Here is a 57,671-nt window from a genome sequence, read left to right on the forward strand (position 1 = left end):
TCCGGATGAAATTCCGGATAGGCGGCTACTTCAATCTGGAAGTGATCACCAGTTTCTTCGCGGATAAAAGCTACCAGCTCGCTGGCGTAACGGAAATCCCCGGTACTGACTTCGCCAGAGGGAATATCACCGCGCAAAGCCACCAGACGCTTGATGCCATGGGCCTGGTAATCTTGCAGCAATTGACGGATTTCAGCCTTGCTGGCGGAAATGCAGGATAAATGCGGTGCACCTTCAGCCCCGGCTTGCTGAATATCCAGCACGGTTTCCAGCGTGCGGTCACGCGTAGAGCCACCTGCGCCAAAGGTCACGGAAAAGAACTTGGCTGGTAGGCGGAAAACTGCTCGCGTGCCTGGCGTAACTTGGCCATGCCCTCCGGGGTTTTCGGCGGGAAAAATTCAAAACTGATATCAGGTAAAGAGCTCATATTGTTCTGTCTATAACGATGGCGAGATTAATCCTTGTCACCCAGCACCAGGGCAATCAGCATCCAGGAAATCAGGCTGTAGAGTATGGCACCTATGATGCCAGCCAGCAGGCTTTGTACCTCGAAGCCATTGAGCAGGTGGCCGACAAAGAAGAACAGCAGACCATTGATCACCAGCAGGAACAGCCCCAGGGTCACTACTGTGACTGGTAAGGTCAGAATCACCAGAATAGGGCGTATCAGCAGATTGACCAGGCCGATCACAGCGGCAGCGATCAATGCCCCGCCTATGCCGGACACATGAATTGACGGCACGATATAGGCCACAGCCAACAATGCCAGGGCATTGAGTAACCAGACGATCAAGAGTTTCATGATGTTGCTCCAGTCATGCGCCCGGCATGCCGGGCGCGTTACGGGGTTTAGTTGTGAGTGCCTAGTAATGGTACTAGTAACGGTAATGATCAGCCTTGTAAGGGCCAGCCTTAGAGACACCGATATAGGCAGCCTGTTGATCTGTCAGTTCGGTCAGCACGGCATTGAGCTTCTTCAGCTGCAAACGTGCGACTTTTTCATCCAGATGCTTGGGCAGAGTGTAAACGCCGACTGGGTACTGGTCAGCACGGGTGTACAGCTCGATCTGGGCGATAGTCTGGTTAGCAAAGGATGAAGACATCACATAGCTTGGGTGACCAGTGCCGCAGCCGAGATTCACCAAGCGACCCTTGGCCAGCAAGATGATGCGCTTGCCATCAGGGAAGATGACGTGGTCGACCTGGGGCTTGATTTCTTCCCACTGGCACTTGGCTTCCAGTGAGGCGACATCGATTTCGTTATCAAAGTGACCGATATTGCAGACGATGGATTGATCCTTCATCTTGGCCATGTGGTCGTAAGTGATGACGTGGAAATTGCCAGTGGTGGTGACAAAGATGTCAGCATGCTCAGCCGCATATTCCATGGTCACAACACGATAACCTTCCATCGCGGCTTGCAGCGCGCAGATTGGGTCAATTTCTGTTACCCAAACCTGGGCAGAAAGTGCGCGCAGCGCCTGGGCAGAGCCCTTGCCCACGTCACCATAACCACAGACTACGGCAACCTTGCCCGCGATCATGACATCGGTGGCACGCTTGATGCCATCAACCAGGGATTCACGGCAGCCATACAAATTGTCGAACTTGGACTTGGTGACGGAATCGTTGACGTTGATCGCGGGGAATTTCAAATCGCCGCGCTCATGCATTTGATAGAGGCGATGTACGCCAGTGGTGGTTTCTTCGGTAACGCCCTGGATTTTCTCCAGACGTACGGAGTACCAGGTCGGGTCTTGAGCAATCTTGGCCTTGATTGCAGCGAAGAGTATGGTTTCTTCTTCAGAGCTGGGGCTGGACAGCACGGCCAGATCTTTTTCTGCCTTGGCACCGAGATGCAGCAGCAGCGTGGCATCACCACCATCATCCAGAATCATGTTGGAGTAACCGCCATCGGCCCATTCGAAAATGCGGTGGGTGTAGTCCCAGTACTCGGTCAGGGTTTCGCCCTTGACCGCAAATACTGGCACGCCAGACTCGGCAATCGCGGCTGCGGCATGGTCTTGGGTGGAAAAGATATTGCAGGAAGCCCAGCGCACTTCGGCACCCAGATCCACTAGGGTCTCAATCAGCACGGCGGTTTGAATGGTCATGTGCAGGCTGCCAGTGATGCGCGCGCCACGCAGCGGCTTGGTGGTGGCGTACTCTTCACGTATGGCCATCAGGCCTGGCATTTCGGTTTCTGCAATTTTGATTTCCTTGCGGCCCCACTCGGCCAGGGAAATATCGGCAATGATGTAATCTTGAGCCACGGTATTCATCCTTCTCAGCGTTTGGCGACATGGTAGCGATAAGTTACCGACAATGTCGCGATGGAATGTGTGGCCAGCAGGGAAGGGAGGCTTGGAAGTGCAAGGTTTCACCATCATCCCGTGACTGGCACGTATCAATCTGGTGAACGCCGTTCACGCGCTTGAGTGCGCGTCAACCGAGCCTGGGGAGGGTGTCCATCCTTGCAACGTTCCTCGGTAGAGCGGGCATTATAGTGGGTTTGATCAGGTTTGTAACCGTCTGCTGAATGCTTGCTGCAGACTGAGATAGCGGCTGCTATCAGCAACCCTTAAGGGAACAAAGTGCCATCAGCCAGAGGTGATTGAAATCGGGGAAATTCCAGTCATCAGGATTTTCTATGGCTACTATCTTGTCGGTGCTGCCTTGCTGGGAGAGGTCTATGATTTCGGGCAGCAGGCGAGCGCTGGATTTTATGGAGTAGAACACCTTGACCTTGGGCTTGAGCAGCGAGCTTGGGTTTTTGTCCACCACCACTGCCAGTCTGTTCGATTCCAGCCTGACCAAGGAGCCTATGGGGTAAATGCCCAGACTCTTGACGAAGGCCTGGAACAGCGTGCCATCCAAATGATCACTGGTCCATTCCGCCATCTTGCGCAAGGCATCGGCAGGGTGCCAGCCATTGCGATAAACGCGGTCTGAGGTGATGGCATCATAGACATCGCAAATCGCCCCCATGCGTGCATGCAGGCTGATTTCATCCTTGTTCAGGCCGTGCGGGTAACCAGTGCCATCAATTTTCTCGTGATGATGCAGGCAGACGTCCAGCACGATGGGGTGTATATCCGGCGAATTCACCAGCAAGGCATGGCCCACTTCGGGATGGCGCTTGATATCCTCGTATTCCTGATCACTCAGCTTGCCAGCCTTGTTGATCACCGACATGGGGATATCCATCTTGCCTATGTCATGCAACAGGCCTGCCAGCCCACACTGGCGCACCTCTTCTTCATCCATGCCTAGCTGCATTGCTAGGGCAACCATCAAGCCGCATACCGCTACCGAATGCATATAGGTGTAGTCGTCACGGTTTTTCAGGCGTGCCAGGCTGATCAGCGCACCAGGGTTGCGTGTGACAGATGAGGAAATTTCATTGACCAGATTCATGGCCTTGTTGCCATCCAGGGCTTTGCCCAGTCTGGCTTCATGGAACATGTGTTCCACTTCGCGCTTGGCCTTGGAACAAATGCGTGCTGCCTGTTCCAGTTCTTCGGAAATTTCTACCTTGCGCGGTGCCCTGGGAGCAGGTGGTGTGGGCGGAGGAGGCGCAGGCCGCGCTTCCCGTGCTACATCAAAGCCCTTTTTGGTATCAATCGTAACTTCGGTGACTCCGCTACTGAGCAGGTCATCGATTTCTGACTGTACGGTGATGCGGAAAGCGCTACGCCAGAATGGATGGTTGATCCAGGTAACGTCCAGCTTGTGGAGGAACATGCCAATGCGAAGTTGGCTGACGGGGATTTTCTTCAGCATTGGCTATGTTCGCATGAGGGTGACTAAATTCCAGCCGCGGCGCGTAATTGCGCCACCTTGTCCGTGGATTCCCAACTGAACTCCGGTTCATCGCGGCCAAAGTGACCATAGGCCGCAGTTTTGGAGTAGATCGGGCGCAACAGATCCAGCATCTTGACGATACCCTTGGGGCGCAGGTCGAAATGATCCAGCACCAGCTGGGTCAACACTTCATTAGGCACCTTGCCTGTGCCGTAGGTCTCAACCATGACGCTGGTAGCTGGGCCACACCAATCGCATAGGAAACCTGCACCAGGCAGCGTGAAGCCAGGCCAGCGGCAACGATATTCTTGGCCACGTAACGGCCAGCGTAAGCGGCTGATCTATCTACCTTGGAAGGGTCTTTACCCGAGAAAGCGCCACCACCGTGTGGCGCAGCACCACCGTAGGTGTCGACGATGATCTTACGGCCAGTCAGGCCGCAATCGCCTTGGGGGCCACCGATAACAAAACGGCCGGTAGGGTTGACCAGGAACTTGATTTCACCCTTGACCAACTCTTGCGGCAGGGTGGGCTTGATGATTTCTTCAATCACCGCTTCACGCACCTGTTCCAGTGTTTGCTCAGGGGCATGCTGGGTGGAAACCAATACGGTATCGATCTTGTAAGGCTTGCCGTCCTTGTACTGAACGGTGACCTGGCTCTTGGCATCTGGGCGCAACCATGGCAGGCGGCCATCCTTGCGCAGTTGCGATTGACGCTCCATCACACGATGTGAAAGCCAGATTGGCAGAGGCATCAGTTGCGCGGTTTCATCGCAGGCATAGCCAAACATCAGGCCCTGGTCGCCAGCGCCTTGATCCAGCGGGTCGTCATTGGCGTTATCCACGCCCTGGGCGATATCAGGAGATTGCTTGTCATAAGCCACCAGTACCGCACAACTTTTGTAATCTATGCCGTAATCGGCATTGTCGTAGCCTATGCGCTTGATGGTGTCGCGCGCGACCTTGATATAGTCAACATTTGCCGTGGTGGTGATTTCACCAGCCAGTACCACCAGACCAGTGTTGGTCAGGGTTTCTGCCGCAACACGGGCAGTGGGGTCTTGTTCCAGAATCGCATCCAGAATGCTGTCGGAAACCTGGTCCGCAACCTTGTCGGGATGGCCTTCCGAAACGGATTCTGAAGTAAAGAGATATTCGCTCATTGGTTCCTGCCAGAGTAAATTTGCAAAAGATTGCTAGAATAGCAAAGTCATAGTGTTTCAAAAAGAAATTCATGCTCAAAGCATTGCTGCGACTTCTTGCCCGGCTACCGCTGCCACTGATCAACCTGATTGGGGTGCTCACTGGCTGGGGGCTTTATTTGTTCTCTAAGAAAATAATACGGCGCACGCGCAAGAATCTTGATATCGCCGCCATTACCCATAGCAAAAAAGACTATCTGCGCTTGCTCAGGCAAAGCGTGATAGAAACTGGCAAGGGTTTGGTTGAAACCTTTGCGATTTGGTTCCGTCCGCAGCAGCGTGTGTTGCGCTGGGTACGCGCCTGCCATGGCTGGGAACATGTGGAAGCCGCGCTGGCCAATCAGCAGGGCATTGTGTTCCTGACGCCACATCTGGGTTGTTATGAAATCACCGCCCTCTATTATGCTGCCCGGCACCCGATTACCGTGTTGTATAGACCAGCTCGGCAACAATGGCTGGCACCTTTGATCGATGAAGGGCGTAACCGCAGCCTGATCAAACAAGCGCCTACCAATTTGCGCGGTGTGCGCAGCTTGCTCAAGGCACTCAAGCAGGGTGAGGCTGTCGGCATATTGCCGGACCAGGTGCCTGAGTTTGGTGAAGGTGCCTGGGTGGATTTCTTTGGCACCCCGGCTTACACCATGACGCTGGTAGGCAAGCTGGTAGAGAGTTCCGGTGCCAAGGTCTTGCTTGCCTATGGTGAGCGCCTGTCCTGGGGGCGTGGCTATGTGATTCATATCCGTCCGCTGGAAGCTGAAGCTACCGCCGCCAATATCAATCTGGGCATTGAGGGTCTGGTGCGTGAGCGACCGCAGCAATATCTGTGGAGCTATCGCCGTTTCAAGCAACCTAAACCACACGGCAAGACCCAGCCCGCTGATCAAGCTCCTTAGAAAAAACCGGATTGGTCTACTATGTCTCTGGTAGTATCAATGAGCCATAGGCATGACTCACTGGCGAGGCTCAGTGAGCCGCATCCCGATTGTATTATCAACACTCAAGCATGGCCGTCATGAAACTCAAGTTCACCAAAATGCAGGGCATAGGCAATGACTTTATCGTCATTGATGGTTACACCACGCCCGTCACCCTGGATAGCGCCACCATAGCCAGAATGGCAGACCGCCATTTTGGCGTAGGCTTTGATCAGCTATTGCTGGTGGAAAGGCCTACCGTGGGCGATGCTGATTTCCGCTACCGCATTTTCAATGCCGATGGCGGCGAGGTCGAGCAATGCGGCAATGGCGCGCGCTGCTTTGTGCGTTTTGTTCACGATCAAGGCCTGACCCAGCAAAGCGAGATTCGTGTAGAAACGGCCAGAGGCATTATTTTCCCCAAGCTGGAGGCCAATGGTCTGGTGACCGTCAATATGGGTGAGCCGCGCGTGCAGCCTGCGGAAATCCCCTTTGTGGCGGAGGATGAGTCGCTGACTTATACCTTGGCGCTAGTGGGCGAAACCATCACAATCTCCGTGGTTTCCATGGGTAATCCTCATGCCGTCACTGTTGTGGACGATGTAGACACTGCGCCCGTCGCCACCCAGGGCCCACAGATTGAAAGCCATGCGCGCTTCCCGCAACGCGTCAATGCGGGCTTTATGCAAATTGTGAACCCCAGCCATATACGCTTGCGCGTCTTTGAACGGGGCAGTGGTGAAACTTTGGCTTGTGGCACCGGGGCTTGTGCGGCCGTGGTCAGCGGTATTCGGCTAGGCCTGTTGCAATCGCCAGTCCAGGTCAGCACCCGTGGTGGTGAATTGAATATCGCCTGGGCAGGGCCTGGGCAGCCAGTCTTGATGACTGGGCCGGCAGAAACCGTATTTGAAGGCAGTATCGACATTTAACAGGCAAGGCATATGGCCAACGCCTAGAAGGAATCAGTATGGACCCACAAGATCACAACATTGAAGAGCAGGCGAGCGAATATCAGGTGACCAGTTACCTGCGCGCCCATCCGCAGTTCTTCGAGCATCACACCACCTTGCTGACTGAGCTTTACCTGCCCAGCCCGCACGGCCATGGCACAGTATCGCTGGCCGAGCGCCAGCAACTGGCACAACGTGACCGCATCCGTGTCATGGACGTCAAACTGAGCCAACTTATCAAGCATGGCGAAGAAAACGATGCTATCAGCGACAAGGTGCATAGGTTGACCCTGGGCCTGCTGGCGAGCGAAGAACTGGAGCTGATGCTGAGCTTGCTGGAACATTCCCTGCGAGAAGATTTTCAGGTGCCGCAAGTGGCCTTGCGGCTGTGGGCCACCCCCAAGGCGGCAGAAAATGCGGCTTTGCCTGCCTTTGCAGCAGTAGAACCAGAAGCACAAGCCTGGGCTGCCAGCCTGGCAGTACCTTATTGTGGCAGTAGCCCGGGCTTTGCCGCTGCCAGCTGGTTTGATGAGCAGGCAGCACCAGCCTCGTATGCCATCATGCCGCTACGGAGCGAGCAGGTGTTTGGCCTGTTGGTATTGGCGAGTGATGATGCCCAGCGCTTCTACCCGGAGATGGGCACGCTCTACCTCAAGCGCATTGCGGAATTGCTCAGTGCTGCTTTGCTCAGGCATATCAGCTAGGCTGGTGGCAAGCTAAAACTCGGCACTCACAATCCAGGCGCATCATGGATCAATTGCAGGCCTATCTGGACTACCTTCAGTTTGAGCGCGGCTTAAGCCCGCTCACCGTCAAGCACTATAGGCGTGATCTGGATCTGCTGCTCAGCCTCAAGGCCGAGCTGAAATTTGAAATAGATCTGCCTGCCTTGCAAACCACGCATATACGTCGCTGCATTGCCACCCTGCACAGCCGGGGCTTGGGCGGCAAGTCTATTGCCAGGCATCTTTCAGGCTGGCGCGGTTACTTCGAATATCTGGTCAAGCGCATGGTGCTGTCAGCAACCCCTGCCATGATATGCGTGCCCCCAAAGCGCCCAAGACCTTGCCCAAGGCGCTGCCTGTGGATCAAGCAGTGAAGCTGGTAGCGCTGGAAGGTGATGATGACTTGACCTTGCGTGACCGGGCCATCCTTGAATTGTTTTATTCATCTGGTTTACGTCTCTCCGAACTGACGGGTATGAATCTGCCCGATCTGGATTTGCGTGCAGGCACAGTGTTGGTGACGGGCAAGGGTAATAAGTCCAGGATTGTGCCTGTGGGCAGCCATGCCATCAGCGCACTACAGTCCTGGTTACAGGTGCGCCAGCCTGCCAGTGCGGAAGAGGCTGCGGTGTTTTTGAACCAATCCGGCCAGCGTATCAGTGGCCGTGCCATTCAGTATCGCATCAAACAGTGGGCTATCAAGCAGGGCATAGGCAGCAATGTGCACCCACATATGCTGCGCCACAGCTTTGCCAGCCATGTATTGCAATCCAGCGGTGACTTGCGTGCAGTGCAGGAAATGCTGGGGCATGCCAATATCAGCACCACCCAGGTTTATACGCATCTAGACTTTCAGCATCTGGCCAAGGTGTATGATGCGGCGCATCCACGCGCTAGAAAGAAATAAGGCGCTAGAAAGAAATAAGGCGCTAGAAAAAATAAGGCGCTAGAAAGAAATAAGCAGGTACAACAATGCAGCTGAGCACAGCTGCAAGCCTTAAGCCTCTGCCTGCCAGTGTCCGGATTTCCCGCCCAGTTTTTCCAGTAGTTTGATCTCGCTGATCACCATGCCTCTGTCCATGGCCTTGCACATATCGTAAATCGTCAGCAAGGCCACACTGGCTGCGGTCAGGGCTTCCATCTCCACCCCGGTGCGGCCGACAGTCTCAGCGCTGACCTGGCAATGCACGGTATTAAGCGCCTGGTCTATAGTGAACTCTACCCCGACCTTGGTCAGGGGGATGGGGTGGCAAAGTGGAATCAGGTCGGCAGTGCGCTTGGCTCCCTGGATGGCGGCTATTCTTGCAATGCCGAGTACATCCCCCTTTTTGGCATTGCCTGCCGTAATCACGGCCAGGGTTTCGGCCTGCATGCGTATGCTGCCATGCGCAATGGCGAGACGCTTGGTTTCGGCCTTATCGGCCACATCGACCATATGGGCCTGTCCTTGCGCATCAAAATGGGTGAGCTTGCTCATGGGATGTCCTGACGAATTGGCGCTGTAGCGCTAGTGAACTTGGAAAGCGAGCTTGCTATCATAGCAACGATGAGAACGCTTTACCCAATTGTATTGCTGACGGCCATGGCTGCTGTAGCTGTTCCGGTGGCGCTGGCCGATGGCTTGCCTGAGCTGGGGGATTACTCCGCCACGGTGATGTCTCCTCTCGATGAGCAGCGCATTGCCGATGAGATCATGCGTGATGTCTATGCCAGCAGCCAGGTGCTGGAAGACCCTGAAATCAACGACTATATCGACGACTTAGGCCACAGGCTGGCCGCCAATAGCCCGGATAAATACCAGCGTTTCAATTTCTTTGTGGTCAAGGACAACAGCATCAACGCCTTTGCCATGCCTGGAGGCGTCATAGGGGTACATACCGGGCTGTTGATTGCCGCCAATAATGAATCGGAAGTGGCGGGGGTGCTGGGGCATGAAATCGGCCATGTGGTGCAACACCATTTGGCGCGCATGCTGGCCAAGCAAAAAAATGATTCTGTGATCAGCATGGCAACCATGGCATTGGCCTTGCTCGCGGCGCGCAGCAACCCACAGCTAACAGGTGGCGCATTAACTGCTGCGACTGCCAACTCCATACAGAAGCAGATTGATTACACACGCGAGCATGAGCGTGAGGCCGACCGGGTAGGCCTGCAGATTATGGAAAGCGCGGGTTTTGATGCGCGTGCCATGCCCAGCTTTTTTGAGACCTTGCAAAAAGGCACGCGCTTTTCTGAAGGCAGCGCTCCGGCATTCTTGCGTACTCACCCTTTGACCAGTGAGCGTATTGCCGATGTGCGTAATCGCGTGGAGCAAGGCGGCAGCTATAAGGTGGCGCAGGAAAGCCCTGGCTTCCAGTTCGTCAAGGCTAAGCTGCTCTCAGGAATAGGCACGGCGGATAGCGCCATCAATACCTTCCGCTATAACTTGCAGGAAAAAAGCTATGCCAGCGAGCCCGCTCAGCATTACGGCATTGCCTTGGCCATGCTGCGCAAGAATGACCTGGCAGGGGCCAAGCAGGAGCTGGACTGGCTGCGCAAGAATACGTCCGCAAATGCCATGATAGAGACCCTGGCCACCAATATCATTGTCGCCGGGCGCGATACGCGTTTGATCGAGCAGCAATACCAGGATGCCCTGGCAAAATACCCCGATCACCGCGCTTGATCTACGGCTATGCCGAGCATCTGCTGGCAACGCGGCAGCTGGAGCGTCTGCTGCCCATGCTGACTGACAAGCAGGTGCAATTCCCCGATGACCCTTATTTCTATGAGTTGCAATCCCGTGCTTACACCATGCAGGGCAAAAATCTATTGCGGCATCAGGCCCAGGGTGAGGCCTATGTGCGGCGTTACAACCTTAGGGGCGCGGTGGAACAAATGGATTTGGCTAGCAAGGCCAGCGATGGCGATTTTTATCAACATTCCATCGTCGAAGCCAGGCTGGGGCAGTTGCGCTTGCAGCTAGATGATAAAAAGCGCGATTAAGATGGCAACCTCCAATCTCAGACGTCGCTTCATCGCTGCCTTGCTGGCAAGCTTTATTGTGCCGCTCAAGGCCTGGGCCGCGCGCTGGAACCAGCAGGCGTTTGAAGCGCCCGATGTTGCGGCGGCCAAACAGGCGCTGGCTATGCACGATGTCTATAAAGATCAGGATCACGGCCATGCGCAGATTGAAATCGTCGCGCCGGAATTTGCCGAGAATGGCGCGGTGGTGCAGGTGGAGATCATGAGCCGCATTGCCAATACCACGGCGATTGCCCTGTTTGCGCCCAAGAACCCGGTGCCGCTAATCGCCAATTTCAGCTTTGCCAATGGCGGTAAGCCCTTCCTCATTACCCGGGTAAAACTGGCCGAAAGCCAGACTCTGGAAGTGGTGGTGCAGGCCGATGGCAAATACTATCAGGCCGAACGCTATATTGCCGTCTCTGAAGGAGGTTGCGGCTGATGGCTGAGCCTGTGGAACACAAAATGAAAATGCGCGCCCGGCTACAGCAGGGCGTGGCGGAAGTGCGGCTATTGATCAGCCACCCCATGGAAACCGGACGCCGCAAGAACGAAGCGGGTGAAGTGGTTGCCGCGCATTTTATTCAATGGCTGCAAGCCAGGCATGGCGACAAGGTGGTGCTAGAAGCCCAATGGGGCACGGGCATCGCCAAGGACCCCTATCTGATTTTCTATGTGGCTAATGCTGCGCCGGGCGACATCATCAAGGTGGAGTGGCAGGACAACAAAGGTGGCAGCGGCCAGCACAGCCTGACGCTTAGCTAGGCCCTGCTAGCTTGGCCTAGCCGTCAAGAACTTACAGACGCTGCAAATAGGTCAGCAAATGCTTGGGGTTGGTAAAAGTCAGGTCATAAATGCTGGTAAAGCCCTGGGCATGTTCATCGCTGATGTCAGCCACGCAAAGCAGAAACTGGGCTTTTTGCAGACCCAGGCTTTTCTTCAGTAATCGGTATTTCTCAATCTGGGAATGGTACTCGCCCGTCTTGCATTCTATGCAGATCGGGGTTTTATCATCCAGCAGCAGAAATACATCCAGCTCGTGTACCTCGGCATTCGGCAGTGTGATCTTGAGATTGCGCGCGCAGGAAAACGGCAGCTGCCGTTGGCTGGCAAAGCTCAAGGCCTGCATCAGTGCATACCACTCCAGCCAGATGCCACTGAAAAACTGTCTGATGGGCGGCGATGGCTGCAGAATCAGGCGCAAGGTCTTCTCGCTCTTTTGCTGTACCAGGCGGCTGATAAAGGCAAACTCATGCAGTTGGCGGCAGAACTGCGTTACCCGGTGCAATTCATCCGCATTGCGGTTGGCCAGATGAATGGTGGTGCCTATATAGTTTTCACGATAGGCATGGCAGATCTGCTGGATGATAGGGCGTAGCGTGGCGTAATCCGTGGCGATGGCATGGGCTATTTCATCAAAGAAACCAGTGGTATCCACAGCATTGGGGTTGAGTTCAACCTTGATGCGCTTGTGCTCAAACCAACGCAGCAGCGCTTGAGCCTGGCTTGCTTCGCTCAGTGCCGCAGTGTTGGAAAAATCGCGGGGTTCATTCGTGGGTAATGGTTCGCTGCGCGTCGGGCTTGCAGCTTTCTGCGCGTCTTGTTTTTGCTCATTTTGCAGGCGCTGGTAAGAGCGGTGCAGGGCGAAATATTTCTCCAGCAGCTGGTTCACAAAAAACGTGCTGTCCCAGATTTTATTTACATGCTGGCATTGGGGACAGGGCATGTCCTCTCCCACTCGCTGGGCGTCAAGTTCTGTGACGAAATTGCATTGCTTGCAGCGATAAATGGCCATGCACAGGCTCCAGGTTAATGCGGGATATGCTGTAGCAGTTGCTTGAGTAAAGGCAGGGTGACTGCACGCTTGTCGGTGAGTGACCACTCGTCCAGAGCGTCAATGGTGGCAATAAGGCTGGGCATATCGCGGCGCAAGTGGCGTAAACAGTAATCCAGCACTTCGTCAGGCAGGCGCATGCCTTTGGCTTCGGCATGATTGCGCAACGCCTGGGCTTTTTCTTCATCGCTCAAGGGGTGCAACTGGTAGCTCAAACCCCAGGCCAGACGTGTTGCCAGATCATCACGCAGCCCCATCTGACCAGGGGCTGCAATCCCGCTCACCAACATGCGGCCGCCAGATTCACGTAACTGGTTATAGAGATCAAACAGGGCAATCTGCTCGTCGTCCCCCAGCAGGTGTACATCGTCCACGCAAATCATATTGAGTTGCTGGCTGCTGGCCAGCGCATTGCAGGCGCTGATCAAATGGCTTTTGCCACAGCCGTCGGCACCCCAAAGATAGATGAAGCGCGCATCATCCTGCTCAAGCACAGTGCGCTGTAACTGGAACAAGGCTTCGGCGTTGCGGCCAACGACAAAATTATCAAGGCTGGGCGCGGCTGGGGGCTGGATGTCGAGAAGTAATTGTTTCAATGCGGTTCAGTTCTTGTATACAAATCATGCGCTACGCTTTATTCAGCTTGCGTGCTGCAGTTTTATTGGTTTAAGTGCCTTGCCCACTCTTAAACTGCGGGCTGCAAACGATATCTATAGCGAAGAAGACATGTTTTTGTTGCGGCACCAGAGTGTTTTCTCGGGCCATGCCACGTCCATAGCTATCGTTTGAGGGCTATTTATCAGGTAAAATTATGCCCTAATTGTCTAATTTATCTTGTGGAAAGCGAGAACTCAACTTGAATTCTGAAAAAACCTCGATTAGCTATCGCGATGCCGGTGTGGATATTGAGGCCGGGGACGCCCTGGTTGAGAGAATCAAGCCATTCGCCAAGCGCACCATGCGCCCTGAAGTGCTGGGCGGTATTGGTGGTTTCGGTTCCTTGTTCGAGGTGCCGAAGAAATTCAAGAACCCTGTGCTGGTTTCCGGTACCGATGGCGTAGGTACCAAGCTCAAGCTGGCTTTCCAGCTCGACAAGCATGACACCGTAGGTATAGACCTGGTGGCCATGAGTGTTAACGATATCCTGGTGCAAGGCGCTGAGCCCCTGTTCTTCCTCGATTACTTTGCCTGTGGCAAGCTGGAAGTAGGCGTAGCCGCCCAGGTGATCCAGGGCATAGCGGCTGGCTGTGAGCTGTCAGGCTGTGCGCTGGTGGGCGGTGAAACCGCTGAAATGCCTGGTATGTATCCGGCGGGTGAGTATGACCTGGCAGGTTTTGTCGTCGGTGCTGCAGACAAGGAAGCGCTGATAGACGGCTCCACCATTGCCGAGGGCGATGTGGTGCTGGGCCTGGCTTCCAGTGGCGCGCATTCCAATGGCTATTCGCTGATTCGCAAGCTGATTGATTTGTCCGGCATAGACCTGGACAGTGATTTCTACGGTAAACCTTTCCGTGATGTGATCATGGCGCCTACACGCATTTACGTGAAACCTTTGCTCAAGCTGCTGCAACGCGTCAAGGTCAAGGGCATGGCGCATATCACTGGCGGCGGTATTACCGAGAACGTGCCACGCGTATTGCCTGAAGGCCTGACTGCGGAAGTGCGCCAGGGCAGCTGGCAAATGCCACCGCTGTTCTCCTGGTTGCAAGAGCAAGGCAATATCACCGATCAGGAAATGTACAAGACCTTCAATTGCGGCATAGGCATGGTGGTGATCGTGGCGGCGGCAGATGCCGCAGCAGCACTTGCCCTGCTGGAAGCAGAAGGTGAGCAGGTTTGGCAGATTGGTAGCATACGTCGCCAGGCTGCAGGTGAAGCGCCCACTATCGTTGCTTGATCAGGCATAGCCTGATGGGGAGTTGTCTATCAGGGCTGGCTTAGAACTTAAATCAGCCGCAGTTGCCAATGGGATGAGGTGCTAGCACTTCTCAAGTTTGCATCATTTTTTGCAAATACTGTGCTGATCCGAGGCGGTGTTTGAGCTTAGCCCAACATCGCTCGCAACCCATTCCAGGAGGCTTAATGTCCAATATCCGTACCCCTGCCTTGGCGCTTGCCCTGCTGTTAAGCAGTGGTTTGGCGCTGGCAGCGCCCAAGCAGGTCAAACTCACCTATGAGGCAACCCGTAACGGGCAAGCCTTTGCCAATGTCACCGAGACCTATCAGCAAGAAGGTAATCGTTACCGCATAGAAAGCGTCACCAAAGGGGTGGGCGTTTACGCCCTGTTTGGTGAGCGACGTTTGACCAGTGAAGGTGAAGTGACAGCGCAAGGCCTCAAGCCAGAGCACTTTGAACTGCATCAGGGCGATAACGAAAAGCGCTCGCTGTATACCGATTTTGACTGGAAAGCCAGTCAACTCACCATGAAGGTCAAAGGCAAACCGAATAGTGTTGCACTGGAACCCGGCACCCAGGATCTGAGCAGCTTTATCTACCAGTTCATGTTTACGCCGCCCAGTGGTGAGGAGTTGAACCTGCCTGTTACCACTGGCAAAAAGCTGCGTAATTATCACTACAAGATCACCGCCAAAGCCGAACAGCTGGAAACTCCCGCGGGCAAATTCAAGGTGATGCATCTGGAAGATGCAGACAAAGACGCTGCTGAAGACGGCAAGGAGTTCTGGCTGGGTGTTGATCAGCATTATCTGCCAGTGAAATTGATGATGCTGGATGACAAGGGCTACAAGATTGAACAGGTGCTGACTAGCATCAATGTGGAGTAGTGTGACCAGCAAGTGGCAGCGACTGTCTGCCAAAGGGAAATTGGCGCCTTATGGTTTGGGCCTGGCGGTGCTGCTTTCCCTGTTGTTACATGGCTTGATGCTGGGCGGGGAGTATTGGTCACTGCCCGATCTGGTGACGCAGCATGAGGAACAGCATTTGCAAGTGGTGAGTTTGCAGGCCAATAAGCCATTGTTGGCTGACGCACAATTGCCCAAACCAAAAGTTAGCGCTAAACCAAAAATAAAGCCTAAAGCGAAACCCCAGGCAGAATCATTGCCTCAAGCAGAACCCTCGGCAGAAGCAAATGCAGAGACTGCGGCAGATGCTGCCCCAAATGCAATACTGCCAGAGAACGCTGCAGCAGAGCAGACTGAGGGAGATAGTCCAGCCACGGCTGAAGCCTTGCAGCAAAATGCGGCCAGTGCAGATGAGCAGGTGCAGGAAGAACAGCGCACATTACCTCACTTCAGCTATGTGGATACCGAATTCAAGGTGCTGCGCGGTGCCAACGGCAGCAAGATAGGCGTCAGCCATATACGTTATCGTGCTTTGCCAGACGGGCGTTATGAACTGACGAGTACTACCGAGGCGCAAGGGCTGGCGGCCTTGGTGGTCTCCGGCAAATTATTGCAGCAAAGCACAGGCAGTATCACAGAGCAGGGCTTGCGCCCGGATTATTTCAGCTATCAATACGGCAGTAGCGAGAGCAAGAAGCAACAATCGCGTTTTGACTGGGCACAACATACCCTCAGTCTGGAAACCGCCAAGGGCATACAAACCGTGCCGCTACCCGATGGCACCCAGGATTTGCTCAGTGTGATGTATCAATTTGTCTTTGTGCCGCCGCTGGAGCAAATGAGCCTGAGCGTGAGTAATGGCCGCAAGCTAACCGCCTTCAACTATGAGTTTGAGGGCGAAGAAATATTGAATACCGAGTTTGGTGTGGTGAATACCCTGCACATTGCCAAGGTTAACCAGACAGGCAGTGAAAAAACCGAATTATGGCTGGCGGTGGATTATCTCTACCTGCCAGTTAAAATGCGTAAGACTGAAGAGGATGGCAGCGTGATTGAACAAATGGCCGTCCGGATTTCCACCGATTTATTGAAATGAGCGTATGAACCAAAATTTGTTAAGACTCGCCGGCGTGGTCCTGGCTGATGTATTGAGCGGCTCAGGCCCGGCGGATGCCAAGCTGGGCAGCTTTTTCCGCCAGAACCGCGAACTGGGCACCAAGGAGCGTGCCTGGATAGCCGAATCCGTCTATGGCGTGCTGCGACGTAAATCCTTTTTGGCAGCGATGGCTGGCAATGAAGACCCGCGCCGTTTGCTGGTGGCCTGGTTGGTCAAGATACAAGGTGGCAGCTTGCGCGAGCTGGAAAACATGCTCAACAAGCAGCAGACAGAATGGGCGCAGGAGATCAAAGCTAAATCCACTGATGGCTTAAGCGCCGCCGAGCAGGCTGATCTACCCGAGTGGCTATGGCAACGTCTGGAAGCGCAATATGGCAATGAGCAGGCACTTGCGATTGCGCGCAGCATGCACAAGCCCGCCAGTTTGGATTTGCGCGTTAATCTGGTCAAAGCCAATCGCGATGAGGTGATGGCGCGCTTTGACACTGAAAAAGCCGGTGCCGAACTGACGCCTTACTCACCTACTGGCATACGCATGCCACAACGCATGTCCATCAGCCGTCATCCACTATTCATGGATGGCAAAATTGAAGTGCAGGACGAAGGTAGCCAATTGCTGGCCTTGCTGGTGGCACCACGCCGTGGCGAAATGATTGCCGATTTCTGTGCTGGCGCGGGCGGTAAATCCCTGGCGCTGGGCGCGCTGATGCGTAACAGCGGCCGTCTGTATGCGTTTGATGTCTCGGAAAAGCGCTTGTACAACCTGGGCCAGCGCCTCAAGCGTTCTGGCCTCTCCAATCTGTATAGCCAGGTAATCAGCAGCGAAAATGACCCCAAGCTCAAGCGCCTGAATGGCAAGTTCAACCGTGTGCTGGTAGATGCGCCTTGTAGTGGCCTGGGGACCTTGCGCCGCAATCCCGACCTTAAGTGGAAGCAGACCCCCAAGGATGTAGAAGAACTCACTGCCAAGCAGGCATCGATACTCGCGCGTGCCGCCAAGCTGGTGAAAGCGGGTGGCCGTTTGATCTACGCTACCTGCAGCCTGCTGGCCGAAGAAAACGAGCAATTGGCCGAAGCTTTCCTCGCTGCACATCCGCAGTTCCAGTTGGTCAACGCTGCCGATGTGCTAGCGCAACAACAGGTCAAGCTGGATACCGGGGCTTATCTCAAGCTGTTACCCCATCAGCATGAAACCGATGGCTTCTTTGCTGCGGTGTTTGAGCTGAAAGCGGCTTCTGCCGCCAAGAATGCTGATCAATCTGCTGAAATTGCAACCAGCAACGTTGTCGTTGAGGAAGTGGCAGAGCTGCATTGGTTGAGGCTGAGGTAGCTGAAGCAGAAGTAGCGGCAAGCAAAGCCAGTAAAGCGAAAGTGACCAAGCCTAAGGTCGCTAAAGCCAAAGTCAGCAAGCCCAGTGCCAAGACGGCCAAGGCCAGTGAGTGTGAAGTGACTGATGCTGAAGTGGCTGAGTCCGCAGTTACTGAGTCCGCAGTTACTGAGTCCAAAGTGACTGGGACTAAAGCGAGCAAGGTCAAGGCTAGTAAAACTGAAGTCAGCGAAGTTGAAAGTAGCGAAGCTGAAGGTAGCGAAGCTGAAATTAGTCAAACAGTAGCGAGCAAGCCTGCAGCCAAGAGCACTAAGCCCAGAGCAAGCAAGTCTGCCGCGACAAAAGCCTCAGCTACTAAGCCTAAAACTACCAAACCCAAGGTCGCCAAGGACCCTGTCTAGGAATCGTCCATGAAATTGCCCAGCCTCAACACGCAAATCCTCATTGGTGCCTTTATTGGCGTGTTGCTGGGTTTACTCATGGGCAGTCTGGCACCAGATTCACCCGGCCGTGAGGCAGGCATGTATGCGAGCAACTTGGCCGGAGGTCTGTTTATAGGCTTGCTCAAGATGGTGCTGGTGCCTTTGCTGTTTACCTCCATCGTGGTTGGTGTGGCCAATTTGCAGGCGCATAAACAGATGCATCGCGTCTGGGTATCAACCCTGGTGTTCTTCAGCATTTCCATGGCTATCGCCGTGTTGCTGGCGCTGGTCGCCACCAATATCTTCCAGCCTGGTGCGGGCATGCATCTGGATATGTTTGCCCATGCCTTGCAGGACTTCCATGCGGAAAAACTCACGGTGGGTGAGTTCTTCACTCATTTTCTGCTGGGCCTGTTCCAAAACCCGTTTAGCTCGCTGGCGCAGGGCAATGTGCTGGCAGTGGTGATCTTTGCCTTGATTGTCGGGATTGCCATCGTGGTGGGTGGCGAGCGTTATCAGAATTTCCTCAAACTCATGCAAGAGGCGTTTGACCTCATCATGATGATAGTCGGCTGGGTGATGCGCTTGGCACCCTTGGGCATCATGGCGCTGCTGGCTAAATTGGTGGCGGCTCAAGAGGTGGGCTTGCTGGCCAGCATGGCGGAGTTCATGGTGCTGGTGGTGGGCATTACCCTGGTGCATGGGGTCATCATCTTGCCCGGCATGCTTTATATCGTGACGCGCATGTCACCCTGGCGTTTCTGGCAAGGTGCCAGAGATGCGCTGGTGACCGCCTTTGCCACCAGCTCAAGCTCGGCCACCCTGCCTGTGACCCTGCGCTGCACTGAGCAGCAACTGCATGTGAGGCGCGAGATTGCAGGTTTTGTGGTTCCGCTCGGTGCCACCATTAATATGGATGGCACTGCGCTTTACGAAGCCTCGGCCGCGCTCTTTATCGCCAACCTGGTGGGGGTGGAACTTAACCTGGTGCAGCAGCTCATAGTGTTTTTCATGGCCATGCTGGCTTCAGTGGGGGCGCCCGGTATCCCCAGCGCGGGCATGGTGACCATGGTGATGGTATTGCAATCGGTGGGATTACCCGCGGAAGCGATTGCCATACTGCTGCCTATAGATCGCTTGCTAGACACCATACGTACCGCCGTCAACGTGCAGGGCGACATGATAGGTAGCCTGATAGTGCAGGAAATTGTCACGAGTTCTGAAGCCAAACCTGTTTCAGGTTGATGATTTTGTATAGAATTACCGCCTGCTGTCATCCGAGCATGATGACAATGCGTTAATAGCAGCATGGAGAGGCACTGGATTAATCCTCGGTTTTAATTGATAATCTTTCGCAATTGGAATTGATGACCTATCCAAAGTTTGCTGCAGCAACAGTAAGCGCCCATCCAGGCTCTTGGTTTCAAGCAAGCGTTTTAGCTAAATGTAGTAAGGCAGTATGAAAAGAGCAGTTCTATAACACAGGCAATCTTGCCTATATTTAGATGAGGGAAGTAAATATGAAATCCAGCAAAATCGTCGCTATCTTGTTAGCTTCACTGTTCTCCGGTTCCGTACTGGCAGCAGGCTGCTCCGTGGATGTTGAAGCCAACGATGCCATGCAATACAACACCAAGAACATTGATGTAGAAAAGAGCTGTAAAGAGTTCACAGTGAACCTGAAGCACACTGGTTCCCTGCCTAAGAACGTGATGGGCCACAACCTGGTGATCACCAAGACTGCAGACTTCAAGGCTGTTATGAACGACGGCGTTGCTGCTGGTGAAGCTGGTAACTTCGTTAAGGCTGGTGATGCACGCGTTGTTGCTCACACCAAGCTGGTTGGCGGTGGTGAAAAGGACAGCGTCAAGGTTGACGTTAGCAAGCTGGCTGCTGGTGAGAAGTACACATTCTTCTGCTCCTTCCCTGGCCACGCTACTATGATGCGCGGTACAGTTACTGTTAAGTAAACTGTAAGCCTATAAGTCATTAGGCAGCATCTGCCTTGGTACAGACCAAGGTAAAGCAAAAAAGGGCAGCTTAAGCTGCCCTTTTGTTTTGTGCCCGCTACCCATTCAGCTAGCGGGATTTACTCGTACTAGAAGTCGAACTGCGCACGTGCAGTCAAAGCACGTTCGTCATCTGCCGTGGCCGTGGCATTGTTATTGGACTTGGTATAGCGCGCCACACCGCCTGTGAACTTGGTATCTACATAGTCCAGCACCAGACGGGTGTTAGGGTTCAATATCCATTGCACGCCTGCGGTCCAGGCGTGAGCGCCAGTGGCTGTGCCTGCGGCGACATTACCTGAACCTACTGGGCCAGAACCCGCGGCGAAATCGCTGCCATCAAAGTCTGAGTAGCGCAGGCTCAGTAACACAGCACCCGTGCCTGTGCCATTGCCTATATCGAAGTTCTTCTTCGGGTTGATACGGCCAAACAAGCCCAAGCTGCCATAGCTGTCGGCAAAGTGTTCGCCAGTCACCAGCCAGCTGGCGGCGGCGTACCAGGCCTTGATATCCTTGTCGAAATTCTGATGCAGACTGGTCTTGCCTTCATAGTTGTGCTTCATCCACTCAGCTTGCAGCTTGAACGGACCTTGCGCCACGGCCATTTCCAGACCATAGCGGGTACGGGTCAGGTCATCGCTGTTGTCATGCGTGAAAGCGGTGGGGGTGAAGAAGGCCACACCTCTGGCTTCGGTACGTGCAGTAGGGGCCACTACCTGATTGGGTGACAGTTCGCCACGAGAGAAACCAGCACCCAAGTGATAAACCGCATCCTTGTTGCCGAGGAACTGGGCAAAGTTGACGCTGGCGCGACCTATGATGTCCAGACCATCCACCTGATTGTCGGTGTTGTTGATATTCTTGCCACGGCCAGTGGAAGTAGCCAGACCGTAGAACACACCCTTGGTCGGGTTGCCAAACAGCATAGCCCCGCGTTCCTTGCCTGGGGTCAGCACGTCCAGTAGTCCACGCTCTTGGAATTCGGTAAAGATATCGCTGGTGTCCTGCTCCATACCAAACGGCATCTTGAACTGACCAAAGCGCAAGCGGGCTTGATCCCACCAGTTGATGCCGAAGTAGGCTTCATCCAGATGACTACCATTGGCGACATTGGCAAAGTCAGCGGTGATATTGAAGTCGTAGTATTTGTAGTAGCGGCCTTGCATGGTCATGAAAGCACGGCGGATATCGAAGGTATCCGCGCTTTCAGCCGCGTTCTTGTCGAAGTAACGGTAATCCGCCTGGATACGGCCATTGAAGCCCAGGGATTGTGACTTGTCTGCGGTTTCCAGGCGTATGCCATCCTTGAATACCGGGCGGATATCAGCCTTGTGGCTTTCCTCATCCGCCACTTTCTCGCTTTTGCGCCTATCGCTAATCTTGCTGACTTCTTCCTTGGTCAATACGCCCTTGTTCATGAGCATTTCCAGAATGTCTTCGGTAGAGTCGGCATGGGCGGGCAAGCTCGCCAGCAACAAGCTACCTAGGGCAAGAGGAAACAGACTTCTGAGCTTCATTGTGACTTTCTCCAGTATTAAATAAAACGGCAACCAGACGTGTTGCAATGAGGCGGGATTATTGGCGGGGAATATGACAGTTCCGTGTCAAAAACGGGCACTTAGACCAGAAATGGCCTACTTTTACAACGATTTACAAAACACGAAAATTCAAATATAACAACAAGTTGCGTAATGTTAAGACCTGCGCTGCTCAGCTAGACCCTGCTAAGAGCCTGTGAGATGGACTAAGAGTTGGATGGGGATTTGCGCAGAATTGCGACAGAGGGGCTTGCCAGTGCAATACTGGCAAGCGGGGTATAGATGTAATGCAATCGAGCAATGCCTGGGCACTGGCGGGCACTCAGGCATTAGGCTGCGGCAGCCTGTGTTTTGCGTAGTCTGGCGTTCATGACCAGGGAATAAGCCGCTGGCACCACCACCAAGGTGAGCAAGGTGGAAGAAATCATGCCGCCTATCACCGCAATGGAGAGTGGGCCATTGGTTTCTGCGCCTGCGCCCAAACCCAATGCCGCAGGTAGCAGGGCCAGAATAATGGTGAGCGAGGTCATCAGTACCGGGCGCAAGCGTATGGGGCAGGCTTCGCTTAATGCCTGGTCTACGCTTTTGCCTTCTTCCCTTAACTGGTTGGTCAGGTCTATCAGCAGAATAGAGTTCTTCGCCACCAAGCCTATCAACAGCACCAGCCCTATCATGGAGAAGATATTCAGCGAGTTACCCGTCAACCATAGCGCAAATACGCCGCCTATGATGGCCAGCGGCTGCGCCAGCATGATAATCAAGGGCTGCAGGAAGGAATTAAACTGGCTGGCCAGCACCATATACAGCAACAGCAGAGCCAGGCTGAACGCAAACATCATGTTTTTGCTGGTCTTTTGTAATTCCTCGGCTTGGCCTATCAAATTCAGCCTGTAGCCAGGCGGCAGGATTTCCTGCGCACTATCGCGTACCAGCTGAATGGCATCACCCAATGGCATCGAGGGGTTGGAATACAGGCTGGCAGCATATTGCAGGTCAAAGCGGCCTATCAGCGCAGCCCCTAGTGTCTGCTTGAAGCTGGCAACGCTATCCAGGCGTACCAGCTCACCCGAGTTGCTGCGCAGATAGATTTTCTTCAGGTCATCAGGGGTGGATAAACTGCCTTCCTTGGCCTTGAGGCGAATATCGTAGCGCTGACCGTCACCAGGCTCGTCATTGAAGCTGGCGACATCAATACCCCCGGTATAGAGATTAAGTGCGGTGGCCAAATCGGTGGCGGATAGCCCCAGGCTGGCGGCTCGCACGCGGTCTATCTGCATGGTGAGCTGTGGCAAATCAAGGTCAAGATCCAGATCGACCTTGCCCATGCCTGGGGTATCACCCAGCATGCGCTGCATGGTTTTACCCAGTTGCGCGACTTGTTCCAGGTTGGGGCCAGTGATGTTGAGTTGCAGCTTTTCCGAGCGCTGGCCACCCACAATAGCCACTGGCACCGGGAAAGCCCGTACGCCGGGAATCTGATCCAGCTCCACGCGCATGGCCTTGATCAAATCTTGCTGGCTCATGCTGCGGTCGCGCCTTTCCTTGAGCCTGATGCTGACCGTACCTTGTTGACTTGGCCCTGCGCGCCTACGCCTATAGTGCTGAAGTAGCTGGCAATCTGCGCGTCATAACGGGAGACTACACCTTCAAGCAAAGTCAGGCGGCTATTGGTGTATTCAATGCTGGAGCCCAGTGGCGTACGGAAGGAAATCATAAAGCGGCCTTCGTCCGAATCTTGGATGAACTCCTTGTTGACCTTGCCAAAGAAGAAGCCGCTGCCCAGGATGACCAGCAAGGTCAGCAGCATAATGAGCCAGCGGTGCTTGAGGGTCCAGCGCAGACTACGGGCATAGCTGCGGTCCATGGCGTGATAAACCTTGTCCAGCCAGCGATAGAAACGGCCGCTGGGCTCATGCGCAGACAGGTAGCGCGAGCAGAGCATAGGCGTCAGCGTCAGCGACACCAGCAGTGATACCAGCACCCCAAAGGTCACCACCACCGCGAAGGACTTGAAGAACTTGCCTATCATGCCGTCCATAAAGATCACGGGCGCGAAGATACACACCAGTGAGAAAGTGGCCGCCACCACGGCAAACGCTACCTCGCGGCTGCCGGAAATAGCCGCCATTCTGGCGAGTACGGCAGGGGCTTCCTGGCTGTTGCGGCTACGCAGGGTCAAGTGCCTGTGAATATTTTCCAGCACCACAATGGCGTCATCGACCACCACGCCTATTAGCAGCAGCAAGGCCAACAGCGTCATGGTATTGAAGGTGAAGCCGGAGAAATACATGACGGCAACGGCCCCCAATAGCGAGACCGGGATGGCGGTGGCAATAATCAGGGTGGAGCGCAGCGAGCGCAGGAACAACCAGACGATAAACGCGGCCAGCAGCGTGCCTTCTACCAGGTGATCCTGCAGCGCGCGCACGATATCATTGATGAACAGCGCATCATTGGTGGAGATATCCAGCGTCATGCCAGGCGGCAGATTGGGCCGTATGTCCTTATCCAGCTTACGCTGCACGGCATTAATAATGGAGACGGTATTGGCGTTGGCTACCTTGACGATACCCAGGCCCACCGCGGGGTTGCCACCAAAGCGCGCCAGTTGACGGTAGTCCGCCACATCATCTTGCAGCTCGGCAATATCCTTGAGCTTGATGGCGGCACCATCACGGTAGCTCACCACCATTTCCGCGAGATCTCGCAGGGTGTGGAATTCCAAGTCCAGTTTCATGAGGTACTCGGAACTCTGCCCCACCAAAAAGCCCCCTGGCAGTTGCACATGCTCACGGCCAAAAGCGGCAATCAGGTCTGTGGCCGTCAGGTTGTAGGCGGCCATGCGCTCAGGCAATACATGTACGCGTATGGTGCGGTCACGGCGGCCGCCCAGGCGGACTTCGCCTATGCCATCTATGGTTTCCAGCTGCTTCTTCAGCACATTGAAACCATAGAGGTTAATCTGTTGTGTGGTGCGGTCGCCGCGTAGCGCCAGCCACATAATAGGTTGGGCATTGGTCTCGACCTTTTGCACCTGGGGTGGGTCGGTATCGTCGGGCAGGCGGCGCAATACCTGATTTACCTTGGATTGCACCTCGTTATAGGCAACGTCGATATTCTTTTCCAAGCCAAAGGTGATGGTGATGACCGAGACGCCGGGTGATGAGCCGGATTGAATGTGTTCTATGCCCGGCGTGGTGTTGACCGAAGACTCGATGACGCTGGTAATGCTGGCATCGACAATGTCAGGATTGGCACCCTTGAGCGTGGTGGTGATTGAGATAATGGGGAATTCGATATAAGGCAGTCTATCCACGCCTATGCGCTGATAACTGATAATTCCCAGCAGCACCAACAGGCCAGAGACCATCCAGGCCAGCACATGCCGCTTAATTGATATTTCCGGCAAACTCATGGCTGTGCCTTGTGCTCAGGCTTGGTCTGGGCTTTGATTTCAGACTTGATTTGAACCTGGGCCTGATCGGTGAGGAAAGCGGCACCATCCACAGCGATGGTTTCCCCGGCTTGCAAACCTTCAAGAATCTGAATGCGGCCATCCTGGTAAATGCCAGTTTTGACGATGCGTTGCTGCGCTACATCATCTTTAATCACATACACCACCTGCCCAGCCGGACGTAACACCACGCTGAGCTCAGGCACGACTATGGCGTCCTGATATTCGCCCAGAATGATATTGCCAGTGACACTGGCACCCGACTGCCAGCCGGCTGATCGATGATATCGACCAGCACATCAATGGCGCGATTGGTGCTCACTATTACCGGCTTGAACTCCCGCAGCACACCTTCAGCTTCTTGATCCGAAGTAGGGGTAGTCAGGCGCACCTTGAGACCTGGGCGCAGTTTGCCACCCAAATTCTCGGGGTAAGGCAGGTGCGCACGCAGCTTTTGGTTGCTGATGATCTGCAGGATGGGGTCACCTACCTTGACGTAATCGCCGGGGGAGACAATTTGCTTTTCCACCTTGCCATCGATAGGTGAGAGCAATCGAGTCTTGCCACCATTATGGGTAATGGTTTCCAGACGTGAGCGTGCCCCTTCTAACTGGCGCTTGAAAGCAATCTTCTGGGTTTCCAGCTCGTCCAGTGCAAACTGCGAGATAAAGTTTTTCTCTACCAGCTTTGCATTGCGTTCCACATTGCGCTGCTGGTTAAGCAGCAGGGCTTCCAGCCTGGCGACTTCGCTCTCGGCTTCACGTTGCTGCAGGGTGTAATCTTGCGGGTCTAGTAGGGCGATGACTTCGCCTTTTTTTACCACCTGCCCAGGACTGGCCAGAATACGCACTACACGGGCAGGCACTTCGGCTGCCACTGTGGGGTCCATAATGCCTTCCAGCGTGCCTATGGCCTGCTCGCGAATTTCCAGGCGCGTGGTTTCTGCCTGGGTGACGCTGACCAATGGGGGCGTGGGTTTCTTATTGTTGTCTTCGGGTTTGCTGCAAGCACTGACGCTCAGTGCCAGCAAGGCCGAGAGCGCACTGGCCCATAAACGATAGCCTGGCATTTAAGTTTTACTTCCTGAATTCAAGTTGCGCATTACCGGGAGTAAGCCACGGTACGCCGCATATAATTAATCGTGCTACTAGCGGAGATTGCGAGAAGCCAAAAGTCTATACTGAATTCAGATTGATTTGCATCATTGTTGCTTAAATTGCGCCAGTATTTTCCAATCAAAGTAGGGGCCAGGGTCGGTCTTGCGCGTGGGCGCGATATCAGAATGACCGACAATGTCACGTATTGGGTAATGATGTTGCAGTAGTGCAATCAGGCGGCATAAGCGCTGGTATTGGGCGGCGGTGAAAGCTTCATCATCACAACCTTCCAACTCAATGCCTATGGAAAAGTCATTGCAGCGTTCTTTACCCCGCCACTGCGATAGCCCGGCATGCCAGGCACGCGCCTCGCAAGAGACGTATTGCTGCAGCTCACCTTCTCTGCGAATGACGAAATGCGCTGAGACCTTGAGCGTGTGTATGCTGGCGTAATAAGGGTGATCGCCCGCTTGCAGTTGATTGGTAAATAACTCGCGGATACCGTTACCACCATATTCTCCAGGTGGCAGGCTGATATTGTGGATGACCAGCAATTCGGTAGGCATGCCCTCGGGCCTGACATCCCGATTGGGGGAGGGAATAAACTCCGCCTCGGCGACGATGCCGCCAGGCAGCATGGTTAAGCTTGTATCCGCGCCTGTATCACTAGAGGCGGGGGTATGTGAGGCGGAATCTGATACAGGCGGGGTGGTCATCAAGCCCTTAACTTGGTCAGGCCTAGTCATTATCCTTGCTGAGTCCGAGCTTGCTCAGGCGATAACGAAAAGTGCGGAAGCTGACGCCAAGTAATTTGGCGGCCGCAGTCTTGTTGTGGTGAGTTTTTTCCAGCGCATTGAGTATGGCTTGTTTTTCCAGTTGCTCAAGATAGTCCGGCAAGGCCATGCCTTCGTCAACCTGAGATGATTGAGTGCGCTGGCTTCCATCGCACTGCCATCCACGGGGGTAATGATATTTTCCTGCTCCAGCAGCAGGTCATCTGGGGTAATCACATGGCCATCACTCAGGGCCAGGGCTCGCTCCAGCACATTCTCCAGCTCACGCACATTACCGGGGAAGCTATGGCGCGCCAGTATCTGATTAGCCTCGGCGCTCAATTCTGGTACTGGGCGGCCTTCTTCTCTACATTGCTTTTGCAACAAGGCATGCACCAGCAAGGGGATATCGGCTGGCATTTCGCGCAGCGCAGGCATTTTCAGTTCAATTACGTTGAGGCGGTAATAAAGATCCTGGCGGAATTCGCCACGCTCCATCATCACGGCCAGATTCTTATGGGTGGCGCTGATGATGCGTACATCTACGCTTTCTTCTACGGTGCTGCCCACCATGCGGACTTTTTTCTCTTGTATGGCACGCAGCAGTTTGACCTGCATGGCTAAAGGCAGGTCGGCTACTTCGTCCAGGAACAAGGTGCCGCCTTTAGCGGCGTGGAACATGCCATCCTTATCTTGGGTGGCGCCCGTGAACGCGCCTTTTTTATGACCAAAGAATTCACTTTCCATGAGGTTTTCTGGAATTGCCCCACAGTTGACGGCAATAAAGGGGCCATCATGGCGTGAACTGTTCTGGTGAATCATGCGCGCGGCCAGCTCCTTGCCGCTGCCTGACTCGCCACTGATGTATACAGGTGCCTGACTGCGCGCCAGCTTCTCCACCATGCTGCGCACCTGCTTGATGGGAGTGCTGTTACCTATCATGTGATGGCCTGCAGCGGAGCTGCTGCTTTCTGCCGGGCTGGAGAGTTTGAGGGCCGACTGCACCAATGGTCGCAGTTGCTTGAGCGAGATGGGCTTGGTGAGGTAATCAAAGGCCCCAGCTTTGAGTGCTGAGACTGCATTCTCTGCGCTGCCATAGGCCGTGATCACCGCCACTGGCAGACCGGGGTAATGCTGGGAAATATGTTTGACCAAATCCAGGCCTATGCCATCTGGCAGGCGCATATCGGTGAGGCAGAGCGAATATTGGCCCTGTTCCAGCAAATGCTGTGCTTCTGCCAGAGTGCTGGCGCTATCGGCGCGGATATCCATGCGCTCCAGGGTCAGCACCAGCAATTCGCGGATATCGGTCTCGTCGTCTACGACCAGGCAGGCAGGGGGCGTGCTCATGCAGCTTCAGTTTTCTTGATGTGGATAAGGAAAATGCAACCCGATTCAGTGGTGACATGTTCTATGGTTGAGCCATTAGCTTCGCATAGTTCGCGGGCGATATAAAGCCCAAGTCCTGTGCCTGTGCTTTCAGTGGTAAAAAACGGCTCAAACAGATGCGGCATGGCATCAAGTGGAATGCCATTACCATCGTCGCGAATCTCTATCAGCCACTGCCGCGCTTCTTCCTTCAGTGACAGGGTCAGGCTGGCATCCTGCTGGCGGCTGTGACGCCAGCCATTGCGACATAAATTCCACAACACTTGATGCAAATGCCTATGGTCGAAAAGAATGGTGGGTTCTAGGTCGCTGGTATCCAGCACAAAGGACTGTGGCGGAATTTTCTCCACCTGGTAAAACTGGTCATGAAATTCACGCAGAAACTCGGCCAGGCGGATCTCCTGCTGCTTGGTGCGGTCACGACGGTTAAGCTCCAGCACATCTTTGATCATCTGCTCCATGCGCTGCACATTGTCGCTGATGATCTGCAGCATGCGCTGGCTGGCAGGGTCATGGGATTCATCTTCTTGCAGCAACTGCGTGGCATGGCTGATAGCACTGAGCGGATTGCGGATTTCGTGGGCGATATTGGCAGTCAAACGGCCCAGGGCGGCAAGCTTGAGCTGCTGTGCTTGCGTCTGAACTTGGCTCCAATCCTCAATAAACACCACGCTGCCTTGCTGATAATCTTCACCGACTGGGCGCAGCTTGATACGCAGTTCGCGCTTGTCCAGCCGTAATTTAAGCGCACTGCGGCGTTTTCCACTTCCGCGTTCGCGTTGCTGCCACTGCTGTAGCATTTGCTCCAGTTCGGGGGCATATTCCGCCAGGGGCTGGTTATGGCGCGGCTCTTTAATGGCACCGAGCAAATGGTCAGCTTGCTGGTTGCGATGGCGCAACCTGAGTTCGCTATCCACCACCAGCACGCCATCTTCCATTTCGTCGGTGATGAGTTGATTGATTTGGGCGAGATTCTCCAAATCCACACCGCGTTGCGACGCCAGCAGCGCATGCTGGGTAGCGCGCTTGCCCAGGCTGTGCGCCAGCCAGGCGGTAGCAAAGCAACTGATGCTCAGCATCACCGCATGGGAGTAATCACCATAGTCTTCCGACCAATAGAGCAATTGATGCGTTTGTTCCAGCAGCAAGCCTATGCTGGCAATCGCAGCATAGAACAGCGCCAGCCTGCCCTGGCTGATCAGGCTGGCTGCGGTAATGGTGACAATCAGCAACAGGCCCAGGCCATTTTTGATGCCCCCGCTGGCATACATCAACAGCAAAATAAAGCCAATATCGGCCAGGGTTTGTAGGGGTAACTGTATGCTGAAGCTGGGTTTGCGCAGCAGGTTGAGCACCAGCGCACCCAGGCCAAAAACAAAGTAGGCCAGGGCTAGGCCAAGATATAAGCTATTGTTGTAATTGAGCCAGACACGGTTGTCCTCAAGCAGGACATAGGAGAGCAGAAAAATAATCGCCAGCAACAGGCGATAGCAGGAAAAAAGCGCCATCGGGCGCCAATAAGGCCCTCCTGACAGCGTAGCCTGGTCTTGACTCATGGCTGGTATTGCCGGGCGTGATCCTGGCTGCAGAAATGCAGTTGGCCCTGCTTGATACTTTCATTACTGGGCAAATGTACCTGGCAGTAGGCACATTGCACCATCAGGCTGTTGTCGTTGGTCCCGCTCTGGGATTTACTTTGAGCGGGTGGCTGCTGATTCATATTATTGCGATAGCGCTTGAGCAGGGAGTAAAGCAACCAGAATGCGATGGCGAGCAACAGAATTTTGAACATGATGGCTGCAGTAATGGTGAGTTGTATTGGCTGGAATTGTAGCCAAAAGCGCGCGCAGTCACAAAAAACAAACCTGTTATACTCGCAAAAAGCATGAGACCTAACAGTGGCAAAGCACTTAATGCCCGCTGTACCGTCCAACCCACATCATGGCAAGTACACAAGAACTCTCACAATTCCTGGCGCAAGTTGAGCGTCGTGCCTTCAAGCAGACGGCCTATGCCGTGCGTGATGATCATGCTGCCATGGATATCGTTCAGGATGCCATGCTCAAGCTGGCCGAGAAATATGCGAGCAGGCCGGTGGAAGAATACCCCATGCTATTCCAGCGCATACTGCAAAACACCATGAAGGATTACTGGCGCAGGCAGAAGATACGCGGCGTGTGGACCACGCTGCTCTCTTCACTGGGCGTCAGTAACGACAGCGATGAAGAGCATGATCCGCTGGAATCCATGGTGGCAGAAAACGACAGCGACGAGCCTGAAGTCCAGTACGAGCGCCAGCAAACCATCACCATCATAGAAGACGCAATAAAAAATCTACCAACGCGTCAACGAGAAGCATTTATTATGCGTTATTGGGAAGAGATGGATGTTGCCGAAACAGCGGCCGTCATGGGTTGCTCCGAGGGCAGCGTCAAGACGCATTGTTCGCGTGCAGTTCATGCTTTAGCCATTGCACTCGAAAAATATGGATTCAGTAAACAAGTGCTCGAGAAAGCGGGGGGCGGGCAATGACACACGAACAGCAATTTGCACAAGAAGTCGTCCAGTACCTGGATGCAAGCACACAGCAGTTAACGCCTGAAACGGCGTCGGGTTTACAACAGGCAAGACAGCGCGCTCTTGCCGCGCATGGACAACATGTTCAAGCTGGGCCAGGCGTACTCGCCCTGTTAGCAAACCGATTTTTGCCTTATCAACGTGGCCTGTCATTGGCTGCGCTGGCAGGCGCGGTATTTTTCACCTTCATTTTGACCCAGGAATTGACCGGACATGGCAACACTGAACGTGGTGATGCCTTCCTGCTGGCGTCTGAACTCCCCCCCGAGGCATATCTTGATAGAGGTTTTTATTCATGGCTAGAACAGCGCTAGGGGCTAGAGCTGCTCTATTGATCAGGCCAGCATTAGCGACTGTGGTTTTATTGTTTGCCAGCACTGTGCTGGCCGAGACTGAAGCGAAAGAACCCGGTTGGGCGCAATTGACGGATAGCCAGCGCAAGGTGTTGGCCCCATTGGCTGGTGAGTGGGATATCCTGCGCCCTTGGCAGCGGGAAAAAATGCTGGATATCGCCAGGGACTATCCCAAGATGTCAGCAGATCAGCAAAAGCGGGTGCAGAAGCGTTTGACGCACTGGAGCCGCATGACACCTTATGAGCGTGAGAACGCGCGTAAGAAATATCAGGAATATCAAAACCTCCCTGCTGAGAAAAAGGCAGAGATACGCAAGAAGTGGCTGGAGTATCAGAAATTGCCAGAAGCCAAGCGCGAAGCGCTACGGCGTGAAAACCCGGATATTGATCCCGGTCTTGATGATGATCTAGATTGAGTTGCGCAGCATTGAGTTAAACAAAACCTAACTCAACAGCATGGCGCTGAATACACAGCCTAAGCCCCCAGCTTAGGCTGTTTTATTTTCAGCCTGCGCTATCTGCGCTCTACCCAATAAAGCATGAATATGCCTGCCGCCATGAATAGCAAGGTCGGCACCACTGCGCTGAACAGCGGCGACCAGTCGTTGAGCAGGCCCAAGTGCACAAACACCCGGTTTAATACCTGGTAAACAATCCCGAGCATGATGCCAGCAAAAATCTTGGTGCTGGCGGTACCTGAGCGTTGTTGCAGGAAACCGAAAGGCAAGGCCAAAATCACCATCACCAGGCAAGCCAGCGGATAAATCATCTTCGACCACAAGGCTATCTGGTGACGCGAAGTCTTCTGCTTGTTGCTGCTCAGGTGGTTGATATAGAAATACAGGTTCCAGGCTGACATTTTCTCGGGAACCACCAATAACACGTTGAGCAACTCCGGGCGTATTAGTGATTGCCAGGTGGCTTCTTCCAGGAAGCTGGTGCGTATATTCTGTTCAGTGAAATGCGTTTGCGTGACTTTGTTCAAACTCCAGTTTTTGCCATCAAAGCGGCCATCTTTGGCGTTACTGATGGTGCGCAGGCGGAATTCATTGTCGAATTCATAAATATGGATATTCATCAGGCCAGTGTCAGGCAGTACATCCTGCACATTGACGAAGCTATTGCCATCCTTGACCCAAAGTCCAGAGCGGAAATCCTGTGCCACTACTGAATCTGTGGCCTGAATGCGGATGCGCTGTGCGGCTTTCTCGCTCAAGGGCGCAATTAACTCGCCCACCAAAAAGGTCAGCACGGCAAAGATCAGGCCGACACGCAGCAAGGCGAAAGTAATCTTGCGTATGGAGATGCCACTCACCCGCAGAATGATCAGCTCGGAATAACGTGAGAACTGACCCAGGGCATACATAGTGCCTACCAGCACCGCCACTGGGACAACTTCGTAGACATGGCCGGGCGCACTCAGCAAGACATATAGTAATACCTTGTTGATGCCATAGCTGCCCTTGCCCAGGCTTTCCAGCTCCTGGATCAGGTCAAAGAAGGAGAACATGGCCAGCAGCGCCAGCATGATCAACATGATGCTGGAGATGATTTCCTGGGAAAGATAGCGATTGAGTAGTTTCATGACTCTACTTGCGCCATAAACGTGGCAGGAATGGCAGCTGGAACAGGCGGCGGTAGAACATCCAGAAGGTGAGTATCAGGAAGAAGGCGTGCACTGGCCATAAGCCACCATAGGGGAGATTTTGCCCTGTGCCAGCCAGGCTTGCATGATGCTGAGCAGATTGTTGTAAACAATATAGATCAGCAAGGCCAGCATGAGGTTGGCTGAGCGGCCCGAGCGCGGGTCAACAAAACTTAAGGGTATTGCCAGCAGAATCAGCACAAACGCCGAGATCGGGATGGCGAGACGCCATTGCAGCTCGGCATTGTTGTCCGGGCTATTTTCCTTGAGCAATTCCATACTGGCTTTGGACTGGGTATTGGGTGGTTGCTGTTGCTGTACTTCTGCGGGTTCTATGCGGATGGCATAGCGCTCAAACTCAGTGATGGAGTATTCCGCAGTATTGGGCGTGCCTTCGTAGCGGCGCCCATTGAGCATGATCAGGAAGTTATCCTTGTTCTCTGCAGTTTCGCGGTGGCCGCGTGCCGCGACAATAATGCCCAGCTTCTGGTGCTGCATGGACTGAACAAAGATATTTTTGACGATATTGCCCAGCTCATCAAAGCTTTCGACAAAAAATACTCTATCAGCCTGGCGCGACTCCTTGAATACACCAGGGGTTATCGAGGCCAATTCATCGCGGCTTTTCAACTGATCACGGAACTCGGCACCTTTGTTGGTGGCCCAGGGCGTGACAAACAGACTGAGAAAAGAAATCACCACAATAATAGGAATGCCGAAAGTCAGCACCGGACGTATCCAGCTGGACAGACCCTGGCCGGAGCTGAACCACACCACCATTTCGCTATCTCTATGCCAGCGGGACAAGGTCAACAATACCGCTAGGAATAGCGTCAGTGACAGCATCATGGGCAGGAATTTCAGCATGCTGAAGCCGAGCAGGGTGTTGATGGCGTCACTGGCCAGGCTACCCTTGGCTGCGATGCCAATGTAATAGGCCACGCGCTGGGCGATGACAATGCCAAACAGCACCAAAAAACCACCAATGGCAGTGCTGACTAGCTCTTGCAGTAATGAGCGTTTGAAGAGCATGTTAAAAACGGGTAGCCGGGGTTCAAATCCGCAATTGAGGTTGATTTAGCGTGAAAACGCGGGATAATCCAAGAAGCTTATATCTTAAGGATCGAGGAATGGAATTTAGCATAAAAAGCGGTAATCCGGAAAAGCTGCGCAAAGATTGCATCGTGCTGGGCGTGTTTGAGTCACGCAAACTCTCGGCCGCCGCCGCCCTGGTTGACCAGGCCGCCAATGGCCATATCAGCACCGTGCTGCGCACGGGTGATATTGATGGCAAGCCGGGTTCCAGCCTGCTGCTGCACCATGTTCCTGGTATTGCTGCAACGCGTGTGCTGCTGGTGGGCCTGGGCAAGGAGCGCGACCTTAATGAACGCGCTTACCGCCAAGCCGCCCGTGCTTCCATCCGCGCCCTCGCAGGCTTGAATGCCGCAGAGGTTGTGACTTACCTTGCCGAAGTGGCCGTGCAGCAGCACGACCTGGCCTGGCGCGTAGCGCAATTGGTGGAAGTGGCGCAAGACAGTACTTACCGCTTTGATAAATTCAAGACCAAGGCTGGCGATAGCAAAAAGGGTATCGCCAAACTGCAGGTGCAGGTGACAGAGCGCGCTGATGTGGCTGCGGCTGAAGCTGGCCTCAAGCAAGGGCTGGCGCTGGCTTCTGGCGTCAGCTTTGCCAAAGATTTAGGCAACCTGGCACCGAATTACTGCACCCCTACCTATTTGGCAGAGCAGGCCTTGGCTCTGGTTAAGAGCCACGGCTTAACCGTGGAGGTGCTGGAGCAGGCCGAACTTGAAAAGCTGGGCATGGGTTCATTCCTGGCCGTGAGCAAGGGTAGTGTGCAGCCACCCAAACTGATTGTGCTACAGCACAAAAAAGGCAAAAAGAGCCAGAAGCCCGTGGTGCTGGTGGGCAAGGGCATTACCTTTGATACTGGCGGCATCTCGCTCAAGCCCGGTGCTGATATGGACGAGATGAAATACGATATGTGTGGGGCCGCCAGCGTGCTGGGAACCTTCAAGACTATCGCTGAACTAGGCTTGCCACTTAACGTGGTAGGCATTATTCCCACCTGCGAAAACATGCCTGATGGCAATGCCACACGTCCTGGCGATGTGCTGACCAGCATGTCTGGTCAGACTATAGAAGTGCTGAATACCGATGCCGAAGGCCGCTTGATTCTGTGCGATGCGCTGACTTATGCAGAAAGATTTGAACCGCAAGCAGTGGTGGATATCGCTACCCTCACTGGCGCATGTGTGATTGCGCTGGGGCATCACGCCAGTGGCTTGTTCAGCAACCAGGACAATCTGGCGCAGGAACTGCTGCAAGCGGGGAATGCCTCGCAAGATAGGGCCTGGCATATGCCGCTGTGGGATGATTACCAAAGCCAGTTGGACAGCAACTTTGCCGATATGGGCAATATTGGTGGCCGTGCAGGTGGCAGCATCACCGCGGCTTGCTTCCTCTCGCGCTTCACCAAGAAATACGACTGGGCGCATTTGGATGTCGCAGGTACTGCCTGGAAGTCAGGCAAGGACAAAGGCGCTACCGGGCGTCCGGTGCCGCTGCTGACCGAGTTTCTCAAACAGCGTGCGGCAAAGTCCGGGAAATAAGCCAGCATGACCCGGGTAGACTTCTTCTTTAATGTCGAAGACAAGGCCATGCATGTGGCCGATCTCAGCAGCCGCGCCGTCGGGCGCGGCCGACGCCTGATGCTGTACACAGCCAGCCAGCAGGCTGCTGAACAGCTAGGCAAGCTACTGTGGAGTCAGCCACCTACCGGATTTCTGCCGCATTGCCATGCCACCCATGCGCGTGCGGCTGAAACTCCTGTCATCATAGACTGGCGTAGCGAGCATTTGCCCCATGACGATATCCTCATCAACCTGCACGATCAGCATCCGCCATTTTTCAGCCGCTTCCGCAGGTTGATTGAAGTGGTGGGCCTGGATGAAGCGGATAAAGCAGCGGCACGTGCGCGCTTCCGTTTTTACAGAGATAGAGGTTATGAGATCAAGACCTTTGATGCCAACGGCAGCAGCCTGGCATAAAGCGCGACTGATCAAGCGTGAAAGAAAAAGGATGGCCGCATGAGTGAACAAAACGAATTGGCTTGGTATTGAGCCGCATCCAGGCCTTGAGCAATGCCAAGGCCCATGCAGCAGCGCCTGCCAGCGTGGTTGATGACGGCATACCCGTGCTGACGGATGTGTATCAGGGTCAGGATGCGTTTGCGGCGGTGGAGCTGGAGCAATTGTTTGCATCCAGTGACTTAGCAGCAGTCTTGCTGCCAATAACGAGAAGCCAGCGCAACAGGGCTGGGCTGGTGCAGCGGCCATGCATGCCGCGCCTGAAGTTGAACAGCAGTCAGATTTCCCGGCAGAGCCTGAGAGTGAACACAGCCTTGCACCATTGCTAGCTGATTCCAGCATCCGCTTTCTGCCTGTGGACGATGGAAATCCCACACCGGAAAATCTGGAAGCTCCGGCGCGCGAAGATCTGGTGGCAGCAGTGCTGGCCGATATACAGCCTGTCATGTCGGATGTGATCCGTCAGGCCTTGCTGCGAGAGGTGCAAGTGCTAGGCCCCAGGCTGAGTGCCGAACTGGAAGCGGCCCTCAGTGAAAGCGTGCGCCTCAGGGTGCAGGATGCCTTGAAGGATGAGGAGCCAGGCAAGGACTAGGTTCTGTCACCTGCTTGGTGGCGCGAGAGTTTAGGCCTCGCCCAGCAAAGCCTGATATTGCGCGGCGCTTAACAAACCGCTGCTATTGCTGGCGGGGATAAAAGAGAAAATCCAAGCCTGATAAGGATCATCGTTGATCTGCTCTGGCGTACCTTGCAGGGATTCGTTGATTTCCAACACCGTGCCATCCAGAGGCGCATGCAAGTCTGAGCCAGTCTTGACCGATTCCACCAGGCCGCAAGGCTGACCAGCGCTTAGACTACTGCCGGGCTTGGGCGCTTCAACATAAACAATATCCCCCAGCAGATCTTGTGCATAATCCGTGATTCCGGCCAGCCAATGGCCATCTTCATGTTGGCGCACCCAGAGATGCTCAGCCGTGTATTGCAGGTGCTCAGGAATTTTCATGACATAACTCTATGGGTTTATGATGCAGGGTATTTTCGCACAAACTAGACTAGGCCAAACTTACCTGAAGATCACCTAGAAGATTTTTTGTCACTCGATATCAAGAAACAGTATAAAGTTTCGTTGCTATCTTAATGACAATTCAAAGTTTTTTGATTAATATTCAGTCGGGACAGATGCACGAGGGGCGGGGCCATGATACGTAAATTCACATTATTTCTGACGGTGCTGGCATTGTGTATGCCACCTGTGCTGGTGCACGCCGCCGAGAAAAAGCCGCAAAAAACCGCCTCCAGCAAAACCAAAGCCAGCAAAAAAGTCGTCGCCAAGAAAAAAACCAAGACCACGGTCGCCAAAAAGAACGAAGCCAGCGGCCGTATCATCAGCACCATACGTTCCAATAGCAAAGTCACCAAAAGCGCCAGCCCAGGTGTATTTAAGGACGAAGTAGGCAACTTGCAACTCGCCTCCACCAAGGCGCTGATCGTCAATCAGGAAACTGGTGAAGTTCTGTTCGCCAAAAGTACCGATCTCGCTACCCCTATCGCCTCAGTGACCAAGCTGATGACCGCCATGGTCATGCTGGACGCCAAGCTGGATATGGATGAAAAGCTGATGATCACGCGTGAAGATGTGGATACCCTCAAAGGCACCAGCTCACGCATGACCCTGGGCACCAGCCTCAGCCGTGCTGAACTGCTGCAATTGGCACTCATGGCTTCAGAAAACCGCGCCGCCTCTGCGCTGGGCCGCAATTATCCAGGTGGTTTGCCAGCCTTTGTCGCGGCAATGAACGTGAAGGCCATGCAGCTAGGCATGCTGCATACCCGTTTTGCCGACCCCACAGGCCTTAACAGCGCCAATGTTTCCACCGCAGAAGACCTGGTGAAAATGGTACGCGCCGCCTACCAATACCACGAGATTCGTCATGTTTCGACCTCGGCTGCCTACTCAGTGCCTGTGCACGGCATGCGTGCACCGCTCAACTACGTCAACAGCAATGTGCTGGTGCGCAACAGTGACTGGGTGATAGGGCTTTCCAAGACTGGCTATATCAATGAAGCTGGGCGTTGCCTGGTAATGCAGGCTGAGATTGCCGGGCAGCCCTTGATTATTGTGTTGCTGGATTCCTTCAGCAAGAACTCACGCATAGGCGATGCTCAGAAAATTCGCAAATGGATAGAGAGTAGCAATAGCCTGCGCCATATGAGTTGATGTTAAGAGGGTGTTTTGCCCTCACTGATAACCCATTCCAAGCCCGATAGCCTATATCGGGCTTTTTTATTGCCTGTATTTCCTATCGCAGCTAGTCACGTCATTGCTCAGTTTTCCCAGCATCAACAATGAAGTGCCCACCTTACTTCTCCCCGGTCACATCTCCCAACTGCGCTACTTGAGCTTGCCTGGGTGTTGCATATTTCATATCTCGCCCTTATCCAGATGACTTCTTCAAACGCGGAGCAATAAAAACACTCATTTGACAAATTTACATTTAATAATTGGCAAATATATTTGTATAATGAGTGAAAACAACCGCCTTTATTTGGCTAAGTGATTGTATATGCTCAAATATATATGTAATTATTGTTTAAATTGTCAAATAGAACTAGGTTTTTATAAACGCTGCACTAGTTCAATCCCATGTTTGAAAAATTTAAGCTGCCTACTGGCTGGTGTGTTCATCACTCAATCGGCCATCAATGTTTCTGCAGAGGAATTTTCACCAGCAGAACGTGAATTTCAGAATAAGCAGCGCCAGCAATCCCAGGAGATGCAGAACCTGGAAATACTCAAGCAATTACAAGAGCAAGAAAAAACCTCCAAACCTATTCCGCCTAAAGTGATACCCCCTGCAAGCCAGGGTGGCAAAGCCATGTTGATCAAACAGATCACCCTGGATGTAGGTAATGTCGATGTTGCTCAGCCCGAGGAAATTATCAAGCGTTATCAAGGTCGAGCGTTGAGCAACACTGATTTAGTGGCGTTGTTGCGTGAAATCAATGACTACTACGCAGCCCAAGGCTATGTCACCTCGATGGCGACTATACCCGCACAGGATTTGAGTACAGGCACTCTGATAATCCGCATGCTTTGGGGAAAGTTATCGGGCTTTCTTATCAATGGCCAGCCGCCGCAAGGGTGGTATGAACATGCGATGCTGGTAGGCGCCATGCCTGGCATTGAAGGCAGCATCTTCAATATTCATATCAGCGACCAAATAGTAGAAAACCTGAATACGGCAGGAAAGTCAGTCCAGGTTGAGGTGGTGCCAGCGCAAGAGCAAGGCTATTCCTATCTCAATCTCAAAGTTGTGCGGCGCTTGCCTGTGTCGGGTTCACTTTCGATAGACAACTCCGGCAGTGAGCGTGCCGATGGCAATACGCGAGCTTCAGCACAAGTGACTATCAGTGATGTTACTGGGGGTGAACGATAGTCTCAATCTTAATACCAGCAAGCGCTTTTTCAATCGACGCACAGATGATACCTGCAGCACAACAAGGTGATAGTAATGCAGCTTCACCAAGTGGTCTCCCCGATGCACCTCCACCGATACCAGTAAGGACACCTGCGCCGCTACAAGCGGACAGTAATACAGGCTCAGTAGGTGGTCTCCCCGATGTACCTCCGCCAGTACCATTCAGGAAGCCATTGCCGCAACAAAGTGGCAGTAATGCAGCCTTGCCAGAGGGTGGCTCGGATATACCTCCCCCGCTACCATCAAGAAGGCCAGCACCGCAGCAGGCCGATAGTCATCCTGACCCAACAGGAGATAGGGCTGGTAATCTCAATCCGGAGACAAATGAGGCTGCCATCATTAACCGAGGGAATGACCCTGATGCCGAGGCACAAAAACAACGGGCTGAACGGCTGAAAGAGAATTATGGCGTAGCTGAGCAGTATTTACCTGGGCCCGCTGGGTTGACCGATGCAGAAACCATGGGCGTGGGTTTATATACCAATGGTGTATATATTCCATTAAACAAAGCGTTGCGGTCTGGAGAAACCTTGGTTGGTGGGTTGGCGGATATTGACCAAGCAATGCAAGATGCCTTGCCTAGGCTTAGCGATGGGAGAGTGATAAAAACTTTCCGCGGGGGTAGATTGCCACCAGGGCTAGAGGGCACAGAAGGGTCAGTATTCAAGGATGAGGCTTATTTATCAACATCAAGAGACTATAAGGCTTCTAAGGATTTTGCGGGTAAAAGCTATTCCAAGGAGTACATCATCTTCGGTAAGTCTGGTGCTGATGTATCCAATATATCGATTGAAAGCAACGAACGCGAAGTCTTGTACAACAGAGGAACCGAGTTTGACATATTGCTAACTGCGCCAGATAACAAACGGATAGTGATGGAAGAAAAAAATCTGCCGTGGGGTACTGGTCACAAGGATAAGCAGGATCTGGCTGGCATTCCAGCGCCAGATAAACCACAAGATAGCAATGCACCAATCTCCGGAAAGCCCAAAGCTAAAGAGTTCGAAGATATATTCATTCCTAAGTCAGTGATCCCTGAACCTGAAGATATCTCTTTGGAAAAGAGCGACCAGAGGCAGTCAGAGCCTCAGAACGTAGAGCCGCCAAAGCCGAAACAAGCAAATAGCCAGAAAAAAGATGGTGAAGATGCGGCACCGCCCATAAAGATTGACGCACCTGAAACTTCCTCGCAGGAACTCAATAATTTCACTGAGCCACCGCAAAGTATCACTGACAAGCTTGGCTCTCTGGCAAGTCCGATTAGTCCGATAGTAGGCGAGGGTAAAGATAGTAAAGAGCCAGGTGGAGAAAATCGGCAATTAGTACCTCCACCACCGCTTCCATTGACCGCTGATTATCTATCACAATTTGATAGTCCACCATCGTCTCCAGATGAATCAGCCAGGCTCAAATTTGTATGCACTCCAAAGGTGGTAGAGAGTACCCATCATGAGGAGGAGAATAAAATTCTTCCTCGATTTGATATTGATAATGAAATCAAAAATCAACTGGGAGATGAAATAGGGAGAGGTGCGTATGGTGTGGTTTATCAGGATAAGACTGATCCTGATTTTGTCATTAAGAAATTCATAGGTAAAGACCCCTCAGTTGATTATATTGCTCAAGATGAAGCTGAGCGATTTGCAAAATATTATGGGGATGATTCAGTAGAAATCATCAAGACAAAAGATGCGGTTTACTTGAAGATGTACAAAGTTCCTGGTCTGCCAATGAGAGCTATAAAATCTTATCCAGAGGGAGCTTCCGATGCATTCCATCGCATGATGATGAAAATGGAAAATGCCAATATTCCGCATGTTGATTTGCATGCAGGAAACTTTATGTTTTCTGAGCAGCTAGGTGAGTTTTTCCCGATAGATCTTGGTAAGGCTGGTTACACTGATTCTGAGATTGCTCAGTTGCCAACATTCAAATCAACAGCAAATAACTATGATCATTTGGTGGATAGGATTAGTGGGCAACGAGTTGGGATGAGTGACTGGGAAGTGCTGGATTTGGTATACAGTTTAGCTGGTTCGACAGAGGCCCAGGCCTTAACCCCTGTTGAGATTTATGTATTAGGAAAATTATTCCCTCCACGCAATCAAAATGAAGCATATGACGGAGATTTTTTGAATAATGTGATAGTTGAGGGGAAGGATGCGGATGAGTTTTATAATCGCGTGATTCCTAATTTTGATGTTGAATCTCTAACGCTTAAGGACTTAGATAGTCTGGCTAAACAATGGCATGAACATTACAACTTCAAGCACCCTGGGGAGATACAGTTCAACCCAGACCCTTCGCAGTAAAATATGGGGGGTATGCTGATATTTACGTCTGTTATTGCAAGTCAATAATGTCTGAATAGTGGATATCAGCGCAAAATAAAACGCCCGATGGTTTGCATCGGGCGTTTTGAAGGCTGGTAACACTGAGCCGAATTATTCTGCGGCAGCTTTCTTGCTTGTGCTGGTCTTGGCGCTGGCGGTTTTTTTTGTCGTAGCCGCTGCAGGCTTTTTAGTCGTAGCTGCCTTTTTCGCTGCAGGCTTAGCTGCCGCAGCCTTCTTGGCAGCTGGTTTCTTTGCCGCTGTCTTCTTGCTAGGCGCTTCCTTGGCCGCCTTGGCGGTCAGCAGTTCCAGCGCCTGTTCCAGCGTTAAGCTTTCTGGCTCCTGACTCTTGGATAGGGTAGCCCTTAGCTTGCCATGCTGCACATAGGGGCCGTAACGGCCCGAATAAATGGCGATGTTGCCTGTGCCATCCGGGTGTGCACCCAGTTCGCGTATAGGCGCAGGGCCAGAATGGGCTTGAGCCAATAGTTCTACCGCGCGTGCCTGATCTATATCAAACACGCTGTCGCTACGCGGAATGGACTTGAACTTGCCATCGTGGTTGACGTAAGGACCAAAGCGCCCGAGGTTGGCGACAATCTTCTTGCCAGTTTCTGGGTGCAGACCCAGGTCACGGGGTAGCGCAATCAGTTTAAGCGCGGTTTCCATATCCAGGCTGGAAAGTGGAATTTCCTTGGGAATGCTCACGCGTTTGGGCTTTTTCTTGCTGTCGGCTTCCGGCAGACCTATCTGCAGATAAGGGCCGTAGGGACCATTTAACAGCAGGATATCCTTGCCGCTTTCCGGCTCCTGACCCACTACGGTAGGTTCGTTGCTATTGGTGCTGGTGCTCGGGTTGCGGATGTAATCGCACTCCGGGTAGCCAGAGCAGCCGATAAACATGCCAAAGCGGCCTAACCTGGATTGCAGCGGCTTGCCACACTTGGGGCAGTTTTCATCCAGCATTTCCACGCCTGGGCGTTCTACATTGCTCTTTTCCAGAATCTGGGTGTTAAAGCCTTGCCAGAATTCATTGAGTACGGGAATCCACTCGCGCTCGCCTTCGGCAATATCATCCAGCTCGTTTTCCAGATTGGCAGTAAAGCCGTAATCCACATAGCGCGTAAAGTGCTCGGTGAGGAATTTGTTTACCACGCGGCCTACATCGGTAGGCGTGAAGCGCTTTTTGTCCAGCAAGACATATTCTCTGTCCTGCAGGGTGGAGATGATGCTGGCATAAGTGGAGGGACGGCCTATGCCAAACTCTTCCAGCGCCTTGACCAGGCTGGCTTCGGAGTAGCGTGGTGGTGGTTCGGTAAAGTGTTGGTCGCCGAATATCTTTTGCACCGCCAGCACTTCGCCAGTTTCTAAGACTGGGAGTTTGCTGTCGCCTTCTTCTTCCTCGTCATCCACCCCTTCACGGTAGACGGCGATAAAGCCTGGGAAAACCAGGGTTTGGCCAGTGGCGCGGAACAAGTTGGATTCATTGCCTATGGCCAGATCAACGCTGACAGCATCAAACTTGGCCTGGGTCATTTGGCAAGCCAGAGCACGTTTCCAGATCATCTCATACAGATTGAACTGCTCAGGCGTGAGGAAAGCGCGCATGCTGGCCGGAGTGCGGGAGATATCCGTAGGACGTATGGCCTCGTGCGCCTCTTGCGCGTTCTTGGCCTTGGTCTTGTACATGATGGGCGACTTGGGCAGGTAGTCGGCGCTGAAATTCTTTTTGATGTAATCACGAATCTGCATCACGGCTTCAGCAGCCAGGCTGAAGCTGTCAGTACGCATATAGGTGATGAGACCTGCGGTGCCGCTACCGATATCAATACCTTCATACAACTGCTGCGCCACACGCATGGTGCGGCTGGTGGTAAATCCCAGCTTGCGCACGGCCTCTTGTTGCAGGGTAGAGGTAGTGAAGGGTGCGGCAGGGCTGCGGCTACGTTGTTTCTTTTCTACACGGGTGACCGTGGTTTTGCCTGCACTGGCCAAGAGCAGCTTGCCAACAATTTCCTGCTGCTGATCATGGTTGGTGACGGTGAATTGTTCTACCTTCTGACCATCGAGTTGTACCAGCTTGGCGTCGAAAGCATGTTGATGCTTGAGCGATTCTAGATGGATGGTCCAGTATTCCTGGCTCTTGAAAGCTTCAATTTCCAGCTCGCGCTCGACGATCAAACGCAAGGCTGGACTTTGCACACGCCCGGCAGATAGGCCGCGGCGTATCTTCTTCCACAGCAGGGGAGAGAGGTTGAAACCCACAAGGTAATCCAGCGCGCGTCTGGCCTGCTGGGCGTTGACCAGCGGCATGAGAATATCGCGCGGTTGGTCTATGGCGTTCTGCACCGCGTTCTTGGTGATTTCATGAAACACCACGCGCTTGAGTAATTTGTCTTTGAGCAGTTTCTTGCTCTTGAGTATCTCGCGATATGCCAGGAGATGGCCTCACCTTCGCGGTCCGGATCGGTTGCGAGGTAGATGGCGTCTGCATTCTTCACTGCCTTGGCGATAGCATCGACATGTCTGGAGTTGCGGTCTATGACCTCATACTTCATGGCGAAGTCCTGCTCGGGATCGACCGCGCCAGTCTTGGGCACGAGGTCGCGCACATGGCCATAGGAGGCAAGCACCTCAAAATCCTTGCCCAAATACTTCTTCAGGGTTTGGGCCTTGGAGGGTGACTCGACGATTAGCAGTTTGGACATGGGCACACAGTTTGTGGGATGCAGAGCGGCAGATGATAAGAGGTATTTGGCTCACGCACAAGAAAGCGCTGTAAATTTAGGCGCTTGCCACTTGGGCTGAGCTATTGATTCTGCCTGGGGCTCTCGTGCTGTCAGCGCGATGCTTATTCACTGACAGCAGAGTGCACGTTATGCCGTATTGCGGCGGAACTCTATGCGTGTTCCCTCGCTTGTCGCCAGCGTAAGCGCAGGGTTGTTCTCTTTATCTATATCACCAAACAGTGGGTCTTCATCTTCTACCCGGGTCTGCGACATATTCTTGAAGTCATAGAGATCAGTATCGGCGAGGTGCGAGGGTTCTACATTGCCTATGGCACGGAAGATATTGTTGATACGGCCCGGTTGATCACGCTCCCAGGCTTGCAGCATGTCTTTGACCTTTTGGCGTTGCAGGTTTTCCTGAGAGCCGCACAGGTCGCACGGGATGATGGGGAATTCCATGCTGCGGGCATAACTGGCAATGTCGCGTTCAGCACAGTAAGCCAGTGGGCGTATCACCTGGAACTCGCCCTTGTTGGTGGCTAGCTTGGGCGGCATGGCTTTCATCTTGGCACCAAAGAACATATTCAGGAACAGGGTCTCGACTATGTCGTCTCTGTGGTGACCCAAGGCAATCTTGTTGGCACCCAGTTCCTGTGCCGTGCGGTAGATAATGCCACGGCGCAGGCGTGAGCATAGTGAGCAGGTGGTCTTGCCCTCAGGGATTTTCTCTTTGACGATGGAATAGGTGTCGGCCTCGACAATGCGATGCTCCACGCCTAGTTGTTCAAGATAGGCGGGCAAGATATGCGCGGGGAAGCCAGGCTGCTTCTGATCCAGATTCATCGCGATCAGCTTGAAGTTGATAGGCGCGCGTTCTTGCAAGGCCAGCAGAATCATCAGCATGGTGTAGGAATCCTTGCCGCCGCTCATGCAGACCAGCACGGTGTCACCTTCTTCTATCATGTTGAAATCGCCTATGGCCTTGCCTGTGGCGCTGATCAGGCTGTTGCGTAGCTTGAGGAAGCTATTGGAGGCATTGTCGGGGTAATGTTTAATCATCGTGTACAAAACTTATAGATTGAGCGAGCGGCCGCCATCGACGGCCATGACGTGCCCGGTAATAAAAGGAGCGTCCTGCAACAAAAAGCGCACGGCCTTGGCAACATCGTCACCCTCACCTATGCGCTTGAGCAGGGTTTGCGAGATCACGCGCTGGCGGTAGACCTCGTCAAATTGGGGGTTATCTTCAGGCCACAGCACAGGGCCAGGTGCCACAGCATTAACACGCACTTCTGGGGCCAGTTCATGCGCCAGGGATTTGGTAAGGGTGACCAGGCCTGCTTTGCCCACGCTATAGACGATATAGCCTTTCTTCGGGCGCTCCACGTGCATATCAGTGATGTTGATAATGCTGCCCTGGGTCTTTTTCAATTCTGGTGCGGCGGCTTGCGATAAGAATAAAGGCGCCTTCAGGTTGGGGCCTATCAAATCTTCCCACTGGTGCTCGGTAATGGCACCAAGTTCGCTGGGGTAATAGCTGGAGGCATTGTTGATCAGCGCATCCAGGCGACCAAAATGCTGTACGGTTTCCTGTACTAGGGTAGGAAGCACGCTGAGCTTGAGCAAATCACCCTGAATTATTGCCACGGAATTGGGGCGCTTGAGGTTGAGCTCGGATTGCAGGGCACGGGCTTCACGGTTAGAACTGCGGTAGTGGATCATCAACTTGGCACCCCCTGCATGCAGCAGGCGGCAGATGGCGGCACCCACGCGCTTGGCACCACCAGTGATCAGTATGACTTTGTTTTCCAGGGAGGAATCCACGATTGTTCCAGATTGCTTTCAGGCTTGCGAGTAACTAGCGATTATAATCTAAATACTATGAACATCTCTGCATTGCCTGTGCCCGATGCCGCGGCACTGAACCATCAAGAACGCGTACTGGCCCATCTGCATAGCCAAATTGAAGCGTCTGGCGGCTGGATAAGTTTTGCTTGTTATATGGAACTGGTGCTGTATGCGCCAGGCCTGGGCTATTACAGCGCCGGAGCAGAGAAGTTTGGCGCAGCGGGGGACTTTGTCACTGCTCCGGAAATGACCCCGGTATTTGGCCAAACCCTGGCTAGACAGATCATGCAGATATTGCAGCAAAGCGGTGGCAATGTGCTGGAGCTGGGGGCAGGGCGTGGCCGACTGGCAGCGGCAGTGCTGCAAGAGATGCAGCGCGCAGAGGCCTTGCCAGCGCAATATCTCATTTTGGAAGTAAGCGCTGACCTTAGGCAGGTGCAGCAGCAACATCTGCAAGCGGTATTGCCCGCAGAGTTGTTGCAGCGGGTTTGCTGGCTAGAGCAGCTACCCGAGAGTCATACCGGGGTAGTGCTGGCCAATGAAGTGCTGGATGCGATTCCTGTGCATGTGCTGCGCAAGCAGAATGGTGAGCTGTGGGAACTGGGCGTGGTTTGGGATGCGCAGCAAGGGTTGCAGTGGCAGGCCAGGCCGCTGGCAGTTGATGTCCAAAGTGATGCTGAGTTGATCAAAACGCTAACAGCCTTGGCGTTGCCAGATGACTACCAGACCGAAATCAATCTTGCCAGTCAGGCTTTGATCGCCAGCGTGGCCAATTGCTTGCAACAAGGGGCGTTGCTGCTGATTGATTATGGTTTTTCCCGCGCCGAGTATTACCACCCTCAGCGTAGTCAGGGCACCTTGATGTGCCATTACCGCCATCATGCCCATGGCGATGCGCTGTTATATCCCGGCTTGCAGGATATTACCGCCCATGTTGATTTCACAGCGATTGCCCAGTCTGGATTAGCCCATGGCCTGCAAGTGTTGGGTTATGCAGGTCAGGCGCAATTTCTTATCAACTGCGGCATCACAGACCTGATGCTGCGGGTTTCGCCACACGATGTGACTGAATATGCGCCCATGGCCAGCCAGGTGCAAAAACTGCTGTCACCTGCTGAAATGGGTGAGTTATTCAAGGTTCTGGCCTTGGGGCGCGGTGTGAGTGGTCTCATGGGCTTTGTTCGCGGTGACCGCTCGCATAGCCTATAATCGCGGTTTTTTAGTGGTTGAGTCGAGCATGGATCAGGAAAGCAAGATTCCGGAAAACACAGACAGCGAGAACCTCTCGCCGGAAGAGCTAGCCAAGCGCCCCATACGCAGTTTCGTCTTGCGCCAGGGACGCCTGACCCATGGTCAGGAGCGCGCGCTACAGGAGCTAATGCCGGAGTTTGGCCTGCCCTATGCGGCGCAAACCCTGGATTTGACCCAGGTGTTTGGCCGAGAGCAAAGCCTGAAAATACTGGAGATAGGTTTTGGCATGGGCGAGAGCACTGCGCGCATTGCCCAAGCTCATCCTGAGCAGGATTATCTGGGGGTGGAAGTGCATACGCCCGGCGTAGGCAGTCTACTCAAGCAGATAGGCGAGCTGGAACTCAAAAACCTGCGCATCATCCAGCATGATGCGGTTGAGGTGTTAAAGCATATGCTGGCGGATGCCAGTCTGGATGGGGTGCATATTTTCTTCCCCGATCCCTGGCACAAAAAGCGCCATCACAAGCGCCGCTTGATACAGGCGGAATTTGTGCGATTGCTCTGCAGCAAGCTCAAGCCGGGTGCTTATTTGCATGTGGCCACGGATTGGCAGGAATACGCCGAGTGGGTGCTGGAAATATTGCAGCAAGAGCCGCAGTTGCAAAACACCGCGGCCGATTATGCCCCCAAGCCGGATTACCGACCATTGACCAAGTTCGAGAACCGCGGCATCAAGCTAGGCCACGGTGTCTGGGACATCATCTTCCGCCGCAAATAACCATTTGCCAATCACGCTTTCCGCTTCCTCCACGCCTTGCTTCTTGAGGCTGGAGAAAAGCTGAACGCTGGTATTGCCCCAATGCGTTTCCAGTTCCTTCTTCACATCGCGTAACACCTGAGTGCCAGCCTGACGTGACAATTTGTCTGACTTGGTCAGCAACACATGGATGGGCTTGCCACTCGGGCTGTACCAATCCAGCATCTGTCTATCCAGCGGCGTCAATGGATGGCGACTATCCATCACCAATACTAAACCGCCTATGCTGGGCCTGTGGCTCAGATAGTTAGCCAGCGTCAGCTGCCAATGCTTGCGCAAGGCTTCAGGCACTTTGGCATAGCCATAGCCAGGCAAGTCGACGAGGAATCTGTCATTGCCCAGGGTGAAAAAGTTGATTAACTGTGTACGGCCAGGTTGCTTACTGACAAAGGCCAGGCGATTGTGGTTGGCCAGGGTGTTGAGCGCGCTGGACTTGCCCGCGTTTGATCGGCCAGCAAAGGCAACCTCTATGCCTGCTGGTGGGGGTAAATCACTCAGCTTGTGGGCAGAGATATGAAAAGTGGCATTCTGAAACAAAGGCATGGGCAAATACGACCATAATCGGAAAAGGGAAAAATATTAGCACGAAGTAGGGTTTTATATAAAATGCGCCCTGGGTAATTAGTAGCATGCATGTACTTAGGAGTTGCGATGGCTTTGCGTAAACTAGCGGTTCTGGCGATGGGCGCCCTGATGACGATGGCGGTGGCTTCTGTTCACGCCGAAGACGGGGACGAAGACAATGTTGCCAGCAAGGTGCCTGCGCAGGCGCAAATTTGTGCGGGTTGCCACGGTCCAGATGGTAACAGCTTGGTCCCTATGTTCCCCAAAATTGCAGGCCAGCACCCAGAATACCTGGAAAAACAGCTTAAGAACATTAAATCTAATGTGCGCTTAAGCCCGGTGATGATGGCAATCGTTGCTCCCCTGAGTGACGAAGACATGGCGCTGTTGGGAACCTATTTCTCCCAGCAACCTGCAAAACCAGGTACTCCTGGTACTAGCGGCCCTGGTTCTGTTGGCGAGAAGATTTATCACGGTGGCATCCCAGGTGCGGGTGTGCCTGCCTGTGCTTCCTGCCATGGTGCACAAGGTGCAGGTATAGCGCCTGGCTTCCCACGCTTGGCTGGTCAGCATGCCAATTACACAAGCACTCAGGTCAAGGCCTTCCGTGATGGTCAGCGCAAGAACGACGCTGCCAAGATGATGCGCATGGTCTCTGCCAAGATGACCGATGAAGATATCGCCGCCGTGGCTGATTATATTCAGGGCCTGAAATAAGCCGCTATAGACTGCGGTCTCCTAATAAATAAGGCAGGCCTGACAACCAATTGGCAAGATGGCGCGTTAAGGGTGGCAATAGCCGCCCTTATTCATTTCTAAGGCCGCGCTTGCAACCAGGGTTGCAACCAAACAGTGACTTCATTGTCCTATCTCAAATTTTTCGAATGGCTTGAGTTTTGAAATCCCCAACATCCAGCAGTCAAAGACTCTATGAGTTACTGAGTTCCATGCGGTTTGCGGTCAGCGTGCTGGTCATATTGGGTATTGCTTCCATCATAGGCACGGTACTCAAGCAGAACGAGCCTTACACCAATTACATCGTGCAGTTTGGCCAGTTCTGGTTTGATTTCTTCAAGCTGCTGGGCATGTACGATGTCTATCACACGGGCTGGTTCCTGGTGATTCTGGTGTTTCTGGTGCTTTCCACCTCGCTATGTATCTACCGTAACACCCCCTTGATGCTGCGCGAACTGCGCGCCTACCGCGAGCATGCCAAGGAAAGCTCGCTGCGTAGTTTCAGCCATCAGCACGAATATCACACGCCATACTCCACCGAAGAAACCACAGGCAGGTTAGGTCAATTCCTCAATGCCCACGGCTGGCGTTACAAGGTGGTAGAGCAGGAGAACGGCGACAGCTTGTTTGCCGCCAAGGCTGGGAGTTATCAGCGCCTGGGTTATATCCTCACCCACGCTGCCATTGTCATTATCTGTATCGGCGGCTTGATGGATGGCAACCTGGTGTTCAAGGCGCAGGAAATGCTGGGTTATAAGAAAATTGAAACCCGCGATGTTGCCGAAAAAGCCGTGCCTCCGGAAAGCCGCATGTCTCCTGCCAATCTTTCCTTCCGCGCCAATATGACACTGCCGGAAGGTGCGGGTGCCAATGCCGCCTTTATGCGTGTGCGCGATGGGTATTTGGTGCAAGACTTGCCTTTTAGCATCGTGCTCAAGCAGTTCCGTATTCAACACTACGAGACCGGGCAGCCCAAGTCCTTCGAGAGTGACATCATGATCATAGATCCTGAGCTTGATGAGCCGGTCACGGCCACCATCAAGGTCAACCATCCTTTGATCTACAAGGGCGTGGCGATCTATCAGTCTGATTTCGGCGATGGCGGTTCCAAGCTGAACTTCAAGGTGTGGAATCTGCGCGGCGAGCATGCGACCTCCATCCCGTTTGAGGCACGGTGTTCAATCATTACACCGTGAGCGGCGGCAATAGCCCACTCAGTGTGGAGTTGGCGGATTTCCGCATGTTTAACATCTTGAACTTGTCTGTGGATGGCAAGGGCAAGCCGCGCAATGTAGGCCCCAACGTTACCTTCAAGGTGCGCGATGCCGAAGGCCAGGCCCGCGAATACGTCAACTATATGAATCCGCTGCTGCTGGATGGGCGCCGTTATTACCTTTCAGGCGTGCGTGCCATGCAGCAGGATACCTATCGCTATCTGCGCATTCCTGCGGATGAAGACGACAGCATAGACGGTTATATGAACTTCCGCGCCGTGATGTCTGACCAATCCCTATACCCAGAAATCGTGCGCCGCGTCAGCAAGCTGGCCTTGTCCGGCCATGGCGATATGGCGGCCGATACACGCGAGAAATTTGAAGCCAGTGTGCTGCAACTATTGCAGGCTTTCAATCAGGGTGGCTTTGGCCGTGTAGCCGAGATGATAGATCAGGCCGTGCCCGAGGCGCAGCGTGCCGGGGCTGCCCAGGCTTATCTTAAAGTCGTCACCACTGCAGCGTTTGAGGCTTATGCCATCAGCCGTGAACGTGCTGGTTTGCCGCCTGCCCAGGCGGGTGATGAGGTGCAGCCTTTTGTTGAAGACAGCTTGCATGCCATGAGCGATAGCTTCTACTACGGCGCACCTTTATATATGCAGCTCAGTGGTTTTGAGCACAGGCAATCCAGCGGATTGCAGCTGACCAGGTCTCCAGGCAAGACGCTGGTGTATTCTGGCTCGGTGCTGCTGGTGCTGGGTATTTTTGCCATGATTTATATTCGTGAGCGCAGGATATGGCTGCTGGTCAAACCAGAGAGCCACCGTGTGCTGTTTGCCATGTCGGCCAATCGCAGAAACCGCGATTTCGAGGTCGAGTTTGTTAAAGTGCGGGAAAAACTGGCGCGGCTGCTGGAAAATCAGCATGTGGCCTAAAGCCTGAATAGGAGTTGATGATGAAAACTGCTTATGCGATGGAGATGCCGGAGCCGCTGTTTAAGCGTCTGGGGTTGTTAGATTGGGCTTATGCAGCCTTGCTGTTAGTAGGTGCCTTGTTCGCCTTCCAGCAATATGGCGGTTTTATGGATGCCTACGAGGTTGGCTTTTTGTTTGGCGCTGTTGGGCTATTCAGCTGGCTGGGCTGGCAGTGGAAGCCCATGCGTGTGCTCTTGCTGGTGATTGCCGTCACCAGCCTGTTTGCCATTCAGCTTTACCAGGGGCAGCAAGCACGCACCAATGAAGTGTTCCTGTTGAAATTCCTCTTGGCCAGCCAGTCTGCCGTGATGTGGATGAACGTGCTGTTTGTGCTGGCCATGCTGGCCTATTGGCTGGGCTTGCTGGCACGTGCGCCGTTTGCTTCCAAGGTAGGCTCCGCCTTGGTCTGGTCTGCCGTGGCCATGGGCTTTGTCGGCTTGCTGGTTCGCTGGTATGAGTCTTACCTGATTGCACCGGATGTGGGGCATATCCCCATCAGCAATCTGTATGAAGTATTCATTCTGTTCTGTCTGATCACGGCGCTGGCTTATTTGTATTACGAAGCGCGCTACGCCACACGCCAGTTGGGTGGCTTTGTGCTGGTGGTGATTAATGCCGCGGTGGGCTTTATCCTTTGGTATACCTTTGATCGCCAGGCGTATGAAATTCAACCGCTGGTGCCTGCGCTGCAGTCTTACTGGATGAAAATCCATGTGCCTGCTAACTTCATAGGCTATGGCACCTTCTCGCTGGCCGCCATGGTGGGCGCAGCTTACTTGCTGGTAGACAAAGGCATTCTAGCTAGCCGCCTGCCCGGCCTAGAAGTGCTGGATGACTTGATGTACAAGTCCATCTCGGTAGGTTTTGCCTTCTTCACTATCGCTACCATTTTAGGGGCGATGTGGGCAGCTGAGGCCTGGGGCGGTTACTGGTCATGGGACCCCAAGGAAACCTGGGCGCTGATTGTGTGGTTGAACTATGCTGCCTGGCTGCACTTGCGCTTGGTTAAGGGGCTGCGTGGGCCTGTGCTGGCCTGGTGGGCCTTGATCGGTTTGCTGGTGACGACCTTTGCCTTCTTGGGCGTCAATATGTTCCTGTCCGGTTTGCATTCTTACGGCGAACTCTAAAGCGATAGAGCCAGAGGCGATACTCTGGCTCTAGAGCCTGACTCCTGACTATCAGTTTAGCTTAGGCAGGTTTGCTGGCTAGCCTGAATCGCACTTCACCCACGCGGTTTTCCTGTAGGCCCAAGAGATAACCCGCTTGCTGCGCTTGGCGTCCGGCTTGATATAAGCCTATGCCCAAGCCGCCTTCTGAACGTATGCGTTTGCGGAACAGACTTTGCGCAACTTCTTCGGGCATAGGGTTGCCGCTGTCGCTGACCTCAATAAATACTTCGCTATCAATATTCAGTTGCGCCTGAATAATCAGGCCAGATTCATGCTGGGCCTTGGCCAGGGCGTTTTGCAGCAGGTTATCCACCACGCTATCCCATACCTCGCTATCAATACGCTGATTGCTCTCATGCTGACAATGTTCGCTGAATTGCACACGGGTGCCGGTATAACGCTGTTGCAGGTTATCCCACCATTCCAGCACAGGTAGCATGCGGCTATTCTCGTTGCGTGGTGCGCCCAGCTTGTCCAACGTTAGCGCTAGGCGCTGATTAAGCAGGGGCAGTTGACGGCGTATCAAGGCCACCAGGCGCTCATTGTCAGCTTCGCCGCTTTGCTCAGCTGCCAAACACAGGGCGCTCATGGATTGCACAATATTCTTCATATCATGCGTCAGCCTGGCACCCGTTTCATAGATCGCCTGCATATAGGTGTTTTGCAGCAGCGCCTCTTCACGGCGCTTGGCCTCGTGGAACTCACCGAGAATCTGTGTCAGTAGTTTTAAATGGATGGTGAGCGCGGGTGTCAGCGGCCAGCGGCTATATAGCGTGAGTTGAAAATCGTGAAACTCCAGATCGGCGTGGTAGGGCGCTTGGTTGCCAAACTCACCATCATCTTCATCCGTCTGCCATTTGCCACCTGCCACCCAGGGCAAGGTTTCCACCTCACTCATGGCTGCCAGCATAAACTCCTTGGCGCTGGTCTCGCGCTCGGCCAGTTCGGCAATATTCTGTATCCAGCGCTCAAACGGCAGGCCCACACTGAGTAGATAGCGCGACAACATCTGGCCTATGCCGCTAAAGCCAGCGCGTGGGTTCCATAACCAGCTTGCCAGCAGCAGGCTGGCCGCCAGGCCGAACACTACCCACACCACAACCTCGGCATAATCTGCCTCGCTATTCCGCGCAATGGTGAAAATGCTGAGGATTAACGTGACTGAAAGCAGGAACAGCAGCAGGGTATAAAAGAAATCCAGGATGGGCGCGTGCTGATGGGTTTCTTTCTGTACGCGCTGGAACAGAATCATCAGCGGCAAGATGGGTAGCAGATAATGCATCAGGAATTCTGATACCGCTAATGCCGAAGTGGCATCCAGCAAGTTGGGGATGACCCACAGCAATAGCACTGACAATAGATAAGTGGCGGCCAGCAAATTGCTCATGCGCGAGGCGCGCGCGGTGGAGGAGAAAATACGCCCACCGAGCAAGCCAAACAAGGCAGAGAGCCAGATGGCGATCATCCACCAACTCACCAGCCAGGCTAATAGTGCGCCGCCAGCGACAAACAATACAATGGCGCGGGGAGAAAGCTTTTCTTGCGTCTGCCAGATGGGTTGCCAGATCAGAAACAAGCCATAGTGGCAGAGCAGCAAACCCTTTTGCAGCGGGTCATCAAAGCCCCAGAGCAGCACGCCGTGAAAGCTTAAGAGCATCAGTCCTAACATCCATTGATGCAGGTTGGAGGCGCTGGGTTTGTAAGGCGAAAGGTGCTTGCTCAGGCTGGCCATGTAGATTCTATTATTCGGCGGAATGTGTCGTAATTCTGTCAATGTCGATGAAATCTCAACACTTAATGCTGAGCTCGGCTAGTCGGGAAAAATTCACCAAACCTGGATAAACCCACGCCAGTATTGGTTTCGCGCCTATGCGGCCACCAATGGCATCTGGCATGAGAGTTGCATATCTTGTACCAACTACAATTTGTGAAGTGGCGACTAGCGCTGCTTTGCGCAAGGATAGCATATGAAAAAATCTTCCGGCTTTACGCTGATCGAACTAGCCATCGTGCTGGTGATCATCGGCCTGTTGTTGGGCGGCGTACTCAAGGGCCAGGAGTTGATCAACAGTGCCAAGGTCAAGAATCTGGCGGCTGACTTCAAGAATGTGCAGGTATATGTTTATGCTTATCAGGACAAATATCGTGCTTTGCCAGGAGATGATGGTGCGGCTGATACCCACCTAGGCTTGGCAGCGGAGGTAGTTAGACCAGGAAATAGCAATGGTGTGATTAACGGAGCATGGAACTCGACTGAGCTTAATGCAGAGTCGGTTCGATTTTGGCAGCACGTAAGATTGGCTGGATTTGCACCAGGCCAAACTGTGGCCGCGGCAGCTGCTGACCTGTATCAAATGAATAGTGAGGGTGGCCGTATAGGTATTCAGAGTGTCAGTGGTGATGCTGGAATACCTTCTGCTCCGACTGCGATGACCAGCGGGAACGTCATATGCTCAGGAGCTATACAAGGTAAATTTGCTAAGCAAATTGATCTTACTCTGGATGATGGTGATACTGCGACAGGCTCTGTACGTGCCTATGCCACCGGTGTCGCTAATTGGGCGCCTCTTACTGGGGCTGGCGCTATTGCTGATGCGCAGCAATATAACGTTTGCATGTCTTTCTAAGCAGTCCGGTACTTAGAAAAAAGCCCGCCTTTGCGGGCTTTTACTTTTTCTGGTTATGCCTGCGGCGGCTTTTGCTTTAAAATAGTCTGCTGACCAGAAAGTGGTAACTATGACCGACAACATCGTCGAAATCGACAATCTATCCTTTGGCTACAAGAATCGTTTGCTACACAAGGGCATCAATATGGTGTTCCCGCGCGGTAAAGTGGTAGCCATTATGGGTGGTAGTGGTAGTGGCAAGACTACCTTGTTGCGCCTGATAGGCGGGCAAATCAAGCCGCGCGGCGGTGAGGTGCGTGTTGCTGGCAAGGTAGTGCACCAGCAGGATAGAAAAGGCTTGCAAGCCTTGCGCCGCAAGATGGGTATGCTGTTCCAGCAAGGCGCTTTGTTCACCGACCTTTCGGTGTATGAAAACGTGGCCTTCCCCATGCGTGAACATACGGACCTGCCTGAAGCCATGATACGTGATCTGGTGATGATGAAGCTGAATGCCGTGGGCTTGCGCGGCGCGCGTGATCTCAAGGCCACTGAGCTTTCCGGCGGCATGGCGCGGCGTGTGGCCTTGGCACGTGCTGTGGCGCTGGACCCTTCCATCATTATGTATGACGAGCCTTTGCGGGTTTGGACCCTATCTCCATGGCGGTGATCTGTAATTTGATCCGCAATCTTAATGATGCCTTGGGCGCTACTTCCATCATCGTCACCCATGATGTGCAGGAAGTATTTGCCTTTGCCGATTATGTTTATTTTGTCGCCGATGGCGTGGTAGCGGCTGAAGGCTCCCCTGAAGATTTGCGCAAATCTGACCTGCCGTTTGTGCACCAGTTTGTGCATGGCGAGGTGGATGGCCCAGTGCCATTCCACTACGCAGCACCAGATTACAAGCAGGATATTTTGAGGAGTAGCCATGTTTAGTGCATTGGCGAATATGCTGCGTGGCATAGGCCACCGCATCGTCGATAGGTTGTGGCGCTTTGGTTCCGGCCTGCGTTTCTTCTTTTATGTTCTGATTTACTCCGGCGAGAGCTTCCGTAGGTTGCATCTGACCATACGCGAGATTTATTTCACTGGCGTGATGTCTCTGATCATCATCCTGGTTTCAGCTTTCTTTGTTGGCATGGTGCTGGCCTTGCAGGGCTATAACACTTTGCAGCGCTATGGCTCCTCAGAGGCCATAGGCGTGCTGGTAGCCTTGTCGCTGGTGCGCGAGTTGGGCCCGGTGGTGACAGCGTTGCTGTTTGCAGGCCGTGCGGGTACTGCAATTACTGCGGAAATTGGCTTGATGAAAGCCACCGAGCAATTGTCGGCGATGGAGATGATGGCGGTGAGCCCAGTGGCGCGTGTGGTTGCACCACGTTTCTGGGCTGGCGTGTTCTCTATGCCTTTGCTGGCAGCGCTGTTCTCTATGGTTGGCGTGCTGGGTGGCTACCTGGTAGCTGTGCCCGTCATAGGCGTAGATTCGGGCGCGTTCTGGTCGCAGATGCAGGCCAGCGTGGATTTCCGTGAAGATATTATTAATGGTGTCATCAAGAGCGTGGTGTTCGGCGTTGCTTGTACCTTGATTGCACTGTTTGAAGGTTTTGATGCACCGCCCACCGCAGAAGGGGTGAGTCGAGCCACCACACGCACAGTGGTGAACTCCTCACTGGCGGTATTGGGTCTGGATTTTGTAATGACTTCGTTCATGATTGTTGCGTAAGCGCAACACACTGGAGAAAAGATGGAACGCACAACGATAGATCTTTGGGTAGGTATTTTTGCTGCAGCGGGTGCAGCGGCCTTGTTTGGCCTGGCCCTAAAGGTAGGTAATTTCAACAGCGCCACCTTGGGTGAAACCTACAGTGTGACTGGCGCTTTCGAGAATATAGGCAGCCTCAAGCCACGTGCCCCGGTCAAGAGTGCGGGCGTGGTGGTAGGCCGAGTAGATAATATTCGCTTCGATCCTGAGACCTATGA

The 57,671-nt window shown here is 53.5% G+C and carries 49 protein-coding genes, 9 pseudogenes and 1 riboswitch (2 of these 59 only partly in view); of the genes and pseudogenes, 34 read left to right on the top strand and 24 right to left on the bottom strand.

Annotation, left to right across the window (positions count from 1 at the left end; translation table 11 throughout):
* From metF to metK, 5 genes and pseudogenes are all read right to left on the bottom strand, one after another.
* Positions 1-427 (bottom strand): annotated as a pseudogene (gene metF, locus JCM2850_RS18480) (methylenetetrahydrofolate reductase [NAD(P)H]); it reaches 423 nt to the left of the window's first position.
* Positions 428-454: 27 nt separating this feature from the next.
* Positions 455-802: a phage holin family protein gene (locus JCM2850_RS09910; RefSeq protein WP_025871542.1), complete on the bottom strand. Its 348-nt coding sequence runs from the start codon at positions 800-802 to the stop codon at positions 455-457.
* 73 nt (positions 803-875) lie between these two features.
* Positions 876-2,282, bottom strand: coding sequence for an adenosylhomocysteinase (gene ahcY / locus JCM2850_RS09915; RefSeq protein WP_025871544.1), 1,407 nt, complete (start codon positions 2,280-2,282; stop codon positions 876-878).
* Positions 2,283-2,410: 128 nt separating this feature from the next.
* Positions 2,411-2,494, bottom strand: a riboswitch (S-adenosyl-L-homocysteine riboswitch).
* A gap of 77 nt (positions 2,495-2,571) precedes the next feature.
* Positions 2,572-3,783 (bottom strand): cyclic di-GMP phosphodiesterase, encoded by a 1,212-nt coding sequence (locus JCM2850_RS09920; RefSeq protein WP_025871545.1) that lies wholly within the window; start codon positions 3,781-3,783, stop codon positions 2,572-2,574.
* Between the two features lie 23 nt (positions 3,784-3,806).
* Positions 3,807-4,969 (bottom strand): annotated as a pseudogene (gene metK, locus JCM2850_RS18485) (methionine adenosyltransferase).
* A gap of 71 nt (positions 4,970-5,040) precedes the next feature.
* Between metK and JCM2850_RS09930 the strand changes: the two are divergent.
* The 4 genes and pseudogenes from JCM2850_RS09930 to xerC all read left to right on the top strand — a co-directional run bounded on the left by JCM2850_RS09930 (position 5,041) and on the right by xerC (position 8,504).
* Positions 5,041-5,901, top strand: coding sequence for a lysophospholipid acyltransferase family protein (locus JCM2850_RS09930; protein ID WP_025871548.1), 861 nt, complete (start codon positions 5,041-5,043; stop codon positions 5,899-5,901).
* A 119-nt stretch (positions 5,902-6,020) separates the two neighbouring features.
* Positions 6,021-6,851 (top strand): diaminopimelate epimerase, encoded by an 831-nt coding sequence (gene dapF / locus JCM2850_RS09935; protein ID WP_025871550.1) that lies wholly within the window; start codon positions 6,021-6,023, stop codon positions 6,849-6,851.
* A 38-nt stretch (positions 6,852-6,889) separates the two neighbouring features.
* Positions 6,890-7,576 (top strand): DUF484 family protein, encoded by a 687-nt coding sequence (locus JCM2850_RS09940; protein ID WP_051525360.1) that lies wholly within the window; start codon positions 6,890-6,892, stop codon positions 7,574-7,576.
* Positions 7,577-7,620: 44 nt separating this feature from the next.
* Positions 7,621-8,504, top strand: a pseudogene (xerC, locus tag JCM2850_RS18490) (tyrosine recombinase XerC).
* 90 nt (positions 8,505-8,594) lie between these two features.
* Here xerC and moaC read toward each other — a convergent pair.
* Complete coding sequence (moaC, locus tag JCM2850_RS09950; RefSeq protein WP_025871554.1) at positions 8,595-9,074, bottom strand: cyclic pyranopterin monophosphate synthase MoaC; 480 nt, start codon at positions 9,072-9,074, stop codon at positions 8,595-8,597.
* Between the two features lie 69 nt (positions 9,075-9,143).
* Between moaC and JCM2850_RS18495 the strand changes: the two are divergent.
* The 3 genes and pseudogenes from JCM2850_RS18495 to soxZ all read left to right on the top strand — a co-directional run bounded on the left by JCM2850_RS18495 (position 9,144) and on the right by soxZ (position 11,365).
* Positions 9,144-10,582, top strand: a pseudogene (locus tag JCM2850_RS18495) (beta-barrel assembly-enhancing protease).
* Between the two features lies 1 nt (position 10,583).
* Positions 10,584-11,042 carry a thiosulfate oxidation carrier protein SoxY gene (locus tag JCM2850_RS09960; RefSeq protein ID WP_036265911.1) on the top strand — a complete coding sequence of 153 codons (459 nt, stop codon included), beginning with the start codon at positions 10,584-10,586 and terminating at the stop codon, positions 11,040-11,042.
* Positions 11,042-11,365, top strand: a complete 324-nt coding sequence (soxZ, locus tag JCM2850_RS09965; protein WP_036265913.1) for a thiosulfate oxidation carrier complex protein SoxZ — start codon at positions 11,042-11,044, stop codon at positions 11,363-11,365. Before JCM2850_RS09960 ends, soxZ begins: the two co-directional genes overlap by 1 nt.
* Positions 11,366-11,396: 31 nt before the next feature.
* On the opposite strand, the gene JCM2850_RS09970 is transcribed toward soxZ, so the two are convergent.
* Positions 11,397-12,272, bottom strand: a complete 876-nt coding sequence (locus JCM2850_RS09970) for a hypothetical protein (RefSeq protein WP_025871559.1) — start codon at positions 12,270-12,272, stop codon at positions 11,397-11,399.
* A gap of 137 nt (positions 12,273-12,409) precedes the next feature.
* Positions 12,410-13,030 carry an HdaA/DnaA family protein gene (locus JCM2850_RS09975; protein ID WP_025871561.1) on the bottom strand — a complete coding sequence of 207 codons (621 nt, stop codon included), beginning with the start codon at positions 13,028-13,030 and terminating at the stop codon, positions 12,410-12,412.
* A 260-nt stretch (positions 13,031-13,290) separates the two neighbouring features.
* On the opposite strand from JCM2850_RS09975, the gene purM reads away from it, so the two are divergent.
* The 7 genes from purM (at position 13,291) to azu (ending at position 20,072) form a co-directional block, all read left to right on the top strand.
* Positions 13,291-14,331 carry a phosphoribosylformylglycinamidine cyclo-ligase gene (purM, locus tag JCM2850_RS09980; protein ID WP_025871563.1) on the top strand — a complete coding sequence of 347 codons (1,041 nt, stop codon included), beginning with the start codon at positions 13,291-13,293 and terminating at the stop codon, positions 14,329-14,331.
* A gap of 185 nt (positions 14,332-14,516) precedes the next feature.
* On the top strand, positions 14,517-15,218 hold the full coding sequence (locus JCM2850_RS09985; protein WP_025871565.1) for a DUF3108 domain-containing protein: 702 nt from the start codon (positions 14,517-14,519) through the stop codon (positions 15,216-15,218).
* Position 15,219: 1 nt separating this feature from the next.
* Positions 15,220-16,332 carry a DUF3108 domain-containing protein gene (locus JCM2850_RS09990; protein WP_051525362.1) on the top strand — a complete coding sequence of 371 codons (1,113 nt, stop codon included), beginning with the start codon at positions 15,220-15,222 and terminating at the stop codon, positions 16,330-16,332.
* A gap of 16 nt (positions 16,333-16,348) precedes the next feature.
* Complete coding sequence (locus JCM2850_RS18500; protein WP_439645859.1) at positions 16,349-17,683, top strand: RsmB/NOP family class I SAM-dependent RNA methyltransferase; 1,335 nt, start codon at positions 16,349-16,351, stop codon at positions 17,681-17,683.
* A gap of 41 nt (positions 17,684-17,724) precedes the next feature.
* Positions 17,725-18,081 carry a hypothetical protein gene (locus JCM2850_RS18505; RefSeq protein ID WP_148301237.1) on the top strand — a complete coding sequence of 119 codons (357 nt, stop codon included), beginning with the start codon at positions 17,725-17,727 and terminating at the stop codon, positions 18,079-18,081.
* Positions 18,082-18,090: 9 nt separating this feature from the next.
* Positions 18,091-19,347: a dicarboxylate/amino acid:cation symporter gene (locus JCM2850_RS10000; RefSeq protein ID WP_036265922.1), complete on the top strand. Its 1,257-nt coding sequence runs from the start codon at positions 18,091-18,093 to the stop codon at positions 19,345-19,347.
* Positions 19,348-19,622: 275 nt separating this feature from the next.
* On the top strand, positions 19,623-20,072 hold the full coding sequence (gene azu, locus JCM2850_RS10005) for an azurin (protein ID WP_025871569.1): 450 nt from the start codon (positions 19,623-19,625) through the stop codon (positions 20,070-20,072).
* A 128-nt stretch (positions 20,073-20,200) separates the two neighbouring features.
* Here the strand turns inward: azu and JCM2850_RS10010 are convergent, their stop codons facing one another.
* The 8 genes and pseudogenes from JCM2850_RS10010 to JCM2850_RS23980 form a co-directional block, all read right to left on the bottom strand.
* Positions 20,201-21,628 (bottom strand): OprO/OprP family phosphate-selective porin, encoded by a 1,428-nt coding sequence (locus JCM2850_RS10010; protein ID WP_025871571.1) that lies wholly within the window; start codon positions 21,626-21,628, stop codon positions 20,201-20,203.
* Between the two features lie 350 nt (positions 21,629-21,978).
* Positions 21,979-25,064 (bottom strand): annotated as a pseudogene (locus tag JCM2850_RS18510) (efflux RND transporter permease subunit).
* The gene (locus JCM2850_RS22790) at positions 25,061-25,309 is read right to left on the bottom strand and encodes a permuted SH3 domain-containing protein (RefSeq protein ID WP_234406198.1); all 249 of its coding nucleotides are present in this window, start codon (positions 25,307-25,309) and stop codon (positions 25,061-25,063) included. Before JCM2850_RS22790 ends, JCM2850_RS18510 begins: the two are co-directional and overlap by 4 nt.
* A gap of 2 nt (positions 25,310-25,311) precedes the next feature.
* Positions 25,312-26,172: an efflux RND transporter periplasmic adaptor subunit gene (locus JCM2850_RS18515; RefSeq protein ID WP_234406199.1), complete on the bottom strand. Its 861-nt coding sequence runs from the start codon at positions 26,170-26,172 to the stop codon at positions 25,312-25,314.
* A gap of 132 nt (positions 26,173-26,304) precedes the next feature.
* Positions 26,305-26,838 (bottom strand): 1,6-anhydro-N-acetylmuramyl-L-alanine amidase AmpD, encoded by a 534-nt coding sequence (ampD, locus tag JCM2850_RS10025; RefSeq protein WP_036265955.1) that lies wholly within the window; start codon positions 26,836-26,838, stop codon positions 26,305-26,307.
* Positions 26,839-26,938: 100 nt separating this feature from the next.
* A pseudogene (locus JCM2850_RS18520) lies at positions 26,939-28,323 on the bottom strand (sigma-54-dependent transcriptional regulator).
* Entirely contained in the window at positions 28,320-29,918 is a 1,599-nt protein-coding gene (locus JCM2850_RS10035) for an ATP-binding protein (protein WP_025871575.1), read from the bottom strand. The pseudogene JCM2850_RS18520 and the gene JCM2850_RS10035 overlap by 4 nt, the downstream one beginning before the upstream one ends.
* Positions 29,915-30,154 (bottom strand): PP0621 family protein, encoded by a 240-nt coding sequence (locus JCM2850_RS23980; RefSeq protein WP_025871577.1) that lies wholly within the window; start codon positions 30,152-30,154, stop codon positions 29,915-29,917. Before JCM2850_RS23980 ends, JCM2850_RS10035 begins: the two co-directional genes overlap by 4 nt.
* A 149-nt stretch (positions 30,155-30,303) precedes the next feature.
* Between JCM2850_RS23980 and JCM2850_RS10045 the strand changes: the two genes are divergently transcribed.
* Genes JCM2850_RS10045 through JCM2850_RS10055 form a run of 3 tightly spaced genes read left to right on the top strand, consistent with a single transcriptional unit; the run spans position 30,304 to position 31,708 of the window.
* The gene (locus JCM2850_RS10045) at positions 30,304-30,894 is read left to right on the top strand and encodes an RNA polymerase sigma factor (protein ID WP_025871579.1); all 591 of its coding nucleotides are present in this window, start codon (positions 30,304-30,306) and stop codon (positions 30,892-30,894) included.
* Positions 30,891-31,253, top strand: coding sequence for a DUF3619 family protein (locus tag JCM2850_RS21030; RefSeq protein WP_025871581.1), 363 nt, complete (start codon positions 30,891-30,893; stop codon positions 31,251-31,253). Before JCM2850_RS10045 ends, JCM2850_RS21030 begins: the two co-directional genes overlap by 4 nt.
* Positions 31,235-31,708, top strand: a complete 474-nt coding sequence (locus JCM2850_RS10055; RefSeq protein WP_036265924.1) for a DUF3106 domain-containing protein — start codon at positions 31,235-31,237, stop codon at positions 31,706-31,708. Before JCM2850_RS21030 ends, JCM2850_RS10055 begins: the two co-directional genes overlap by 19 nt.
* Before the next feature lie 98 nt (positions 31,709-31,806).
* Here JCM2850_RS10055 and lptG read toward each other — a convergent pair whose 3' ends face one another.
* Both lptG and lptF read right to left on the bottom strand, forming a co-directional pair.
* Complete coding sequence (gene lptG, locus JCM2850_RS10060; RefSeq protein WP_025871585.1) at positions 31,807-32,877, bottom strand: LPS export ABC transporter permease LptG; 1,071 nt, start codon at positions 32,875-32,877, stop codon at positions 31,807-31,809.
* 4 nt (positions 32,878-32,881) lie between these two features.
* Positions 32,882-33,969 (bottom strand): annotated as a pseudogene (lptF, locus tag JCM2850_RS18525) (LPS export ABC transporter permease LptF).
* A 98-nt stretch (positions 33,970-34,067) separates the two neighbouring features.
* Here lptF and JCM2850_RS10070 point away from each other — a divergent pair.
* From JCM2850_RS10070 to JCM2850_RS10085, 4 genes are all read left to right on the top strand, one after another.
* The gene (locus tag JCM2850_RS10070; protein ID WP_025871587.1) at positions 34,068-35,567 is read left to right on the top strand and encodes a leucyl aminopeptidase; all 1,500 of its coding nucleotides are present in this window, start codon (positions 34,068-34,070) and stop codon (positions 35,565-35,567) included.
* 6 nt (positions 35,568-35,573) lie between these two features.
* Positions 35,574-36,005, top strand: a complete 432-nt coding sequence (locus tag JCM2850_RS10075; protein ID WP_025871589.1) for a DNA polymerase III subunit chi — start codon at positions 35,574-35,576, stop codon at positions 36,003-36,005.
* A gap of 68 nt (positions 36,006-36,073) precedes the next feature.
* On the top strand, positions 36,074-36,373 hold the full coding sequence (locus JCM2850_RS10080) for a hypothetical protein (RefSeq protein ID WP_148301238.1): 300 nt from the start codon (positions 36,074-36,076) through the stop codon (positions 36,371-36,373).
* Positions 36,367-36,636, top strand: a complete 270-nt coding sequence (locus JCM2850_RS10085) for a hypothetical protein (RefSeq protein ID WP_025871593.1) — start codon at positions 36,367-36,369, stop codon at positions 36,634-36,636. The genes JCM2850_RS10080 and JCM2850_RS10085 overlap by 7 nt, the downstream gene beginning before the upstream one ends.
* Before the next feature lie 30 nt (positions 36,637-36,666).
* On the opposite strand, the gene gcvH is transcribed toward JCM2850_RS10085, so the two are convergent.
* Positions 36,667-37,044, bottom strand: a complete 378-nt coding sequence (gene gcvH, locus JCM2850_RS10090) for a glycine cleavage system protein GcvH (RefSeq protein ID WP_025871594.1) — start codon at positions 37,042-37,044, stop codon at positions 36,667-36,669.
* A 195-nt stretch (positions 37,045-37,239) separates the two neighbouring features.
* Here gcvH and JCM2850_RS10095 point away from each other — a divergent pair, with 195 nt between their 5' ends.
* The 3 genes from JCM2850_RS10095 (at position 37,240) to JCM2850_RS20515 (ending at position 41,832) form a co-directional block, all read left to right on the top strand.
* Positions 37,240-38,259, top strand: a complete 1,020-nt coding sequence (locus JCM2850_RS10095) for a serine hydrolase (RefSeq protein WP_025871596.1) — start codon at positions 37,240-37,242, stop codon at positions 38,257-38,259.
* Positions 38,260-38,719: 460 nt separating this feature from the next.
* Positions 38,720-39,478, top strand: a complete 759-nt coding sequence (locus JCM2850_RS18530) for a POTRA domain-containing protein (protein ID WP_159105153.1) — start codon at positions 38,720-38,722, stop codon at positions 39,476-39,478.
* Positions 39,479-39,693: 215 nt separating this feature from the next.
* Positions 39,694-41,832 carry an OspG family effector kinase gene (locus JCM2850_RS20515; protein ID WP_025871600.1) on the top strand — a complete coding sequence of 713 codons (2,139 nt, stop codon included), beginning with the start codon at positions 39,694-39,696 and terminating at the stop codon, positions 41,830-41,832.
* A 132-nt stretch (positions 41,833-41,964) separates the two neighbouring features.
* On the opposite strand, the pseudogene topA reads toward JCM2850_RS20515, so the two are convergent.
* From topA to JCM2850_RS10120, 3 genes and pseudogenes are all read right to left on the bottom strand, one after another.
* A pseudogene (topA, locus tag JCM2850_RS18540) lies at positions 41,965-44,558 on the bottom strand (type I DNA topoisomerase).
* Between the two features lie 168 nt (positions 44,559-44,726).
* Positions 44,727-45,638 carry a tRNA 2-thiocytidine(32) synthetase TtcA gene (gene ttcA / locus JCM2850_RS10115; RefSeq protein WP_025871602.1) on the bottom strand — a complete coding sequence of 304 codons (912 nt, stop codon included), beginning with the start codon at positions 45,636-45,638 and terminating at the stop codon, positions 44,727-44,729.
* Between the two features lie 12 nt (positions 45,639-45,650).
* Entirely contained in the window at positions 45,651-46,403 is a 753-nt protein-coding gene (locus JCM2850_RS10120) for a pteridine reductase (RefSeq protein WP_025871605.1), read from the bottom strand.
* Between the two features lie 57 nt (positions 46,404-46,460).
* On the opposite strand from JCM2850_RS10120, the gene JCM2850_RS10125 reads away from it, so the two are divergent.
* The gene (locus JCM2850_RS10125) at positions 46,461-47,636 is read left to right on the top strand and encodes a class I SAM-dependent methyltransferase (RefSeq protein WP_036265927.1); all 1,176 of its coding nucleotides are present in this window, start codon (positions 46,461-46,463) and stop codon (positions 47,634-47,636) included.
* A 28-nt stretch (positions 47,637-47,664) separates the two neighbouring features.
* Positions 47,665-48,396 carry a tRNA (guanosine(46)-N7)-methyltransferase TrmB gene (gene trmB, locus JCM2850_RS10130; protein WP_025871609.1) on the top strand — a complete coding sequence of 244 codons (732 nt, stop codon included), beginning with the start codon at positions 47,665-47,667 and terminating at the stop codon, positions 48,394-48,396.
* Here the strand turns inward: trmB and yihA are convergent.
* The gene (gene yihA / locus JCM2850_RS10135) at positions 48,355-48,978 is read right to left on the bottom strand and encodes a ribosome biogenesis GTP-binding protein YihA/YsxC (RefSeq protein ID WP_025871611.1); all 624 of its coding nucleotides are present in this window, start codon (positions 48,976-48,978) and stop codon (positions 48,355-48,357) included. The two genes, trmB and yihA, sit on opposite strands and share 42 nt — an antisense overlap.
* A 108-nt stretch (positions 48,979-49,086) precedes the next feature.
* Between yihA and JCM2850_RS10140 the strand changes: the two genes are divergently transcribed.
* The 4 genes from JCM2850_RS10140 (at position 49,087) to ccsB (ending at position 53,046) form a co-directional block, all read left to right on the top strand.
* A complete protein-coding gene (locus JCM2850_RS10140) occupies positions 49,087-49,716 on the top strand; it encodes a c-type cytochrome (protein ID WP_025871613.1) in 630 nt (209 codons plus the stop codon).
* A 230-nt stretch (positions 49,717-49,946) separates the two neighbouring features.
* Positions 49,947-50,930 carry a cytochrome c biogenesis protein ResB gene (locus tag JCM2850_RS23985; RefSeq protein WP_369384877.1) on the top strand — a complete coding sequence of 328 codons (984 nt, stop codon included), beginning with the start codon at positions 49,947-49,949 and terminating at the stop codon, positions 50,928-50,930.
* The gene (locus tag JCM2850_RS23990; RefSeq protein WP_369384878.1) at positions 50,909-51,880 is read left to right on the top strand and encodes a cytochrome c biogenesis ResB family protein; all 972 of its coding nucleotides are present in this window, start codon (positions 50,909-50,911) and stop codon (positions 51,878-51,880) included. Before JCM2850_RS23985 ends, JCM2850_RS23990 begins: the two co-directional genes overlap by 22 nt.
* A 20-nt stretch (positions 51,881-51,900) precedes the next feature.
* On the top strand, positions 51,901-53,046 hold the full coding sequence (ccsB, locus tag JCM2850_RS10150) for a c-type cytochrome biogenesis protein CcsB (protein WP_025871615.1): 1,146 nt from the start codon (positions 51,901-51,903) through the stop codon (positions 53,044-53,046).
* A gap of 61 nt (positions 53,047-53,107) precedes the next feature.
* Here the strand turns inward: ccsB and JCM2850_RS10155 are convergent, their stop codons facing one another.
* Positions 53,108-54,820, bottom strand: coding sequence for an ATP-binding protein (locus JCM2850_RS10155; protein WP_025871617.1), 1,713 nt, complete (start codon positions 54,818-54,820; stop codon positions 53,108-53,110).
* A 235-nt stretch (positions 54,821-55,055) separates the two neighbouring features.
* On the opposite strand from JCM2850_RS10155, the gene JCM2850_RS10160 reads away from it, so the two are divergent.
* The 4 genes and pseudogenes from JCM2850_RS10160 to mlaD all read left to right on the top strand — a co-directional run.
* Positions 55,056-55,715 (top strand): prepilin-type N-terminal cleavage/methylation domain-containing protein, encoded by a 660-nt coding sequence (locus tag JCM2850_RS10160; RefSeq protein ID WP_025871619.1) that lies wholly within the window; start codon positions 55,056-55,058, stop codon positions 55,713-55,715.
* Positions 55,716-55,824: 109 nt separating this feature from the next.
* A pseudogene (locus JCM2850_RS18550) lies at positions 55,825-56,630 on the top strand (ABC transporter ATP-binding protein).
* Positions 56,623-57,414, top strand: coding sequence for a lipid asymmetry maintenance ABC transporter permease subunit MlaE (gene mlaE, locus JCM2850_RS10170; protein WP_025871621.1), 792 nt, complete (start codon positions 56,623-56,625; stop codon positions 57,412-57,414). The pseudogene JCM2850_RS18550 and the gene mlaE overlap by 8 nt, the downstream one beginning before the upstream one ends.
* A 21-nt stretch (positions 57,415-57,435) precedes the next feature.
* Positions 57,436-57,671, top strand: the 5' portion of a protein-coding gene (mlaD, locus tag JCM2850_RS10175) for an outer membrane lipid asymmetry maintenance protein MlaD (protein WP_025871623.1). The gene runs 244 nt beyond the window's last position; the window shows 236 of its 480 coding nt (coding positions 1-236); it begins with the start codon at positions 57,436-57,438; its stop codon lies beyond the right edge, outside the window.

Source organism: Methylobacillus glycogenes JCM 2850 (assembly GCF_000617925.1).
GTDB lineage: Bacteria > Pseudomonadota > Gammaproteobacteria > Burkholderiales > Methylophilaceae > Methylobacillus > Methylobacillus glycogenes.

Coding starts and splice junctions, on each gene's coding strand:
- JCM2850_RS09910 (WP_025871542.1), bottom strand. CDS start 802: ATGAAACTCTTGATCGTCTGGTTACTCAATGCCCTGGCATTGTTGGCT.
- ahcY (WP_025871544.1), bottom strand. CDS start 2,282: ATGAATACCGTGGCTCAAGATTACATCATTGCCGATATTTCCCTGGCC.
- JCM2850_RS09920 (WP_025871545.1), bottom strand. CDS start 3,783: ATGCTGAAGAAAATCCCCGTCAGCCAACTTCGCATTGGCATGTTCCTC.
- JCM2850_RS09930 (WP_025871548.1), top strand. CDS start 5,041: ATGCTCAAAGCATTGCTGCGACTTCTTGCCCGGCTACCGCTGCCACTG.
- dapF (WP_025871550.1), top strand. CDS start 6,021: ATGAAACTCAAGTTCACCAAAATGCAGGGCATAGGCAATGACTTTATC.
- JCM2850_RS09940 (WP_051525360.1), top strand. CDS start 6,890: ATGGACCCACAAGATCACAACATTGAAGAGCAGGCGAGCGAATATCAG.
- moaC (WP_025871554.1), bottom strand. CDS start 9,074: ATGAGCAAGCTCACCCATTTTGATGCGCAAGGACAGGCCCATATGGTC.
- JCM2850_RS09960 (WP_036265911.1), top strand. CDS start 10,584: ATGGCAACCTCCAATCTCAGACGTCGCTTCATCGCTGCCTTGCTGGCA.
- soxZ (WP_036265913.1), top strand. CDS start 11,042: ATGGCTGAGCCTGTGGAACACAAAATGAAAATGCGCGCCCGGCTACAG.
- JCM2850_RS09985 (WP_025871565.1), top strand. CDS start 14,517: ATGTCCAATATCCGTACCCCTGCCTTGGCGCTTGCCCTGCTGTTAAGC.
- JCM2850_RS10000 (WP_036265922.1), top strand. CDS start 18,091: ATGAAATTGCCCAGCCTCAACACGCAAATCCTCATTGGTGCCTTTATT.
- azu (WP_025871569.1), top strand. CDS start 19,623: ATGAAATCCAGCAAAATCGTCGCTATCTTGTTAGCTTCACTGTTCTCC.
- JCM2850_RS10010 (WP_025871571.1), bottom strand. CDS start 21,628: ATGAAGCTCAGAAGTCTGTTTCCTCTTGCCCTAGGTAGCTTGTTGCTG.
- JCM2850_RS18515 (WP_234406199.1), bottom strand. CDS start 26,172: ATGCCAGGCTATCGTTTATGGGCCAGTGCGCTCTCGGCCTTGCTGGCA.
- ampD (WP_036265955.1), bottom strand. CDS start 26,838: ATGCTGCCTGGCGGCATCGTCGCCGAGGCGGAGTTTATTCCCTCCCCC.
- JCM2850_RS10035 (WP_025871575.1), bottom strand. CDS start 29,918: ATGAGTCAAGACCAGGCTACGCTGTCAGGAGGGCCTTATTGGCGCCCG.
- JCM2850_RS23980 (WP_025871577.1), bottom strand. CDS start 30,154: ATGTTCAAAATTCTGTTGCTCGCCATCGCATTCTGGTTGCTTTACTCC.
- JCM2850_RS10045 (WP_025871579.1), top strand. CDS start 30,304: ATGGCAAGTACACAAGAACTCTCACAATTCCTGGCGCAAGTTGAGCGT.
- JCM2850_RS21030 (WP_025871581.1), top strand. CDS start 30,891: ATGACACACGAACAGCAATTTGCACAAGAAGTCGTCCAGTACCTGGAT.
- JCM2850_RS10055 (WP_036265924.1), top strand. CDS start 31,235: ATGGCTAGAACAGCGCTAGGGGCTAGAGCTGCTCTATTGATCAGGCCA.
- lptG (WP_025871585.1), bottom strand. CDS start 32,877: ATGAAACTACTCAATCGCTATCTTTCCCAGGAAATCATCTCCAGCATC.
- JCM2850_RS10070 (WP_025871587.1), top strand. CDS start 34,068: ATGGAATTTAGCATAAAAAGCGGTAATCCGGAAAAGCTGCGCAAAGAT.
- JCM2850_RS10075 (WP_025871589.1), top strand. CDS start 35,574: ATGACCCGGGTAGACTTCTTCTTTAATGTCGAAGACAAGGCCATGCAT.
- gcvH (WP_025871594.1), bottom strand. CDS start 37,044: ATGAAAATTCCTGAGCACCTGCAATACACGGCTGAGCATCTCTGGGTG.
- JCM2850_RS10095 (WP_025871596.1), top strand. CDS start 37,240: ATGATACGTAAATTCACATTATTTCTGACGGTGCTGGCATTGTGTATG.
- ttcA (WP_025871602.1), bottom strand. CDS start 45,638: ATGATTAAACATTACCCCGACAATGCCTCCAATAGCTTCCTCAAGCTA.
- JCM2850_RS10125 (WP_036265927.1), top strand. CDS start 46,461: ATGAACATCTCTGCATTGCCTGTGCCCGATGCCGCGGCACTGAACCAT.
- trmB (WP_025871609.1), top strand. CDS start 47,665: ATGGATCAGGAAAGCAAGATTCCGGAAAACACAGACAGCGAGAACCTC.
- yihA (WP_025871611.1), bottom strand. CDS start 48,978: ATGCCTTTGTTTCAGAATGCCACTTTTCATATCTCTGCCCACAAGCTG.
- JCM2850_RS10140 (WP_025871613.1), top strand. CDS start 49,087: ATGGCTTTGCGTAAACTAGCGGTTCTGGCGATGGGCGCCCTGATGACG.
- JCM2850_RS23985 (WP_369384877.1), top strand. CDS start 49,947: ATGCGGTTTGCGGTCAGCGTGCTGGTCATATTGGGTATTGCTTCCATC.
- ccsB (WP_025871615.1), top strand. CDS start 51,901: ATGAAAACTGCTTATGCGATGGAGATGCCGGAGCCGCTGTTTAAGCGT.
- JCM2850_RS10155 (WP_025871617.1), bottom strand. CDS start 54,820: ATGGCCAGCCTGAGCAAGCACCTTTCGCCTTACAAACCCAGCGCCTCC.
- JCM2850_RS10160 (WP_025871619.1), top strand. CDS start 55,056: ATGAAAAAATCTTCCGGCTTTACGCTGATCGAACTAGCCATCGTGCTG.
- mlaE (WP_025871621.1), top strand. CDS start 56,623: ATGTTTAGTGCATTGGCGAATATGCTGCGTGGCATAGGCCACCGCATC.